The sequence below is a fragment of the Streptomyces sp. NPDC000941 genome, assembly GCF_053599555.1.
On sequence record NZ_JBSFMM010000056.1, the window covers coordinates 1 to 53,998 of the forward strand.

The 53,998-nt window shown below is 70.0% G+C and carries 44 protein-coding genes and 4 pseudogenes; 21 read left to right on the forward strand and 27 right to left on the reverse strand.

Features of this window, described 5'->3' with window-relative positions; translation table 11 throughout:
• Positions 1-65: 65 nt before the first annotated feature.
• The 5 genes from ACWDSL_RS19760 to ACWDSL_RS19780 form a co-directional block, all read right to left on the reverse strand.
• Positions 66-992 (reverse strand): alpha/beta hydrolase fold domain-containing protein, encoded by a 927-nt coding sequence (locus ACWDSL_RS19760; RefSeq protein WP_450487035.1) that lies wholly within the window; start codon positions 990-992, stop codon positions 66-68.
• A 55-nt stretch (positions 993-1,047) separates the two neighbouring features.
• The gene (locus ACWDSL_RS19765; RefSeq protein WP_450487037.1) at positions 1,048-1,653 is read right to left on the reverse strand and encodes a TetR/AcrR family transcriptional regulator; all 606 of its coding nucleotides are present in this window, start codon (positions 1,651-1,653) and stop codon (positions 1,048-1,050) included.
• 185 nt (positions 1,654-1,838) lie between these two features.
• Positions 1,839-1,979, reverse strand: a complete 141-nt coding sequence (locus ACWDSL_RS19770; protein WP_450487039.1) for a hypothetical protein — start codon at positions 1,977-1,979, stop codon at positions 1,839-1,841.
• Between the two features lie 184 nt (positions 1,980-2,163).
• On the reverse strand, positions 2,164-4,272 hold the full coding sequence (locus ACWDSL_RS19775) for a hypothetical protein (protein ID WP_450487041.1): 2,109 nt from the start codon (positions 4,270-4,272) through the stop codon (positions 2,164-2,166).
• A 45-nt stretch (positions 4,273-4,317) separates the two neighbouring features.
• Positions 4,318-6,762 (reverse strand): glycoside hydrolase family 2 TIM barrel-domain containing protein, encoded by a 2,445-nt coding sequence (locus tag ACWDSL_RS19780; protein ID WP_450487043.1) that lies wholly within the window; start codon positions 6,760-6,762, stop codon positions 4,318-4,320.
• 424 nt (positions 6,763-7,186) lie between these two features.
• On the opposite strand from ACWDSL_RS19780, the gene ACWDSL_RS19785 reads away from it, so the two are divergent.
• From ACWDSL_RS19785 to ACWDSL_RS19810, 6 genes are all read left to right on the forward strand, one after another.
• The gene (locus ACWDSL_RS19785) at positions 7,187-8,164 is read left to right on the forward strand and encodes a quinone oxidoreductase family protein (RefSeq protein ID WP_450487045.1); all 978 of its coding nucleotides are present in this window, start codon (positions 7,187-7,189) and stop codon (positions 8,162-8,164) included.
• 43 nt (positions 8,165-8,207) lie between these two features.
• A complete protein-coding gene (locus ACWDSL_RS19790) occupies positions 8,208-8,483 on the forward strand; it encodes an EamA family transporter (protein ID WP_450487115.1) in 276 nt (91 codons plus the stop codon).
• Between the two features lie 236 nt (positions 8,484-8,719).
• A complete protein-coding gene (locus ACWDSL_RS19795; RefSeq protein WP_450487047.1) occupies positions 8,720-10,258 on the forward strand; it encodes a family 43 glycosylhydrolase in 1,539 nt (512 codons plus the stop codon).
• Positions 10,255-11,217: a formylglycine-generating enzyme family protein gene (locus tag ACWDSL_RS19800; protein WP_450487049.1), complete on the forward strand. Its 963-nt coding sequence runs from the start codon at positions 10,255-10,257 to the stop codon at positions 11,215-11,217. The genes ACWDSL_RS19795 and ACWDSL_RS19800 overlap by 4 nt, the downstream gene beginning before the upstream one ends.
• A gap of 46 nt (positions 11,218-11,263) precedes the next feature.
• Positions 11,264-13,027 (forward strand): sulfatase, encoded by a 1,764-nt coding sequence (locus ACWDSL_RS19805; RefSeq protein WP_450487051.1) that lies wholly within the window; start codon positions 11,264-11,266, stop codon positions 13,025-13,027.
• Positions 13,028-13,126: 99 nt separating this feature from the next.
• A complete protein-coding gene (locus tag ACWDSL_RS19810) occupies positions 13,127-15,403 on the forward strand; it encodes a glycoside hydrolase family 3 N-terminal domain-containing protein (protein WP_450487053.1) in 2,277 nt (758 codons plus the stop codon).
• Positions 15,404-15,580: 177 nt separating this feature from the next.
• On the opposite strand, the gene ACWDSL_RS19815 is transcribed toward ACWDSL_RS19810, so the two are convergent.
• Positions 15,581-16,984, reverse strand: a complete 1,404-nt coding sequence (locus tag ACWDSL_RS19815) for a glycoside hydrolase family 30 protein (protein WP_450487055.1) — start codon at positions 16,982-16,984, stop codon at positions 15,581-15,583.
• 540 nt (positions 16,985-17,524) lie between these two features.
• Here ACWDSL_RS19815 and ACWDSL_RS19820 point away from each other — a divergent pair.
• A complete protein-coding gene (locus ACWDSL_RS19820) occupies positions 17,525-17,812 on the forward strand; it encodes a CocE/NonD family hydrolase C-terminal non-catalytic domain-containing protein (protein WP_450487057.1) in 288 nt (95 codons plus the stop codon).
• 385 nt (positions 17,813-18,197) lie between these two features.
• Entirely contained in the window at positions 18,198-19,463 is a 1,266-nt protein-coding gene (locus tag ACWDSL_RS19825; RefSeq protein ID WP_450487059.1) for a cytochrome P450, read from the forward strand.
• Positions 19,464-19,653: 190 nt separating this feature from the next.
• On the opposite strand, the pseudogene ACWDSL_RS19830 reads toward ACWDSL_RS19825, so the two are convergent.
• A pseudogene (locus ACWDSL_RS19830) lies at positions 19,654-20,137 on the reverse strand (methylmalonyl-CoA mutase); the annotation flags it as partial.
• A 109-nt stretch (positions 20,138-20,246) separates the two neighbouring features.
• On the opposite strand from ACWDSL_RS19830, the gene ACWDSL_RS19835 reads away from it, so the two are divergent.
• Positions 20,247-20,615 carry a hypothetical protein gene (locus ACWDSL_RS19835; RefSeq protein ID WP_450487061.1) on the forward strand — a complete coding sequence of 123 codons (369 nt, stop codon included), beginning with the start codon at positions 20,247-20,249 and terminating at the stop codon, positions 20,613-20,615.
• A 134-nt stretch (positions 20,616-20,749) separates the two neighbouring features.
• On the opposite strand, the gene ACWDSL_RS19840 is transcribed toward ACWDSL_RS19835, so the two are convergent.
• The 4 genes from ACWDSL_RS19840 to ACWDSL_RS19855 form a co-directional block, all read right to left on the reverse strand.
• Positions 20,750-21,403, reverse strand: coding sequence for a TetR family transcriptional regulator (locus ACWDSL_RS19840; RefSeq protein ID WP_450487063.1), 654 nt, complete (start codon positions 21,401-21,403; stop codon positions 20,750-20,752).
• A 644-nt stretch (positions 21,404-22,047) separates the two neighbouring features.
• A complete protein-coding gene (locus ACWDSL_RS19845; protein WP_450487065.1) occupies positions 22,048-23,091 on the reverse strand; it encodes an extracellular catalytic domain type 1 short-chain-length polyhydroxyalkanoate depolymerase in 1,044 nt (347 codons plus the stop codon).
• Positions 23,092-23,117: 26 nt separating this feature from the next.
• Positions 23,118-24,554, reverse strand: coding sequence for a carboxylesterase/lipase family protein (locus ACWDSL_RS19850; RefSeq protein WP_450487067.1), 1,437 nt, complete (start codon positions 24,552-24,554; stop codon positions 23,118-23,120).
• A 16-nt stretch (positions 24,555-24,570) separates the two neighbouring features.
• A complete protein-coding gene (locus tag ACWDSL_RS19855; RefSeq protein ID WP_450487069.1) occupies positions 24,571-25,338 on the reverse strand; it encodes an SDR family NAD(P)-dependent oxidoreductase in 768 nt (255 codons plus the stop codon).
• 158 nt (positions 25,339-25,496) lie between these two features.
• Between ACWDSL_RS19855 and ACWDSL_RS19860 the strand changes: the two genes are divergently transcribed.
• Positions 25,497-25,748 (forward strand): hypothetical protein, encoded by a 252-nt coding sequence (locus ACWDSL_RS19860; RefSeq protein ID WP_450487071.1) that lies wholly within the window; start codon positions 25,497-25,499, stop codon positions 25,746-25,748.
• A gap of 182 nt (positions 25,749-25,930) precedes the next feature.
• Here ACWDSL_RS19860 and ACWDSL_RS19865 read toward each other — a convergent pair whose 3' ends face one another.
• On the reverse strand, positions 25,931-26,056 hold the full coding sequence (locus tag ACWDSL_RS19865) for a hypothetical protein (RefSeq protein WP_450487073.1): 126 nt from the start codon (positions 26,054-26,056) through the stop codon (positions 25,931-25,933).
• A gap of 172 nt (positions 26,057-26,228) precedes the next feature.
• Positions 26,229-26,891: a TetR/AcrR family transcriptional regulator gene (locus tag ACWDSL_RS19870; protein WP_450487117.1), complete on the reverse strand. Its 663-nt coding sequence runs from the start codon at positions 26,889-26,891 to the stop codon at positions 26,229-26,231.
• Positions 26,892-27,048: 157 nt separating this feature from the next.
• Between ACWDSL_RS19870 and ACWDSL_RS19875 the strand changes: the two genes are divergently transcribed.
• From ACWDSL_RS19875 to ACWDSL_RS19895, 5 genes and pseudogenes are all read left to right on the forward strand, one after another.
• On the forward strand, positions 27,049-27,804 hold the full coding sequence (locus tag ACWDSL_RS19875) for an SDR family NAD(P)-dependent oxidoreductase (protein WP_450487075.1): 756 nt from the start codon (positions 27,049-27,051) through the stop codon (positions 27,802-27,804).
• A 157-nt stretch (positions 27,805-27,961) separates the two neighbouring features.
• On the forward strand, positions 27,962-29,212 hold the full coding sequence (locus ACWDSL_RS19880) for a cytochrome P450 (protein WP_450487077.1): 1,251 nt from the start codon (positions 27,962-27,964) through the stop codon (positions 29,210-29,212).
• Positions 29,213-29,256: 44 nt separating this feature from the next.
• Entirely contained in the window at positions 29,257-29,454 is a 198-nt protein-coding gene (locus ACWDSL_RS19885) for a ferredoxin (RefSeq protein ID WP_450487079.1), read from the forward strand.
• 246 nt (positions 29,455-29,700) lie between these two features.
• A pseudogene (locus ACWDSL_RS19890) lies at positions 29,701-30,378 on the forward strand (cytochrome P450); the annotation flags it as partial.
• Positions 30,379-30,588: 210 nt separating this feature from the next.
• On the forward strand, positions 30,589-31,200 hold the full coding sequence (locus ACWDSL_RS19895; protein WP_450487081.1) for a TetR/AcrR family transcriptional regulator: 612 nt from the start codon (positions 30,589-30,591) through the stop codon (positions 31,198-31,200).
• Positions 31,201-31,456: 256 nt separating this feature from the next.
• On the opposite strand, the gene mftR is transcribed toward ACWDSL_RS19895, so the two are convergent.
• The 4 genes and pseudogenes from mftR to ACWDSL_RS19915 all read right to left on the reverse strand — a co-directional run bounded on the left by mftR (position 31,457) and on the right by ACWDSL_RS19915 (position 33,156).
• Complete coding sequence (gene mftR, locus ACWDSL_RS19900; protein WP_450487083.1) at positions 31,457-32,065, reverse strand: mycofactocin system transcriptional regulator; 609 nt, start codon at positions 32,063-32,065, stop codon at positions 31,457-31,459.
• Positions 32,066-32,151: 86 nt separating this feature from the next.
• Positions 32,152-32,475: a TetR family transcriptional regulator C-terminal domain-containing protein gene (locus tag ACWDSL_RS19905; RefSeq protein ID WP_450487085.1), complete on the reverse strand. Its 324-nt coding sequence runs from the start codon at positions 32,473-32,475 to the stop codon at positions 32,152-32,154.
• A 122-nt stretch (positions 32,476-32,597) separates the two neighbouring features.
• A pseudogene (locus tag ACWDSL_RS19910) lies at positions 32,598-32,645 on the reverse strand (hypothetical protein); the annotation flags it as partial.
• A gap of 166 nt (positions 32,646-32,811) precedes the next feature.
• The gene (locus ACWDSL_RS19915; protein WP_450487087.1) at positions 32,812-33,156 is read right to left on the reverse strand and encodes an ArsR/SmtB family transcription factor; all 345 of its coding nucleotides are present in this window, start codon (positions 33,154-33,156) and stop codon (positions 32,812-32,814) included.
• 238 nt (positions 33,157-33,394) lie between these two features.
• Here ACWDSL_RS19915 and ACWDSL_RS19920 point away from each other — a divergent pair.
• Positions 33,395-33,508 (forward strand): annotated as a pseudogene (locus tag ACWDSL_RS19920) (family 43 glycosylhydrolase); the annotation flags it as partial.
• Between the two features lie 73 nt (positions 33,509-33,581).
• On the opposite strand, the gene ACWDSL_RS19925 reads toward ACWDSL_RS19920, so the two are convergent.
• Positions 33,582-34,541: an alpha/beta hydrolase gene (locus ACWDSL_RS19925; RefSeq protein ID WP_450487089.1), complete on the reverse strand. Its 960-nt coding sequence runs from the start codon at positions 34,539-34,541 to the stop codon at positions 33,582-33,584.
• A gap of 30 nt (positions 34,542-34,571) precedes the next feature.
• Positions 34,572-35,120: an alpha/beta hydrolase fold domain-containing protein gene (locus tag ACWDSL_RS19930; protein ID WP_450487091.1), complete on the reverse strand. Its 549-nt coding sequence runs from the start codon at positions 35,118-35,120 to the stop codon at positions 34,572-34,574.
• 884 nt (positions 35,121-36,004) lie between these two features.
• Between ACWDSL_RS19930 and ACWDSL_RS19935 the strand changes: the two genes are divergently transcribed.
• Positions 36,005-36,508: a GtrA family protein gene (locus ACWDSL_RS19935; protein WP_450487093.1), complete on the forward strand. Its 504-nt coding sequence runs from the start codon at positions 36,005-36,007 to the stop codon at positions 36,506-36,508.
• A gap of 21 nt (positions 36,509-36,529) precedes the next feature.
• Here ACWDSL_RS19935 and ACWDSL_RS19940 read toward each other — a convergent pair whose 3' ends face one another.
• A complete protein-coding gene (locus ACWDSL_RS19940; RefSeq protein WP_450487095.1) occupies positions 36,530-37,624 on the reverse strand; it encodes an enoyl-CoA hydratase/isomerase family protein in 1,095 nt (364 codons plus the stop codon).
• Positions 37,625-37,637: 13 nt separating this feature from the next.
• Here ACWDSL_RS19940 and ACWDSL_RS19945 point away from each other — a divergent pair, with 13 nt between their 5' ends.
• Both ACWDSL_RS19945 and ACWDSL_RS19950 read left to right on the forward strand, forming a co-directional pair.
• Entirely contained in the window at positions 37,638-38,981 is a 1,344-nt protein-coding gene (locus tag ACWDSL_RS19945) for a CoA transferase (protein WP_450487097.1), read from the forward strand.
• A complete protein-coding gene (locus tag ACWDSL_RS19950) occupies positions 38,978-40,378 on the forward strand; it encodes an amidohydrolase family protein (protein WP_450487099.1) in 1,401 nt (466 codons plus the stop codon). The genes ACWDSL_RS19945 and ACWDSL_RS19950 overlap by 4 nt, the downstream gene beginning before the upstream one ends.
• 243 nt (positions 40,379-40,621) lie before the next feature.
• Here ACWDSL_RS19950 and ACWDSL_RS19955 read toward each other — a convergent pair whose 3' ends face one another.
• Positions 40,622-41,284, reverse strand: coding sequence for a TetR/AcrR family transcriptional regulator (locus ACWDSL_RS19955; RefSeq protein WP_450487119.1), 663 nt, complete (start codon positions 41,282-41,284; stop codon positions 40,622-40,624).
• Between the two features lie 649 nt (positions 41,285-41,933).
• On the opposite strand from ACWDSL_RS19955, the gene ACWDSL_RS19960 reads away from it, so the two are divergent.
• Positions 41,934-44,831 carry a glycosyl hydrolase gene (locus ACWDSL_RS19960; protein WP_450487101.1) on the forward strand — a complete coding sequence of 966 codons (2,898 nt, stop codon included), beginning with the start codon at positions 41,934-41,936 and terminating at the stop codon, positions 44,829-44,831.
• A gap of 38 nt (positions 44,832-44,869) precedes the next feature.
• Here ACWDSL_RS19960 and ACWDSL_RS19965 read toward each other — a convergent pair whose 3' ends face one another.
• On the reverse strand, positions 44,870-45,241 hold the full coding sequence (locus ACWDSL_RS19965) for a hypothetical protein (RefSeq protein ID WP_450487103.1): 372 nt from the start codon (positions 45,239-45,241) through the stop codon (positions 44,870-44,872).
• 177 nt (positions 45,242-45,418) lie between these two features.
• Between ACWDSL_RS19965 and ACWDSL_RS19970 the strand changes: the two genes are divergently transcribed.
• On the forward strand, positions 45,419-47,296 hold the full coding sequence (locus ACWDSL_RS19970) for an RICIN domain-containing protein (protein ID WP_450487105.1): 1,878 nt from the start codon (positions 45,419-45,421) through the stop codon (positions 47,294-47,296).
• A 3-nt stretch (positions 47,297-47,299) separates the two neighbouring features.
• Here the strand turns inward: ACWDSL_RS19970 and ACWDSL_RS19975 are convergent, their stop codons facing one another.
• Genes ACWDSL_RS19975 through ACWDSL_RS19995 form a run of 5 tightly spaced genes read right to left on the reverse strand, consistent with a single transcriptional unit; the run spans position 47,300 to position 53,904 of the window.
• Positions 47,300-48,829, reverse strand: coding sequence for an MDR family MFS transporter (locus ACWDSL_RS19975; RefSeq protein WP_450487107.1), 1,530 nt, complete (start codon positions 48,827-48,829; stop codon positions 47,300-47,302).
• A gap of 54 nt (positions 48,830-48,883) precedes the next feature.
• Positions 48,884-49,957 (reverse strand): Zn-dependent alcohol dehydrogenase, encoded by a 1,074-nt coding sequence (locus ACWDSL_RS19980; RefSeq protein WP_450487109.1) that lies wholly within the window; start codon positions 49,955-49,957, stop codon positions 48,884-48,886.
• Positions 49,957-51,420, reverse strand: a complete 1,464-nt coding sequence (locus ACWDSL_RS19985; RefSeq protein ID WP_450487121.1) for an aldehyde dehydrogenase — start codon at positions 51,418-51,420, stop codon at positions 49,957-49,959. The genes ACWDSL_RS19980 and ACWDSL_RS19985 overlap by 1 nt, the downstream gene beginning before the upstream one ends.
• A 28-nt stretch (positions 51,421-51,448) precedes the next feature.
• Positions 51,449-52,636, reverse strand: a complete 1,188-nt coding sequence (locus ACWDSL_RS19990; RefSeq protein WP_450487111.1) for an NAD(P)/FAD-dependent oxidoreductase — start codon at positions 52,634-52,636, stop codon at positions 51,449-51,451.
• Positions 52,637-52,638: 2 nt separating this feature from the next.
• Positions 52,639-53,904 carry a cytochrome P450 gene (locus tag ACWDSL_RS19995; protein WP_450487113.1) on the reverse strand — a complete coding sequence of 422 codons (1,266 nt, stop codon included), beginning with the start codon at positions 53,902-53,904 and terminating at the stop codon, positions 52,639-52,641.
• Between the last annotated feature and the right edge of the window lie 94 nt (positions 53,905-53,998).

Sequence of the window (53,998 nt, forward strand, 5' to 3'; positions counted from 1 at the left end):
CCGCCCCCTGCCACGACCGGGCCCCGGCCCCCCGGCCCGCGGCCACCCTTCTCGTGCCTGGTAGATCAGCCCGCGAGCACCGTCGCGAAGAAGTCGAGCGAGCGGTCGACCTCCTTGAGGGACGGGCCGCGGTTCAGGTGGCCGTGCGTCATGCCCGCCGCGAGATACGTCCGCACGGGGACCGACGAGTCCTCCAGTTGCCGGGCCAGCAGGTCGCCGGAGGGTCGCAGGTCGTCGTACTCGGCAAGGACGATGCCGGTCGCGGGCAGGCCGGCCAGGTTCGCGGCGCCGGGCATCGCGGCCGGGGGCAGATCCGTCAGACGACCCACGTAGTTGCGCACCATGTACTCGATGCCGGCCGTAGGGAACCGCATCAGGGCCGGCAGCTCCCGCATGGCGGCCGCCGTCTCGTCGTCCAGGGCTGGGGTCGGGAAGTGCACGAAGGGATAGGCGAGCAGCAGGGCACCCGGGCAGGGCTCGCCCTGGTCGCGGAGCCGGATCGCCGTGGACAGGGCGAGAGCGGCACCCGCGCTCGCGCCCCCGAGAGCGACGGGGCCGGACGGCGTCAGCCCGCTGTCGGCGAGCCAGAGCCATGCGGCGTGCGCGTCGTCGACCGGAACCGGGTAGCGGACGCCGTCCACGGCCAGTCGGTAGTCCACGGAGACGACCAACGCCTGGGCACGCGCGGCGAGTTCGGCGGACACGACGTGCGCCTCCGGCATCTCGAGGTCGCCGCCCATGAACCCGCCGCCGTGCAGCCACAGCAGTGCGCGGCGGGGCTCGGTGCGCGGCGTGTAGATCCGGACGGGGATCTCTCCGTGGGGTCCCGAGACCATGCGGTCCTCGATCGTGAGGTCCGGGGTGCTCCACTCGCGCGGATCGCGGAAGTACTCGGCGAACCGTTCCATGGCCTGCGGGTCGGACTGGGCGTCCTCCCAGCTGAGCCCCTGGAGGAGGTGGAGCTTCTCGGCGAGAAACGGGTCGAGTGGCATGGGCGCTCCCGGGGGTCGGCTCACCAAAAATTCGTCACAATGGGAATGTGGTGCCTCAGTCGGCGGATTTCGTCTCCTGTGCCGACCCGGAGGACAGCAGCCGCGCGAACGACTCGGCGATGGCCGCGATGTCGACAGTGGGATCGTGCATCCACTGGATCTGCAGGCCGTCCAGCACCGCGAGCAGCGCCCTGGCCAGATGCGCGGCGGGCTCGTCGGCCCGGATCACACCGGTTCGCTGCTGTTCCTCGAAGTCCTGCGTGGCCTCGGCGGCCAGGTTGCGGTAGCGGTCGCGAAAGTAGCTGCGCGCGGGGCTCTCCGGATCGGTGGCCGCCGCCGAGAGGGTGACGTACAGCTTGGCCAGCGCGAGGTGGTCGGTGGTGTGGCGCGTGCTCGCCACCATGTTCGCCTCGGGTCCGCCCGTGCCGGCGACCTGCTTGCCCACCACGTCCCGTCGCTGCAACACGGCGAGCAGCAGGTCGTCACGGGTGGGGAAGTAGTACGTCAGCGCCGGTTGCGTCACGCCGACCCGGTCGGCGATGTCCTGCAGGGAGGCTCTTTCTCCGTGCTCTTCGATGGCCTCGTAGGCGGCCTGGAGGATCTGCTCCCGGCGCTCCGCGCTCTTCTTGTAGGGGCCTCGCGGCTTTCGCTCGTTGGTCACTCGGGGCCTCGTGGCTTTCGCTGGTCCGTCACTCGTCAGACCGTACTTCACCTCGTACGTCGACAAGTTGGTTGTGTGGCCGGTGCTCAGAGGCCTGGACGGCCTCGCGGCACCGTCGTGAAGGCACGGCTGGTCGGACGGGCCGGGTGTCGGCGTGTCAGGTCGGCGACACCCGGCCCGTCGGTCTATCCGGCCGTCACCGGCGCGGTACAGGGCAGCGCGTCGACGGCGAAGCCGACCGGTACGGTGATCTCGCCCGGCTCCATGCCCCCGCGACCGCCGGTAAGGGTGGAATGGAACCGCTGGACGGAAGGATCGAGGACCACGTCACCGGCTCCCCCGCGGCGAGGCCCACGCGCGTGAACGCGATCCGCTGCCACACCGGGCGGACCACGGACGCGAACTCGTCGCGCGCGTACAGCGGCACCACCGTCCCTCCATTCGAGTCGCCGGTGTTCGCCACCCTCAAGCCGTACTCGGTTCTCTCATTAGCAGGTGCTGAAGGAACTGTCAGGGCCAGACGGTGAAGCCCTCGTGCCGGACCTGCCAGCCGCCGTCGCGCGGGAAGCCGGGGCAGTCCGCGGCGGCGGAGTCCCAGCCGGCCGCCATCAGGGACACGGCGGCCAGCAGGCCCCCGTTGGCCGGGTTGTAGAGCGGCAGAAGAGCCCCGAACTGCGGATTGTGCCCGACCGCTGAGTAGGCGTTCTTCGGGGTGTCCATGAGCAGGGCGTCCACCGCGAGGTCCGGGCGGCCGACGCGGGTGGCGGTCATGGCCATGGTCGGGAAGTCCCAGCCCCAGGCGGAGTCCCACTTCCAGTCGTCGAGGACGTCCAGGAGCGTCGCCTCCATCACGCCCGCGTCGATGAGCGGGCCGGCCGGGACGACACCGAAGGCGCACAGCAGCGAGGGGTGGTCGTCGCGGCGCAGGTAGGGCTCGGTCGCGACCGCGGTGTAGAGCCCGTCCCTGCGGTGCGGTGCGGCCAGGTGGTCCTGGATGTGCTGCCACCGCTGGTCGCGTTCCTGTCCGAGGCGTTCGCGCCACATCTGCGCGATCTCCAGTCCCCACCACCAGTAGGCGAGTTCGAAGGTGGGGTCCTCGGTGCTCCTCGCGTCGTAGAACTCCTGCGCGGGCATGACGGGCGCCGTCAGATGGAACGCACCGTCGCGCTCCTCGACGAAGGAGGCCATGAACCGGGCCGTCTCCTTGACGAGTTCGGCGAAGCGGGTGACCAGCTCCGGGCGCTTCTCGTCCGGTCGGGCGCGGTGCAGCAGTTCGAGCAGGTACAGCGGGTGGGGCTGTTGCCAGACGAGCAGTGCCCCGATGTCCGAGGGGCTTTCCCGGCCGTCGGGACCCACGTGCTTGGGCCAGCGGGCGCCCTCGTAGCTCTGCCGTCGGGCGGTGGCGCGCGCGGAATCGAGGATGGACAGGTACCAGTCCATGCTGCGTTCGAGCAGTTCGGGGCGGCCCCAGGTGGCGAAGTGGGCCGCGTGCCACCAGTGCATCTCCAGGTGGAACTTGCCGCCCCAGGAGTTGGCGACCAGCCCCGACTCCTGCGGCGGGAGCGAGCCGGAGCTGTTCACGGCGGTCAGGTACTGCGAGAGCAACACGCGGCGCTCCAGTTCCGCGGCCCGCGGATCGGTGCTGCCCGTGAAGTCGACGGCCGCACCGGAGGTCCAGAACTCGCGCCACCAGGTGGCGGCCGCGTCCGCCACGGCCGTGAAGGAGGTGCTGCCGGGCTCGTCGTCCGGGTCCGGCGAGAAGTCTGCCACCAGTTCCAGCGTGTCGGCCGAACTGGTCAGCACGAACTCGTGCGGCTCCGGCGCCGCTGACAGCGTTCCCTCGGTCCAGTCCAGCCGTACGGCGTAGACCGTGTCGTCGAGCACCCGGCGGATACGGACCGCCCGCTCTCCCAGCGTTTCCAGGGTCGACTCGTGCCTGTCGGGCGAGGTCCAGTCGGAGGTCTGGAAGAACCCGTCACTGGCGTAGGGGAACCTCAGGACGACACCGGCGAGGCCGCGCGCCACGAGCTCCGACTCGATACGGAAGGCGACCCGCGCGTGATGCGGGTCGGCGACCGTGGTAACGCGCACCTCCTGACCTGCGTACTCGAAGCTGCTGGTGAGCGTGGACGGCCAGAGGTCCAGCCGCTGGCGGGGGTTGGCGAGCGCCTCGGGGCAGGTCTCCGGCTCCGCCCCAGGGGCGGTACGGAGCTGGAGGCCGATGCGTCCGAGGTCGATCCGCTGCGGGTTGGCGTGCAGCCAGGCCCCGGCGCGGAACTCCTCGGCCGGCTCGCCGCCCATCATCGAGGCCATGTCGAATTTGTCCGGGTACTGCACGGGCCCGCGCGCCGTCTCGTACGTCGTCATCGCGTCGTCGAGGATGAAGCCGTCGGGGTTGGGCATCGAGTGCCATCCCCAGTTCGACATGGTCGCGTTGTGGACGGCGAGCCGCTGCTCGGCGAAGGCCGCGGACTGGTCGTGGTACGCGACGAAGGTCTGCATACCGGTGATGTCGGCGGAGTAGGCGAAATCGCCGTTGCCGACCGTCAGGACGTGGGCGGGGTCGGGGCGGGTGATCTCGATGGTGTGGCGGCGGACGAGGGATTCACGGTCGATCATGGGCACCGTTCCGTTGTTTCCAGCTAGGGGCGGCTCTGCGTGGGGCTATTCGGCCGTGATGACCACGTCCACCGGGTCACATCCCGGCGCGGTCGCGGTGAGACGGATCTCGCCTGCGGCGGTGGGGCGCAGGACGGCCAGGGCGCGCCCCTCGTACGTACGGCGTTCCGTGGTGTCGAACCGCTCCTCGGTCGACGGGTCGGCGCTGCCGAACCCGATCAGTTCACCGGCCCCGGAAACCTCGAGGCTCACCGGCCGGTCGGCCGCGGTGTGACAGGTGCCGTGCCAGTCGGTGAGCGTGAGAGTGACGTACGCCAGGTCGCCGCCCGTCGCCCGCACCACGTCACGATCGGCCTCGGCGGTCAGTCGCACCGGGCCGTTGGCCCACTGCAGGCTGGTGCGGCCGGCCTCGGCGCCGTTCCGATAGGCGACGGCGACCAGTTCCCCGGGCACGTAGACGATCTCGAACTCGGTGCGGAAGCGGTGGTCCGCGCCCACCGGCCGTCGGCCGAACGAGTTGCCGTTGCCGATGAGTTCGACCTCGTCGGCGTCGCTGTAGACCTCGACGGTGACCGGCTTGCCCTCGAAGCCGGGCCAGGTCCAGCTGGAAACGGCATCGCTCCAGGCCCACGGCGACCCGGCCCAGGTCTTCCCGTGGTGCTCGGGCCTGCGGACCGCGAGGTACGGCTCGGCGCGCAGCCCGAAGACGATCTCCCGGTAGTAGGAGGCGGGCCTGCGGTGACCGGTGATGTCGATGTCGCCGCAGCCGGCCACCAGATACGGATACGGGGCGTTGTGGGCCTGCAGCGGCCCGTCGCCCTCGCGGAGGTACTGGGGCCGTCCGATGCCGACCTCGCCCAGGTAGTCCCAGCCGGTCCAGGTGAAGTCGCCGATGACGTGCCCGTACTGCTCGACCAGCTTCCAGTTGCCCTCGATGTGGGTGGGGAAGGTCTCGGTGCCGAGGATGATCCGGTTGGGGAACAGGTCGCGGTCCAGGGCGTAGCGGGCCTCGGCGTAGTTCATACCGGCGACATCGAGGAGGGCGAAGGACTCTGCCGTACGCTCGGTGACCAGTTCTGAGGAGCTGACCGTGTTCATCGCGTCGCCCGCGTCGGCCATGAGGGTGTTGATGCCGGCACCGTTCTCCGCCGCCTGCTCCATCCACTGCTGGTGCAGGGCGCTCAGCTCGCTCATCACGGCGAGCATGCCGTTGACGGCGTTAGTGACGTAACGCGTGGGGTCCAGGGAGCGGACCTTCTCGGCGAGCCTGCGGCCCCACGCGGCGCCGAAGGGGGAGCCGGTCTCGGGGATTTCGTTGCCGATCGAGTACATGATGACGCTGGGGTGGTTGCGGTCCTTGGCGACCATCGCCTCGATGTCGCGCTCCCACCACTCGGGGAAGTTGAGGCTGTAGTCGAACTCGCTCTTGGCGGAGGTCCACACGTCGAACGCCTCGTCCACGACGAGCATGCCCAGGCGGTCGCAGGCGTCCAGCATCGGCTTGCTCATCGGCTGGTGGGAGATGCGGATCGCGTTGAACCCGGCCTCCTTGAGGATCCGCACCCGGCGCTCCTCGGCGCGGGCGTAGGTCGCCGCGCCGAGCACTCCGTTGTCATGGTGGACGCAGGCACCGCGCAGCTTCACCGTCTCGCCGTTGAGGCGCAGACCGTACTCGGGATCGAGCTGGAGCGTACGGATACCGAAGGCGACCGTTTCCTCGTCCACATCGCCGAGGGTCACCTGGCAGTCGTAGAGGGACGGCGACTCGGGAGACCACAGCGCCGGGGCGGAGACGTACAGACGCTGCCGGACCGTGGCCGGCTCACCCGGCAGAACGGTCACCTTCGACATATCGCTCGCGACGACGGCTCCGGACGCGTCCCGTACCTCCGTGACGACGGGGACCGTACGCACCTCGATCGAGTCGTTGGCCACCTCCGTCGCGACCTCGACCACGGCGCGCGAGCCGTCGATGTCGGGCGTGGTCACCCGGACGCCGTCAGGGGCGATGCGCACCACTTCGCCCACGAGGAGCCAGGTGTCCCGGTAGATGCCCGCGCCTGTGTACCAGCGTGAATCCCGGTGGGCGCGGGCCTCGACGCGGATCTCGTTGTCCTCGCCCAAGCGCAGGAAGCGGTCGGCGTCGATGCGGAAGTGCGAGTAGCCGTAGGGCCGTTGCCCGGCGTAGTGGCCGTTGATGTACACGGTCGCGTCGCGGTACACGCCCTCGAACTCGACGAAGATCCGCTTGCCCCGGTACTCCTCCGGGACGGCGAAGGTCTTGCGGTACTCGAAGACCCCGCCCGGAAAGTAGGCGCCCGCCGCGCCCTCCATCGTCACCTCGCCCTCCGGAGCGGTCCGCTGCTGCTCGATCATCGCGTCGTGCGGCACCGTCACCGGCCGGAAGGGGACCACGGGACCTGAGAGTTCGGCGAAGGGGTTGACCTTGGGCCGGACCTGCCAGCCGTCGTTGAAGGACGTGCGGATCATGTCGACTCCATGAGTTGGCGGCTCGCCACCGCGGGGGCCGTGCAGGCAGCCCGGCGGGACCGCGGCGCCCCCGCCCGGGGTGACCACGGCGTTTCGGTAAGCCAAAATCTACCATCTAAAAAAATTGGCCACCAGGGTGAACCTTCGCCGCCGGGATCAGCCTCGACCGATGCCCCGTCACGGTCGACAACGCCACGTTGCCCCCGCCGCCGCAATGGTGCACGCGGTCGGCGTCAACAGCCATGAACAGGGGTGAGCCCTTGAGCTCACCTGCCGGCCGCAGCAGAACCACACCTTCCCGGCCCCGCCCCTCCTGACCACTGCTGCGAATTTAAAGCGGGCGCTTGCAAAGTGTTCGACGAATACCTTACAGTCCCAGTGTTCGCTTCCCATTGAACACCCTGCCGAAAGGCGCGTCCCCCTGATGCGTGCAGTCGAGTTCCAGGAGTACGGCGGCCCCGAGGTGCTGCAGGTCGTGCAGGCCGAGACCCCCGAACCGGGGCCAGGACAGGTGACCATCGACGCCGCGTACGTGGGCGTGAACTTCGCAGACCTCAAGGCACGCGCCGAGGGCTACCGGGTGCGGTCGCTGCCGTTCCGCCCCGGCCTGGAGGTCTCCGGGCGGATCCGGGCCGTCGGTGACGGCGTCGAGGGCCTCACCCCGGGCCAGGAGGTTGCCGCCCTGGTCGGCAGCGGCGCCTACGCCGAGGTGGTCGTCGCCGACACCGCCACCGCCTTCCCGCTCCCCAAGGGCCTGGATCTGCGCACCGCGGCCACCCTGCCCACCGTGGTGCCGACCGCGCACGCCCTGCTCCACGAGGTGGGAGGGCTGCGCGCGGGGCAGACGGTGCTCGTGCACGGCGCGGCGGGCGGCATCGGCACGGTGGCCGGCCAGCTGGCCCGGGCGGCCGGCGCCGCGGCGGTGTACGGCGTGGTCTCCTCGTCGTCCAAGGCCGGGCACGCGCTCAAGCACGGCTACGACGAGGTGTTCACGGCCGACACCTTCGACAACGACGCGCGCCGCGCCACCGCGGGCCGGGGCGTCGACCTGATCCTCGACCCGGTGGGCGGGGACACGCTGCGCCGCGGCCTCGACGCCCTGGCCGTCCACGGACGCCTGGTGTCCTTCGGCAACGCGAGCGGAGCCGAGCCCTGGCATGTGGGCCAGCCCGAACTCTACGCACGCGGCCTGTCCGTCGGAGGCTTCTCCATCCTGGCCCTGGCGCAGTCCGCACCCGAGGCACTGCGCGCCCTGGCCGAACGCGCCTTCCGCACTGTCAGCGACGGCACGGTGAACCTTCCGGTCACCGCGGAGTTCGCCCTGTCGGACGCGGCCGGGGCCCACCGCCTGATGGGCGGACGCACCTCGACCGGCAAGCTGCTGCTCCGCGTGGCCGACTGAGCGACTGAGCGCCGCCGCACCACCGCACGACACAACAGGAACCCTGGAAGCGCTACGCCGCATCCCGCCTCGCGTGTTCAGCGTGCTCACGAGCCTGGAACCGGCCGCCGGCGCCCTGTTCGGTCTCCTCGTCCTCGGCCAGCACCTCGCCTGGCCGCAATGGCTCGGCATCGCGACGGTCGCCTGCGCCTCCGTCGCGGCCACCCTTCTGGGGGCCGGGCAGTCCCGGAAAGCGGAGGTGAGCGCGCAACACGGGCAGGCCGAAGGCGCTGGCACGACCAAGGCGGACAGCGACCTTACGGCGGTACGCGTCGAGTAGCCCGCACAGGAACGGGCGCGCCCGCTCGGCCCCTCGGGGAGGGGACGGCCGGGTCGCCCCCGCACCCGCGTCGACAGCGCGGATCCCACCGCCCTACACCTCGTGACCTCGGCCTGCGTGCCCAGAATGTTTCCACCGCAAAAATCTACCGTTTAAAAAAATTAGCGACTAGGGTGAGCCCAAGGCCCTCGTCGCACGGGCCCGAGCGTAAAGGCGAGTTCCACGGAGGTCCGTACATGGCCGTCAACGTCAATCCGATCGTTCCCGGCTTCCACCCGGACCCCTCCATCTGCCGGGTCGGTGCGGACTACTACCTGGTGACGTCGAGCTTCGAGTACTTCCCGGGCGTCCCCGTCTTCCACAGCCGCGACCTCGTCCGCTGGGAGCAGATCGGCAACATCCTCGACCGGCCTGGCCAGTTCGATGTACGGCCGGGCCGGGAGGGCGCCAGCGCCGGCATCTACGCGCCCACCGTACGCCACCACGACGGCGAGTTCTGGATGGTGACCACCAACCGGGAAACGCTGATGGACGGGCACCTCATCGTCCGCGCGAGCGACCCCGCGGGGCCGTGGAGCGACCCCGTCCGCACCACCGGAGCGATCGGCATCGACCCGGACCTCGCCTGGGACGAGGCCGGCACCTGCTACCTCACCTGGTCGTTCCCGGGCGGTATCCACCAGGCCGTCGTGGACCCCGCGACCGGCAAGCTGCTCTCCGAGCCCGGTCTCATCTGGAGTGGCACGGGCCTGGCCCACACCGAGGGACCGCATCTGGTCCGGCGCGGTGACTTCTGGTACCTTCTGGTCGCCGAGGGCGGTACCGGCCCGGGGCACGGTGTGTGCGTGGCACGGTCACACTCCCCCTCCGGCCCGTGGGAGCCGCATCCGGGAAACCCGATCCTCTCCCATCGCAGCATCGAGCATCCCGTGCAGAACGCCGGCCACGGTGACCTGGTCGAACTGCCGGACGGCTCCTGGGCGATGGTGCACCTGGGTGTGCGGCCGCGCGGGTCATTCCCCGAGTCCCATGTCAACGGGCGCGAGACCTTCCTGGTCGGCGTGGACTGGGTGGACGACTGGCCCGTGATCGTCGAGGACCGGTACACCGTTCCCGAGGCGCCCACCGCCTTCACCGACGACTTCGGCACACCGCAGCTGCACCCCCGGTGGATCGCGCCGGGGACCGACCCCCGCTCCTTCGCGATCCCGCGGCCGGGCGAGGGGCTTCGCCTGCTCGCCGGCCGGTCGCCCGTCGCGCGGGAGGCCGAGCGGCTCCTGGCCGCCCGGCCCCGCGACGCCGCCTGGGACGTGACAGCCACACTGCCCGAAGGGGACGCGGCGCTGGTCGTGCGCATCGACGACGCCCACTGGGCCGCGGTAGAGCGCTGCAACGGCACCCTCTCGGCCCGCGTGGTGATCGGTCCGCTCGACCAGGTGCTCGGTACGGCGGACGGCGTCCCGGCGGACCGCCCCCTGGCCATACGCGCGACCGCCAACACCGAGGCGTACAGCTTCGCCAAGGGACCGGACGACCTCCACCTCGGCTACCTGGCCGACGACGGGTTCCGCACCCTCGCCACGATCGACGGACGCTACATCTCGACCGAGGTCGCCGGCGGATTCACCGGCCGTGTGATCGGCGTCGAGGCCCTTGGCAGCGACGCCCTGCTGACCCGCTTCACCTACGAGCCACAGCCGGTTCCCGCAGCCGCTCCCCCGGCGCACCCTGACGGTCCCGACTCATCCGCCCCGACTATGAACCCCGCGCCATGACCCAGCGTTCGCCCGCGCGCCCCGCCTGCTGCGCTCCACCGACCGGCGGGCGAGCCGGCCGCGCCACGGAGATCCCGACACCTGCCCGGTCCGGTTCCCTGGACGGCATGGTGCTGCTGCCCGCTGGGGAGTTCCTGATGGGCACGGATGACGCCGAGGGCTTTCCGGAAGACGGCGAGGGGCCGATCCGGCCGGTACGCCTCAGTGCTTTCCACATCGACGCGCACGCCGTGAGCAACGACAAGTTCGCGGAGTTCGTGGACGCCACCGGCCATGTCACCGAAGCCGAACGCCTCGGCTGGTCCTATGTGTTCGCCGGTTTCCTCCCCGCCGCACTGCGCCGCGTAGCGCCCCGACCGCGCCGGACACCCTGGTGGTGCGGTGTGTCCGGGGCGCGGTGGGACCGCCCCGAAGGTCCCGGCAGCACGCTCGACGGCCGCGGGGACCATCCGGTGGTGCACATCTCCTGGAACGACGCCGTCGCCTACGCCGCGTGGGCGGGCAAGCGCCTGCCCACCGAGGCCGAGTGGGAGTACGCGGCACGCGGCGGCTTGGAACAGAAGCGCTACCCGTGGGGGAACGAACTCGACCCGGACGGCGAGTACCGCTGCAACATCTGGCGGGGCATCTTCCCCACCAAGAACACCGCCGCCGACGGCCACCGCGGCACCGCGCCGGTCGACGCCTTCCAGCCCAACGGCTTCGGTCTCCACAACACGTCCGGGAACGTGTGGGAGTGGTGCGCCGACTGGTGGTCCACCGACCACCCGGCGCCCGGAGCACGCGACCCGAAGGGTCCCGCCACCGGAACGGACAAGGTCATCCGCGGCGGCTCCCACCTGTGCCACACGTCGTACTGCAACCGCTACCGCGTCGCCGCGCGCACCGCGAACACACCCGACGGAGCCAGCGGGCACACCGGGTTCCGCTGCGCCCGGGACGCCGACATCCCCGTATGACCAGCGGAGTCACCGCTCCTGCCGGCCGCAGAAGGAGTACCACGGCATGAAAGCCATCATGGTCATGTTCGACAGCCTCAACCGGCACATGCTGCCCTCCTACGGCTGCGACTGGACCCACGCCCCCAACTTCGCGCGGCTGGCCGAGCGGAGCGTCACCTTCGACAACTGCTACGCGGGATCGATGCCGTGCATGCCCGCGCGACGTGAGATCCACACCGGCCGGCACAACTTCCTGCACCGCAGCTGGGGCCCGTTGGAGCCGTTCGACGACTCCATGCCCGAACTCCTCAAGCGCGCCGGAGTGTACACACACCTGGCCAGCGACCACCCGCACTACTGGGAGGACGGCGGAGCCACCTACCACGGCCGCTACAACACCTGGGAGTTCTTCCGCGGCCAGGAAGGTGACCCCTGGAAGGGACACGTCGCCGCGCCGGCCATCCCCGAGGACATCAAGGAGATGCGGTCGGAGGGCTACCGCCAGGACTGGGTGAACCGACAGTACATGCGGACCGAGGACCATCACCCGCAGACCCTCACCTTCGACGCCGGTCTGGCATTCCTGCGGACCAATCACGCCGAGGACCGCTGGTTCCTCCAGATCGAGACCTTCGACCCGCACGAGCCGTTCTTCAGCCACCAGCGGTACAAGGACCTCTATCCGCACGACTACGACGGCCCGCACTTCGACTGGCCCGACTACCGGCAGGTCACCGAGACGGACGAACAGGTGCGGCACGCCCGGCTCGAGTACGCCGCCCTGCTGTCCATGTGCGACCGATCACTCGGCCGCGTCCTCGACCTGATGGACGAGCTGGACCTGTGGACCGACACCCTGCTGATCGTCAACACCGACCACGGTCTGCTCCTGGGCGAGAAGAACTGGTGGGGCAAGTCCGTCCAGCCCTGGTACAACGAACTCGTCCACCTCCCCCTCTTCGTCTGGGACCCCAGGACGGGCGCCGCCGGCGAGCGCCGCGAAGCCCTCGTCCAGACCATCGACCTCGCCCCTACCCTGCTGGACTTCTTCGGCGTGGACCGGCCCGCCGACACGCAGGGTGTCCCGCTCCCGGTGGCCGCCGACGAGCCGGTGCGCGAGGCCGGCCTGTTCGGCATCCACGGCGGGCACGTCAACGTCACCGACGGCCGCTACGTCTACATGCGCGCTCCGGCGTCCGAGGACAACGCCCCCCTGTTCGAGCACACCCTGATGCCGACGCATATGCGCGGCCGCTTCACGCCCGACGAACTGGCCGACATCGAACTCGCCGAACCCTTCACCTTCACCAAGGGCGTGCGCACCGTCCGGGTGGCCGGGCGGACCTTCTTCAACCCCTTCCGGTTCGGCACCCTCCTGTTCGACCTGCACACCGACCCGGAACAGCTCACCCCGATCGTCGACGACATGGTGGAGCTGCGCCTGGCGAACCTGCTCCTGGACCTGCTGCGCGCGAACGACGCCCCGCCCAGCCAGTACGACCGGCTCGGCCTGCCCGCCGAAGGACCGGCGACCGAGGCCCACCTCCTGGTGCGGGCGCAGCGCGGACAGGCCGAGCAGGCGGCGGAGCCCCTGCCCCGCCCCGAGGACTACCCCGCCGGCCGGTTCAGCCTGCGCACACCGCTCGCCGCCCTCGTCTCGGACCCGGTGGCCGTCGAGGTGCTGCGCACCCACGCGCCCACCCTCGTCGACACCGAACTCCTCCAGATGATCGGTACGACCTCGCTGATCTCCATCGCGGCCATGTCAGGCGGTTCGTTTCCGAAGGAAACGCTCCGGACGCTCGCGGAGGAGCTCGCGGCGCTCTGAGCGCGCAGCCCGGCCCCATGCGCCGCCCCGCTTACGACCGCCGAAGCGCGCCGCCCGATTTCCGACTGCTCACGCGACCTACAGAATCCGAAGGAAGCCATGACCGATCTGCTCTACCGCGATGCCGGCCTGCCCGTCGAGGAGCGTGTCGACGACCTGCTGTCCCGCATGACTCCCGCGGAGAAGGCCGGACAGCTCACGATGTACTTCTACTTCGGCAACGGCGAGCCCTTGCCGGAGGGCTTCGACATCGAGTCCCTGCCGCCCGAGCACCGCATCTACATCGACCAGCCCCGCAAGGTGGAGGCCGCGGTGGCGCACGGCGGCGTCGGCGGCCTGCTCTTCGTGAGAGAACCCAAGTTGGCCAACCGGCTGCAGCGCGGCGCGGTGGAGGACAGCCGCCTCGGGATCCCGCTGCTGTTCGGCTACGACGTGATCCACGGGCTCCGTACGATCTTCCCGGTGCCGATCGCGCTCAGCGCGACCTGGTCCCCGCAGGCCATCGAGGCCGCGCAGACGGTCGCCGCGCGGGAGGCCCGCGCGTCCGGCATCCACTGGACCTTCGCGCCGATGATCGATATCGCCCGCGACGCGCGCTGGGGCCGCATGATAGAGGGCTCCGGCGAGGACCCGGTGCTCACCGCGGCCGTCGCCGCCGCACAGGTGCGGGGATTCCAGGGCAGCCTCGGCCCGGACCGCGTGCTGGCCGGACCGAAGCACCTCGCCGGATACGGCGCGGCACGCGGCGGCCGGGACTACGACGACGTGGACATCTCCGACTCCGAGCTGTGGAACGTCTACCTCCCGCCCTTCAAGGCCGCCATCGACGCCGGCGCCGCCAACATCATGAGCGCCTACATGGACCTCAACGGCGTCCCGGCCTCCGGCAACCGCCGGCTGCTGACCGACGTGCTGCGGGACGCGCTGGGCTTCGACGGCTGGGTGGTCTCGGACGCCAACGCGGTGCGGTCGCTGGAGACCCAGCACTTCGCGCGGGACCAGAAGGACGCCGCCGCGCGTGCGCTGCACGCCGGTGTGGACATGGAGATGGCCGCCTTCGACCCGGCGTACGACAACCTGCCGCAGGCGCTCGCGGAGGGGAAGGTCGGCACGGAGGAGCTGGACCAGGCGGTGCGTCGCGTGCTCACCGCCAAGTTCCGCATGGGCCTGTTCGAGAAGCCGTTCGTCGACGAGGACGCCGCGCCGGCGATTCTCGCCGAGACCGCCCACCGGGAGCTGGCGCGTTCGGCGGCGGAGCAGTCGATGGTGCTCCTCAAGAACGACGAGGGGACCCTGCCCCTGGAGGCCGGGAAGCCGGCGTCGGTCGCCGTCATCGGCCAGCTCGCCGACAGCAAGCGCGACACGCTGGGCCCCTGGGTCTTCGGCCACGACAACGAGGAGACCGTGACCGTCCTGGAAGGACTGCGGGAGCGCCTCGGCGACGGCGTCCGCGTCGAATACGCCCCCGGCGCGGGCATCGCCGAGCGGGTATTCCCGACTCCGTTCGACCAGATGGACGAGACGGTCGAGAAGACCCCCGCGGACTGGGACGACGACGCCGAGATCGACCGGGCCGTCACCCTCGCCGCCGGGGCGGACGTGGCGGTCGTCGTGGTCGGCCAGCGGCAGAACCAGATCGGCGAGAAGGCGTCCACCTCCACCCTCGACCTCCCCGGCCGCCAGCTCGAACAGCTCCAGCGGATCACCGCCACCGGCACCCCGGTCGTCCTCGTCGTGATGAGCGGCCGTCCAGTGGACCTGCGCTGGGCGGACGCGAACGTCCCGGCGATCGTGCAGGCCTGGTACCCGGGGACCCGAGGCGGCGAGGCCGTCGCCGCTCTGCTCCTCGGGGACGTCTCCCCCGCCGGACGCCTGCCGTTCACCTGGCCCCGCCACGTCGGCCAGCTGCCGCTGGTGTACGGGCACTACCGGACGTTCGAGCCCGACGAGCAAGGCACGCGCTACTACGAGGAGGAGAGCACCCCGCTCTACCCGTTCGGGCACGGCCTGACCTACGGGGAGTTCGAGTACGCGAACCTGCGCGTCGACAGTACGTCGATCCCGGTGGGCGGGACGGCGAAGGTCTCCGTGGAGGTCACCAACACCTCCGCCCGCACCGCCGACGAGGTGGTCCAGCTCTACACGCACCAGCGGTACGGCACCTCGTCCCGCCCGGTACGCGAGCTCAAGAGCTTCGAGCGCGTGACGCTCGGCGCGGGCGAGTCGGCCACCGTGACCTTCGAGCTCGGTCCGGACCAGTTGCGCTACTGGTCCGCCGCCACCGGCGACTTCGTCCAGGACGCTACGACGCTGGACATCTGGGTCGGGGGCAGTTCCGCGGCCCGGCTCAGCACCAACCTGGACGTGACCGCGTGACTGTGTGACCGCCCGTCGGGATGGCGCGGATGCCCACCGCTCCCCCGTCGGGCGCTCCGCGCATGACCAGCGCCCGCGACACCCGGACCCGAATGTCCCGTGCTCGCCTGCGACCGGGCCCCGGCCGCGCAACGTATGCGGCCGGGGCCCGGTCGTTCAGGGGTCGGTCGAGTCCCGTCAGCCGGCCGGCGGGACGACGAACGTGTTGAACGAGTCGGCCGGGAGGGTGGCCTTCAGCAGCCGGTCGCCGATCATCACGTTGATCTCGTCGTCCTGGGCGAGGTCGTTGTGGACGACGACCACGAAGCTCCCGTCCGGGTTGGCGAAGGTGAGCAGGTTCTCGTACCCGTTCAGGGTGGCGGTATCGAAGACACGCGCACCCGGCCGCACGAACTGCGAGACATGACGCATCACGTAGTACTCGTGGTTGAGAGTGTACGTGCCTGTGGCTGTGTCGACCGTGACGAGTGAGTTCTGCCTCCAGCCCCAGGTGCTCACGGCGTTCTCGTCGAGTGCGAGGTTCCAGTACATGTAGGCGTTCGCCCCGTTGTGGAGGTAGTGCCTTATCTGCGACCACGCGTACCGGCAGTGCCTCCAGTCGTTGCGGCCGTCACCGCACTCCTGCTCCGTCTGGTAGATCCGCATCTCGGGATGGCGGCTGCGGAACGCGGCGACAGCACGCTTGCCCTCCCACTGGAAACCCGCCCCGCTGAGGAACCCGGCGGCCGTGACGTCCTTGAACAGAGGCTCCAGCAACGCTTCGTCGCCGCGTTCCAGCGTGCCGGCGAACACCTCCACCCCACGCCGCCGCATCTCCGGCCCGAGGTGCCGGACGAAGCGCACCAGCCCTTCGGGAGTCCAGGTGCAACTCGGGAACGGCTGTGGCGAGTTGAACTCGTTCTGGGGCATGACCATGCCGATGGAGATGCCCTCCGCCCGGTAGGCGTCGATGAACCGGCCGAAGTACGCCGCGTAGGTGGCCAGGTAGCGGTCGTCGAGGTTCATCATGTCGGTGCCTTCCCGGCCTTCCTGCTCGGGACGCAGGCCGTTGGACACGCCGACGAGGTGCGGCGGCGGCATGGCCCCCGCATAGTGCTGGTTGCTCTTCAACCACGAAGGCGGGCTCCACGGCGACGCCCAGAGGCGGAGATCGGGCCGATGCGCCTGTGCCGCTCGGATGAAGGGGACGAGGGTGTCGAGGTCTTGGGCGATGCTGAAGTGGTCGAGTGCGAAGTCACCGTCGACCTCGTCGTAGGAGTACCAGTCCAGAGCGAAGTCGCTCGCCCCGATCGGCATACGGCACAGCGCGAAGCCGGCGCCCTCGTCAGGTGCGAACAGCAGGCTCAGGACTTCGTTCCGCTGTGCCTTGTCCAAGGCGCTCAGAGCCTTCCAGCCCTGAGCGCTGAAGCAGGCTCCGAACCCCTCGACGGACTGCGCCGGGGCATCGAGCCGGACAAACGCGTCGGGCATGGCGGTGATGGGTCCGATCGACGCGCCCTCGCGCGTCTGCCACGGCAGATCCGACGTCGTCACGATCCAGGTGACGGCTGGTTCCGGTGTCATGTCATCGCTATCGCTCATGGAGCTTTCTCCCTGCATCTGGACTGAGTAGCCCGGGCGGTCGCCGCAACGTTTCTCCGCCCAAAATCTATCACTGCCAAAAATTGAAGCCGGTGCCACGCGCCCACTCACATGCCATCCCGTATATGCAAATCAACCCATTGCCTTAACGCCCTTGACGCCCAGCTGAAGCAGTCCCTGGCTGTCAGGCGGGCCGCCGATGACGGACACCCCCGCAGCACCCCACCCGCGGCGACTGGAAGGCTCGCCGTGCACTCCGGCGAAGGCTCTCCTCCCGCTGGGCCGCCGTCACCAGGCTGTCGAGAAGTCCGAGACCCTGGCCCCGGACGCCACGGATGCCCAGAGCCCGGGCGGTAATCGCGTACGCCCGCTCGGACAGCAGCGACAGCTGTGCCATAACAACAAGCGTCTGGGGGCCGGCCGTGATGACCTCGCCGGTACGACCGACGTACTGGACGAAGACGTCGAGGTGATCGGCGACGTCAGTGCCGAGATCTGGTTCCGCTCCAGCCTGCCGTACACCGATGCCTTCGTGCGGCCGTGCGACGTCGACGCCGAGGGGCGCTCGGCCAACGTGTACGACGGCCTGACGAGCCTCACCTGCGTGGACCGGCCCACCCTGGCGCCGTCCAACTGTGGCCGACGGCCCACCGTTTCCGTCGCGGTCACCGCATCCGCCCGCAGATCTCCAGCGGCGCCTTCCCCCGCTTCCGCCGCAACCCTGGCACGGGAGAACCCCACTCGACGGCGACCCGACCGCGGACGGCCGAGCAGCAGGTCCTGCACGATCCCGACCCTCCCTCGGCCGTCATCCTGCCCGTGAGGTGACGCTCACCCCGCCACGGGGACCTTGCAGGCGGGGTTGGCCGCCGATGGTGCCGATATCACCCGGGTACAGGGCGACCGCGTAGGACGGTGGCTTGGCGACAGGACCCAAGCACGCGCTGGGCCGGCGCGTGATGTCGCCGCAGACCTCTCGTGGTCGCCCTCCCCCGCGGCGTCCCTGCGCGTCGCCTGCGTCTACCCATCCGAGCGGGCCGGCGAGCGCATGCAGCGAAAAATCTATACTCATAAGAATTCTGCGGTTATGGTGATCGCCAGGACTTCACCAGGCGGGTGATCAGCGCCCCGTCGCCCGGTATGCGCGCGATCCTCACGGCGCCGCATACACGAGCCGCATCCCCCCACCATCTCCTGACCCATGGAGTACGACGTGACGCAACTCGAGAGCCAGCCCAAACCCGCCCGGCCCTACCACGAACTGGACATCTCCAGCCGGGAGTTCTGGGACAAGACCTTCGACGAGCGCGAGATGACCTTCGCCCAACTGCGGGCCGAGGACGGAATCACCTGGCACGAACCGCTGGGCGGCGGGTTCCCCGGCGCCGAGCCGGGCTTCTGGGCCGTGACCCGCCACGAGGACATCGTAGCCGTCAGCCGCAACCACGAGGTCTTCTCCTCGGCCGAGGGAGTCAGCGTCACCCCCCTGTCCAAGGAGCTCCAGAAGACGACCTCCTTCTTCCTCGTCATGGACCCGCCCGACCACAGGGCCTTCCGCCGGCTGATCAGCGGGGCCTTCACACCCAAGCAGATCGCGCGCATCCAGGCACAGATCGAAACGGACGCGCGGGACATCGTGGACGGCCTGGTCGGCGCAGGCGACATCGACTTCGTCCGGTCCTGCTCGGCCCGGCTACCCATGCGCACCGTCTCCGACATGATCGGCATCGCCCCGCAGGACCGGGAGGCGGTCACCCGTGCCGCCGAAGTGCTGTTCGCCGGTCCCAGCAGGGAGGACATCGCCGCCGGCGTGGACGGCCTGGCCCTGGTGCAGCGCCAGATCCAGATCCTGCACGAGGCGGCGATCGAGATCGCCCAGGACCGACGGCGCCGGCCCAAGGACGATCTCATGACCAACATCGTCCAGGCCGAGGTCGATGGCCGGCGGCTGACCGACGAGCACATCGGTGCCTTCATGGTCATGCTGGCCACGGCGGGCAACGACACCACGAAACAGACCACATCGCTCACCATGCTCGCCCTCTCCCGGAACCCCGAGCAGAAGCGCTGGCTCATGGCGGACTGGGACGGACGCATCGGGACGGCGGTCGAGGAGTTCGTACGCTACGCCTCACCGGTCATGAACTTCGCCCGTGTCGCCAAGGTCGACACCGAGATCCGCGGTACCGCCATCCGGGCCGGCGAGAAGGTGGGGCTCTTCTACTGCTCGGGAAACCGCGACGGGTCCGTCTTCGACAGGCCCCGCGACTTCGACCTCTCCCGCTCCCCCAACCCGCACATCGCGTTCGGCGGCGGCGGTATCCACTACTGCCTGGGACACGTGGTCGCCAAGACGCAGTTGAGGGCGATCTTCCACGAACTGCTCACCCGCGTACCCGACATGGAGGTGGGCGAACCCGAATGGCTCCCGCACCAATTCGTCCACGGTATCAAGCGACTGCCGGTCCACATCCGCTGAGCCTCCCGGCGTCGGCGGCGTCATCCGCCGGAACGGCAAGGACCACGCACCGGCCGTCCGGTCCTGGCCAGCGACCTCCCGCTTCCCGACAGCCGCAACGACTGCCGAGCCCGGGCTGAACGCACCCCTGTCCCGGCTGACGACCTCGAAGCTGTCCGGGCCGCTTTGCGGCGCCCTTGGCTGGGGAAATGCCGGCCGCCTTCACCACGTCCATCACGTCGGACAGGTGCTCGGGCAGCTCACGGCTGCCCCAGGTGGCGAGGCCGGGGTAGAATACCCGGTTGCTGTCAGGGGAGTTCATGCGGATCCGGTGACCGAGCAGCGCGCCCCACCCCGACGGCGGGGCGGTTCGACCGCGATCACCGCGATCCGCAGCCGGTCCTGCTGATCCACCCGCAACCGGCGCACCAGCTCGTCGGTGAGCGATGACTTCCCCGAGCCGCCGGTACCGGTGATGCCCAGCACCGGCACAGTCCGTGTCACGCCCCGGACTCCGGGGCCGGCTTGTCCAGTTCGGCACACGTGATGGCCCGGGGGACCGCGAACCGGTCACCGGCGTGCCCCAGATGAATCACCTCCGCACCCTGCGCCTGGAGGATCCGCCGCATGATGTTGATCGACGCGTCATGCCCACCGAACAGAGCGGCGGCGGTGACCAGGCGGACGGAACGCACGGGACGCGGTCAGGCGAGTGTTCGGTCGTTCTCCAGCGCGGGGGCGAGCATGTGGCAGAGGGATTCGGCCAGCAGGCGGAGTGGGTCGGCGGTGTCAAGCGGCCACCCCGTGGCGATCCAGGCCATCGGCGCCGCCAGCTCAACAGTCACCTTCTTCCGTTCCCTCGGAGGCACCGTCGGCGTCTCGGTCCTCGGCGCCGTGCTGGCCCGACAGGTCCAGGACCAGGTCGCCCAGGGCATGGCCGCCGCCGGACTGTCGGGTGAGGCGGGTGCCCAGTCCACCGCCGGGAAGGAGATTGTTCAGGTCGCCTATGGTGACGCGACGGCACACATCTTCCTGATCTCGGCGGCCGCGGCAGCGCTCGCGGTGGTCGCCGCCGTGCTGCTCAGGCCGGTCCGCCTGCGCAGCAGTCTCGACCTGCCGGACAAGCCGGGTGGGGTAGCGGAATCGCGACCGGCTGAAGTGACGGCCGACTGAGGCGTACCTCCGCGACGCAACTCACGGAAGACCCAGGCAACCATCACCCAATGCCTTAAAGGCAATCCATTGATTCAAGTCCGGTCAAGAAGCCGCCCGCCGAACAGACAGGTGCGTACCCGGAGGGCGGCGGATCACTCCTCGCGCGTGACCGGCGCCTGCCACAGGGCGACGATGACGTCGATCAGGCCGCTCGCCGTCTCACGCCAACTGGCCCGAGCGGTCGGCGCGTTGTCCGCCAGGGCGCGCTCCCGCTCGGCGACCGTCTGCGTGATCAGATGGCGCGTCATGGTGGCACGCTCGGCATGCACCTCAGCCGGCAGGTCGGGCAGGCAGCGGTTCAGGCCGTCCTGCAGCTTCTCCATCGACGGCGAGCCGGCCGCGAACTCCTCAGTGGTGACCGCCCGGAGGGACGGGTCAGCCGTGACCTGGGCGATGAACCGGCCGTACCAACTGGACGCCCCAAGAGCCTCCACATGCTCGGTGACGGGGCGCACCGCGCATGCCACCCAGTCCCGCAGTTCGGCGGAGTCACCGATGTCGGCGAGCATGCGCACCCGGCCGACCTCTATCCCCTCCGCATGCCGGCGGGCGATGGCGCGCACCAGGTCGATCTTGGTGCCGAAGTGATAGCTGACCGCGGCGTTGTTGCCCTGCCCGGCAGCCAGACTGATCTGGCGGTTGGCGACCGCGTGCACCCCGTGCTCGGCGAACAGTCGCTCCGCCGCCTCCAGGAGCGCATCGCGCGTCGCACTGACCTGCTCGTCCCGCCTCATCCTGCCGGTCATCCTCACCACCACTTCGGGACATCACTCCACTCCACCGCACCCCGTCCCCCAGGCCGCCGCGGATCCTCGACCGAGTCGGCGAGATCGAACGACGGAAGCGTACGCAATGACACGACCGACCCCCGGCCACCCTCATCCACAAGCCCTCCGCATGGCGTTCCTACCGGATTCGGCCCGTCCGACTTGAACCCGGCCCAGCCTCGGAGTAGCTTTTAAATCAATTGAATGATTTAACGCTACCGGGATTCCCGGCAGCGCGCGGGCGTCATCGCCCCACGGGGCCACCGCGGCCGCCTCAGGGGCTGACCCACCTCATCGAGGTGGTCGATTCGTTCCGGGGCGCCGGGCTCATGGTCCCGGTCGTCACCGAGGGAGTACCCCGACCCTGGGGCCGGGGCGGATCTCATGGCGTACCGCATCCTTGCAGGAAGCCCTCACCAACGTCACCAAGCACTCCGGCACCGGCTCGGCCGAGGTACGGATCTCCTACACCGGCGACCAGTTGGGTCTCATCGTCATCAATGGTGGTGCCGAGTCCTGGGTGTTGGGTGGCGGTTTTGGTTTTTTTGGTATGCGGGAACGGATTTGCTCGGAGGGTGGACGGCTGCGTGCTGGTTGTTGTCCCGAAGGCGGCTTCGAGGTCGTCACCGAGCTTCCCCCGCAAACGAATGAGGCAGTGGGTGCCGTTGAAAGTAGCGCCACATGACGTCGGTGGCGTCCACCTCGCTGGAGACCTTGCCGCCGCCGGGGAAGGCATCCGGGTCGTGAGAGCCCGGCCAGGTGTGACCGCCGTCCGCTATCACGTACATGCTCACGTCGGCGCCACGCCGGCAGGCTGGGTAGGTCTTGAGAGTGACGTGTTCGGTGAGCCGGAGGTCGCGCGGGCCGAAGCGGCAGCCGTCGAGTTCCGCCCAACGGGTGAAGGCCTCGGGAACCGAGTATTGCCAGTAGGCGCTCCCGCCACCGGTGTACGGATTGGTCCTGTCCTGTTGCCCGTGGAAGGTCAGGACGGGAACCGGGCGCGAGGGGGAACAGCCGCCCGGTTGGGGTCGGTTCGGGTCCGACGGGTCCGGATTGCCCGCACGGAGACCGGCGACCGGGGCGACGGCGGCGATCCGGTCGGCCAGGCGGCAGGCGAGCAGCGAGGTCATCCGGGCTCCGCCGGAGAAGCCGGTGGCGTACACCCGCCGCGGGGCGACACAGTAGCCGGCGGAGACGGCGTCGATGGTGTCGGAGAGGAACCGGACGTCGTCGCGGTCGTCCGGGGAGGGCGGCTGACCGGAGGTGTTGGGCACGCCGGGTATGACCCAGGTGTAGCCGCCCTGCGGCTGCGGGGTACCGCCATTGGGCACAGCTACCAGGAACCCGTACTTGTCCGCGGCCTTCTGCATGTCGCTGAGGGCGAGCTGGTAGAGCCCGGTGGCGCCGCTGCCGTGCAGGTTGAGGACGAGCGGGACGGGGTGCCGGCCGGTGTACCCGCGGGGGATGTACAGCGAGACGGGGTAGGTGGTGCCGGCGGAGGTCACGGGGACGGTGGTGAGGCCGGAGTCGGCGGATGCGCAACGGGTGCCGGACCGGGCCGGTTCCTGGGCGTCGGCCGGTGCGGCGACGGCGGTGGGCAGCACCAACGCGGTTGCGGCGACGAGGAAGAGACGTGCGAGACGGGTGCGTGCGAGTCGTTGGAACACCTGTGTTCCTTTCTGCCTGTGCGCGATCAGTCGGACCAGATGGCGCGGACTTGGCGCAGCGGGTCGGCCTCGGCCCGGGGCTCGGCGGACCAGACCATCGCCTTCCGCTCGTCCGGCGTGTAGGGAGGCCACTCCTTTCCTGGGTCCAGGTCCCGTACGAAGGCGACCCACGCCCGGTGCATCGCGTCGGCGAGAGGCTGCGGGGGCTCGGTGCCCGCCGCCGCCGTGACGCCCTCGGCGTGCAGCAGGTCGAATGCGAACGGCACGTCGAGGCAGTGGAATGCCGCCCCGTTCACCGGTGAGGTCCACGTGAACTCATAGAGCCAGGTGGGGCGTTGGCGGGCGGCGCGGGCGTCGGCGACACCCAGGGCCGGGGCCCGGAACGTGGCGTCGGTCAGCGCCTGGCCGAAGCACGCTTCCGGTGCCAGGTTCTCGTAGTACTCCGTCCGGTCCGGGTCCAGACCGAGGAAGGCGAGGAGCGAAGGCAGCGGCGGCACGGGCGGTAGCTCTGGGAGCACGTTGAACTCGTGCGCGGTACAGCCCAGCAGAAGCGGTACGTCGTCCCCTCCGTCACATTCTGTCAGGGCCGTGGAGACGGGTTCCGGGATCAGCGTGCCGTCGGCGAACGGCGCCAGGGTCTGCATGGGAGGCAGCCCCTCGCGGTCCTGTCCCGGCTCCAGAAGCCGGGTCTGCAGCTCGAACAGCTTGTCGTGGCCGAGCCCGCCCAGTGCGGCAGCGGTCGCCGGTACTCCGGTACGGGACGTGAACAGCCGGGCGGCGGCACGCGCGACCTCGGGACCGTCCGGGCGCATGAGGATGCCGGATGCCGAGATCGCCCCGCGGAACAGCCCTCGGGCGGTGGGGACGGAGAGCAGGGTCAGAACGGCGCCGGCGCCCGCGGACTGACCGGCGACGGTGACCTTCTCCGGGTCGCCGCCGAACGCGGCGATGTTCTCCCGGACCCACTCCAAGGCAGCGATCCAGTCCAGCACGCCGCGGTTGTCCGGAGCGTCGTCGAGATGCAGGAAGCCCTCGATGCCGAGCCGGTAACCGACGGAGACCAGGACGACACCGTCCCGGTTGAACGCGGCCCCGTCGTACCAGGGGCTCGCCGCGGACCCGGCGACGTAGCCGCAGCCGTGGATCCAGACGAGGACCGGCAGGGGTCGGTCCGGGGCGGTGTCCGGGGTGAAGACGTTGAGGTTGAGGACTTCGTCGCCGGGGACGGTGGGTTCGGGGATGGTGGTGACGGCGGTGACTGGGCGATGCTGCGCCGTTGGCCCGTACGCGGTCGCGTCGAGCGGCTCGGTCCACGGTTCGGGCGGCGCGGGCGCGGCGAACCGCAGCTCACCGACGGGCGGCTGGGCATAGGGGATCCCGAGGAAGCGCAGGACGCCGTCCGCCCGGCGTTCGCCGCGAACCGGTCCGTGGACGGTTGCGACCTGAGGGTAAGCCAAGCTCAAGGGAACTGCCCTTCTGTCAGACGGCGGCCCAGCCGTCGTCGACCGGCAGGACGGCGCCGTTGATGAAGGAGGCGGCGTCGGAGGCAAGGAAGACGAGGGTGACGGCCTGTTCCTCCGCCGTACCGTGCCGGCCCATGGTGGCACCGATCAAGGGGCCCACGACGGCGGGCCCGTGGGCTTCTGGACCGGCGTCCACCTGGATGTTGGTGGCGGTGGGTCCTGGGGCGACGGCGTTGGCCCGGATGCCCTGGCCTCGGTACATGACGGCCAGGTTCTTCACCAGGCCGACGATGCCGTGCTTGGACGCGGTGTAGGCGGCGCCCGCCGCGCTGCCGCGCAGACCGGCCTCCGAAGCGGTGAATATGATCGAGCCGCGTCCGGCGGCCAGCATGTGCGGCAGGACAGCACGGGTGAGCAGGAACGGTGCGGTCAGGTTGATGCGGATGACCCGCTCCCACTCGGCGTCGTCGGTCTCGCCGACGGCGGACATGCGGTCCATGATCCCGGCGTTGTTCACCAGCACATCCAAACGGCCATAGGCCTCCATGGTCCGGTCGACGACCGTGTCCACGATCTGCTGGTCGCTCAGGTCTCCGGCGACCGCGAGGGCGGCTCCCCCCGCCGCGTCTATCTCCTTGACGGTGTTCTCGGCGCCCGACCGGTCGAGGTCTGCGACCACGACCCGGGCGCCTTCTCGCGCGAATCCGAGTGCCGTCGCCCTGCCGATTCCGGATGCGGCGCCGGTGACGACGACGCTCTGGCCCTTAAGACCCGTACCTGTCATGTGCTGCTCCTTGCTGTCTGGGTGGCCGTCTGCGGTGCGGACCAGTGCCCGGGCCGCAACTGCCACACGGTTCCTTCGCCGTTGGCCGTTAGGAGGAGGGAGCCGTCCGGGCGGCGGCGAGACCGGCGAAGAGGCGGGGCGAGCCGGTCATTCCATGGGTGAACAGGGCGGGCTCGGTTCGGGACGTGCCCGGCGGCGGCCACGTCCACGGGGTGGTCGAGTCCTTCGGAGAGCACGGGGACGGTGATGCCGACCGGCTGGTCGAGCCCCCACGCCTCATCGACGTGGAGGTCTTCGGCGTAGTAGCCGAACTCACCGCCGGCCCCCGGTACTGGGCGTTGCCGTCGGGGCAGATCCGGCGGTCGCGCTCGGCGCGGTATCTCGCACGCAGGGCGTCGAAGTCGAGCTGAGGGTCTGTGGAGCGGGACGCGGTGTGGGGGGGCGGACATGCGCGTCCTCTTCCTGTCTGAGTTCCCTCGGGACTGTCGCCCGGGCTGCCCATCGCAAGCAGCCCAAAATCTATCACCCAACAAAATTCATGAACAGGCTTGTCGCCCCCACTCTTACGCCGGGGCACCTCACGGAGGCCGGTTCACCCGACACCCCGGGCCGTCTTCGCCTCGGCGACGCGAAAGAAGCCCGCGGCGTTGGCGCCGAACACGTAGTCGTCGGCATCATCCCCGTGGGCTTCTGCGGCGTCACGAAACCGGGCGCGCATCTGCCGTATGACGGTGGCGAGTCAACCTCGGCCGCTCGCAGATCCAGCTGTCAGGAAAGGCATTGACCCACGCCTTTCCCGTGAGGGAGGCGCTTCGGGGTTTCGCCGTCGCCGCCGACGCGTCGGCCTCGGGCAGGTACTCCTGACGCTCCGGGGGCGCCCTTCCCTCCGCTCACACGGAAGGCACAGCCGGCGCCCGCCACAACGCGATGATCACCTCGATGAGACTGCTCGCCACGTCGTCCCAGGCCTCATGGAAGGTGGGAGTGTTCTCGGCGAGGGCCCGCTCACGATCGACGGCCACCTGGAAGACCAGATGCCGTGCCATGACCGCACGTTCCGCGTGCACCTCCACCGGCAGGTGGGGCAGGCACCCGGCCAGGCCGCCGAGGAGCCGCTGAAGCGCGGGGGCGGCGGCGAAGGAGTCCTCGACCACCATCGCGTGCAGGGCCGGATCGGCGCGGACCTGCACTGCGAACCGGGCGTACCAGCTGGGGCTGCCCAGTGCGTCGAGGTGCTCGGTGACCGGTCGGACCAGGCCGGCCACCCAGTCCCGCAGCTCTGCGGAGTGGGCGATGTCCGCCAGCATGCGTGCGCGGATGTGCTCCATCTCCTCAGCGTGCCTGCGGGAGATCGCACGAATCAGGTCCGCCTTCGTGCCGAAGTGGTAGCGGACCGCGGCATTGTTGCCCTGGCCGGCCGCCTGGACGATCTGCCGATGACTGACGGCGTACACGCCGCGCTCGGCGAACAGCCGCTCTGCCGCCGTCAGCAGCGCCTCGCGCGTCACACTGACCTGCTCGGCCCGCCACGTACTTCCGGCCACCGCCACCACCTCTCGGGACACGCATCAGGGCAGAGGCCTGCCCCGCCAGTTCTTTACTTGCGCTTGAGTATCCCCCTCCCTACTGTTTAAATGAACCCGTTGATTTAAAGTCGGGGGACTTACTCAGGCACCACTCCGTGGACAACCACAGAAGAGAGGACCAGCGATGGGTGAGATGGACGGAAAGGTGGCGGTGATCACCGGAGCCGGCACCGGGATGGGCAAGGCCTGCGCGCAGTTGTTCGCGAGGGAGGGCGCCAAGGTGGTGGCCGCCGATATCAGCGGCAAGGAGAAGGACACCGCGGCGGAGTTCGGCTCCTCCGTCGTGCCGGCCCACTGTGACGTCTCCGCGGAGGAGGACGTCATCGCCCTGTTCGAGACCGCGATCCATGAATTCGGACGCGTCGACACCGTGCTCAACGTGGCGGGCATCGCCTCCGGCGGCCGCCTCGCCGACGTTCCGGAGGAGACGTACGACCGAATCCTCTCGATCGACCTGAAAGGCGTCTTCTGGGGCATCAAGCACGGCGTCCGGGCAATGCGTGAGACCGGCGGTGGCTCGATCGTCAACTGGGCGTCCGTCGCGGCCATGGCGAGCACGTCACCCATGTCGAGCGTCTACTCCACGGCCAAGGGAGGCGTCATCTCCCTGACCCGGTCCGCGGCAGCGGAGCATGGCCCGGAGGGAATCCGGGTCAACGCCATCTCCCCCGGCACGATCATGACGGACATGGTCCTCAACGCCCTGAAGGCAGCGGGGAGGACTGTCGCCGACGCCCCCGGCAAGCCACCACTCGGCCGCCCGGGTGAGGCGGAGGAGGTCGCCCAACTGGCCTTGTTCCTGGCATCGGACCGCGCTTCCTACATCACCGGCACCAATATCCCGGTCGACGGCGGCTGGACCGCCGTGCTCGCCAGGTGAACGTCCGCACTGCGGACCGTCCGGCATTCGGCTCCGCCGTACCGGCCGGGGCGCCGCCCCGGTTCGGCCCCTTACCCGGCGGCTTCCCGTCGGCCTACTGACCGGAAGCCTCGCTCCCCCGCGCGAGGCTTTCTCTCCCCCCACCAAGAGGAGTGAAATGAACCAGGCCCTGGCCCACACCCAGGACGAGTCCGTCCCCCAGTTCCCGATGCCGAGGGACGCCCGATGCCCGTTCGCCCCGCCGGCCGGGCTGCGGCAACTGCACGACGAACAACTGCGTGCCGACCAGCCCCTGTCGAAGATCCGGATCTGGGACGGGTCCACCCCCTGGCTCGTCACCCGCTATGACGACCAGCGCACCCTGCTGGCCGACCCGCGGTGCAGCGTCGACCAGCGGCGCCCGGGCTTCCCCTACATGAACCCCGCCTTCCGCGAGGTCGCCGAGCGCGGCGTGGAGCCCGCGTTCCTCAACATGGACGACCCCGAACACGCCCGGATCCGGCGGATGATCTCCGGTGCCTTCACCGTCAAGCGCGTCGAGGCCATGCGGCCCGCCGTCCAGCGCATGACCGACGAGTTCATCGACGCCATGCTGGCGGGACCGCAGCCGGCCGACCTGGTCAGCGCCCTGGCCCTGCCGCTGCCCTCGCTGGTCGTCTGCGAACTGCTGGGGATCCCGTACGAGGACCACGAGTTCTTCCAGAACAAAAGCGCGGTGGGCATGCGCCACGATGCCGACCAGGCAGAGGTGGCCGCTGCCCACCACGCCCTGCTGGAATACCTCGACGAACAGATCCAGGCCCGGCTCGGCAACCCCACCGACGATCTGCTCTCCGAACTCGCCGCACGCCTGAGCGCCGGCGAGCTGACCCGCCGCCAGGCCACCTCCATGGGCCTGCTGCTGCTCGGCGCGGGTCACGAGACCGCCGCAAACATGATCGCGCTGGGCACCGTGGCCCTGCTCGAGCACCCCGACCAGCTCGCGATCGTCCGCGACACCGACGACCCGCAGGTCCTCGCCCGCGCCGTCGACGAGCTCCTGCGGTATCTCACCATCATCCACCTCGGTAATCGCCGTATCGCCCTGGAGGACATCGAGATCGGCGGGCAGACCATCCGCGCCGGTGAGGGCCTGGTCCTGCCCAGCAACACCGCCAACTGGGAAGAAGGCCACTTCCCCGACCCCGACCGGCTCGACGTGCACCGCGACGCCCGTCGCCACCAGGCCTTCGGCTATGGCATCCACCAGTGCCTCGGCCAGCCCGTGGCACGTCTGGAGCTCCAGGTCGCCTTCGGCACGCTCTTCCGCCGCGTGCCCACCCTGCGCCTGGCCACGGAGCTGGAGAAGCTCCCCTTCAAGAACGACGGCATCGTCTACGGCCTCTACGAACTGCCGGTGACCTGGTAACCCCGGCCTACGCCCCAGAGCACGAACGAACACCGGAGACAAACATGCGTGTGGAACTGGACGAACCGAAGTGCGTGGCATCGGGGCAGTGCGTCATGGCCGCCCCCGACGTCTTCGACCAGAGGGACGAGGACGGCATCGCTTTCCTGCTGGACGAGCGCCCCGGCGACGAGCTGCTCGACGACGTACGGCACGCCGTTGCCGTCTGCCCGGCCGTGGCGATCCGGCTGACGGAGGGGTGAGGGTCATCATGCCCTCCCCGACGCGCTGAGCGGGGCGGGGACCGGCAGTGGGCGATGCCTCGTCTCCGGTCCCCGCCCCGCTCAGGGCTGTTCGATTTCGATCCGGCCGACGACGGACCGGCCGGCAGGAACACGACGCCATGCAACGAGTCGACCCGATGCTCGACGTCACCGATGCCCCCGGTTTCGGCGAGTCAGCCTCGATCGCGGCCACGGGTGCACCTGCCCGTCCCCGCGACGGCTGCGGGCTCCCCGGTCGTCTGCTTCGCCAGGCCCGGACTACCCTGGCCGCAGCCAATCGGTCGGCCGAGCGGCGCGTCCGCCGAGGACCGGGACCGCTTCTCGTACTGATCCGACACGTTCCTGAACGTCGATCGCTACACCAAGGACGAGACCAAGGCGGCCCACGCCGACTTCCTGACCTACATGACGGACCTCGTCGTGGCCAAGCGGGCCCGGCCCGGCGAGGACATCACCAGCATGCTGATCGACGAGAGCCCGGCGGAGGGCGAGGGTCTCAGCGACAGTAACTCGTCGCAACCGGCATGGGTCTGCTGGTCGCCGGGCACGAGACCACCGCGAACATGATCGGCAAGATGGTCGCCATGCTCCTGCCGACCGCACCCGGTGGGAACAAGCGGCACCACGGTGTTCTGCCTCCTGTCCGCCGCCAACCGTGACGAGCAGGTCTTCCCCTAGCCGGAGGAGATGGACCTCACCCGCGGCCCTAATCCCCACCTCACCTTCGGCGGCGGAATCCACTCCTGCCTGGGCCAGTTCCTGGCCGGTACCGAACTCCAGGTCGTCCTGGAGGTCCTGCTGCGCAAGCTGCCGAACCTCGAACTGGCCCTGCTGGTTGAGGAGTTGCAGCGAGTGGAGGGGCTGAGCGTCGGCGGGCTGCGGGAGGTGCCCGCGCGATGGTGACGCGCCGCCTCGACGAGACCCACCTACCCGTCGGAAACACGAGCGAGGGCACGGCGCAGAAGCCGGCCGAGAGCTGAACCGGACTGCTTGTCCGGTACGAAGACCGTAGCGACGAACCGGACAGGTCGTCCAATTATTCCGAAAGAATCCGTGAGTGACTACTGATGAAGGGTCGCAAAATCTGGACGGTATGTCCGGTACCCTGCTGACATGTCTACGGCAGGTGAAGAACCGAGGCGGCGGGACGCCCGGCGCAACCGGCAGGCGATCGTGAACGCGGCCAGAGAGCTGTTCGCCGAGTCGGCCGACTTCCCGCTCTCCGAGGTCGGACGGCGTGCGGGTGTCGGGCAGGGGACGCTGTACCGCAACTTCCCCGACCGCGGCGACCTCGCGGCGGCCGTGATGGCCGAGGAGGTCGGCGAGCTCGAGCGACTGGCAGCCGATTGCGCCGGGGATCCGGGCGCGTTCTTCGTCCTGATGCGCGGCATCGCCGAGCGCATGGTCGGCTCCCATGCCCTGGGTGCCCTGGCGCGGCAGGATCCGGCTCTCCGCCCCGCGGCGGCGAAGGCCAAGGCCCGGCTGGCCGAGATCCTCAAGGCGCCGCTCAACGAGGCGAAGGCCGCGGGCATGGTCCGGCGCGACCTGTCCGGCGAAGACGTCTTCCTGCTGACGAGGATGATCAGAGGTGCGCTGCACGACCTGGAAGCCCCGGCCGCCCGTGCCACGGCAGCGACCCGCGCGCTCACCCTGGCGTTGGAGGGAGTGGCGCCTGCGCCTCCTTCCTTCCCCTCGGGCGACGGCGGCTCCGGCAGTGGTGCCTGACCCTCGTCACTGCTCCATCTCCCGCACATGCCGAAGGAGCAACGCGAGTTCCAGGCCCAGTCGCCCGCCGGGGGCGTGCGGACGCAGCCCAGAAGTGCCTGCGGCCGTCGCCGCGTGCGGGCCGACCAGGGCACGCATCGCCCGAAAGCTCGGCGCTGTGGAGCATCCCGTCCTGCTGGGCGCGCGGCTCACGGCCAACGGTGTCGTCGGCGGCCGCCCTGCTTCCTCGATTTCCGCGCCGCGCTCCCTCGGCCGCTCAGAAGCCGGCGGCCAGCCGCCGGAACGCCTCGTCGAGCAGGTCCGAAAGCTCCGCCGTGTCGTCCTCCAACCACAGCTCGTAGGCCGCGACGGAGGTGGCCAGCGCGACGCTGCCGATCAGGCGCGGCTCCAGGGCCGTCGGCGGCAGTCCGGCCCGGGCCGCGGCGAACTCGGTGACGATCAACCGCCAGGAGTTGTAGCGCAGCGCGGAGTCGGCCTGCAGTGCGGGTACCCGAAGGATCAGCTCCATCCGGCGGCGGTGCCACGGCACCACCTCACGGTCGAAGCTGTTGAACTCGACGATGGTGGTACGGAGCCCTTCCATGGTCGGCACATGATCGGGCACGGCCCCCAGCAGTTCGCGCAGCCGTGCCAGTTGGCCCTCGAAGTCGCCCCACACCAGGTCGTTCTTGGAGGCGAAGTAACGGAAGAACGTCCGGCGCCCGATACCCGCTGCGGCCGCGATGTCGTCGACCGTGGTGTCGTCGAAGCCCTTGCGCTCGAACAACTCGAAACCGAGGCGCTCCAAGTTGGCCCGCGAGGTGGCGCGCGGACGCCCGCTTCTGGCCGGCGCGTCATCGATCACGCTGGACGCAGGCGGCTCCACTCCGTCTCCTTTCCCCGGCCCGCCGTGGGGGCACGGCTCTCCACAACACACGCCCGTACGCGAAGGGAGTGGGCCGGGTTGAGGAGTCACGCCGAGGGAGTGGCCCCCACTCCGAGGGGAGGGCGCCGGGGTCGGCGGTCGTGCATCCACTGGATCTGTAGGCCGTCCAGGACCGCCGGCAGCGCCCTGGCCAGGTGGTCGGCCGATTCGTCGGCCCGGATCCCTCCGGTCCGCCGCTGCTTCTCGAAGTCCCGCGCGACCTCGGCGGCGAGCCTGTTGTAGCGGTTCTCGAAATAGCTGTGCGCGGGGCTCTCCGGATCGGTGGCCGCCGCCGAGAGCGTGACGTACAACTTGGCGAGACCCGGGTGATTGGTGGTGTGCCGGGCGCTCGCCGCCATGCTCTCGACCAAGTTCTCGCTCTCCGCGGCGACTCGGCCGACGACGCCTTGCCCACCACGTCCCGCCGCTCCAGCACCGCGAGCAGCAGATCGCCCCGGGTAGGGAAGTAGTACGTCAGCGCCGGCTGCGTCACCCCGACCCGGTCCGCGATGTCCTGAAGGGAGGCTTTCTCTCCGTGCACGTCGATGGCCTCGTAGGCGGCCTGGAGGATCTGCTCCCGGCGTACGGCGCTCTTGCGGTAGGGGCCTCGTGGTTTCGCTGGCTCGTCCCTCGTCAGACCGTACTTCAGGTCATGAAGGACGTGCGGTTCATGTGGACTCCATGGGCTGGCGAGCGCCCACTCCGAATCAGTCGGCGTCGTCGACGCGGAGCAGGAGGGCGAGCAATCCAGGGAAGCGCGCCTCGAACTCCTCGCGGCGCAGTCGGTTGACCCGCTTGGCCCCCGCGTCCCGCTGCTCGACCAGGCCGGCGCCACGCAGGACCGCGAAGTGGTGGCTGAGTGCGGCTTTGCCGACGGGTACGTCGAAGCTTCCGCAGCTGCGCGTCCAGTCAGCGGAGCCCGCCAGCTCCCGGATCAGCTGGATGCGTACCGGATCGGCGACCGCGGACAACGCGGTCAGGACGGAGACGTCCTCGGGATCCACATGGACCGGCGCCGCACGATGAGAACCGCCCTCGGCCTGCCTCGACATGCCCCTCCCGTCGCCACGCCCACCGCCGAGGGACACCTCGCGGAGCACCCCGGCCGATTGCCGAGTGTTCGATGGACATCTTATGGCCCCGACGTTCGCTTTCCAGTGGACACTTTGCCGAAGGGACCGGTCCGCACACGCGTTAAAAATCTAGTGCTCAAAAAATTAAGGACTAGGGTTGCCGAAGGCTCTCGCGGCACGGGCCCGAGCAGGCGCGCAGCACCTTGGAGGACTGCACATGGCCGTCAACGTCAACCCGATCATCCCCGGCTTCCACCCGGACCCTTCGATCTGCCGGGTGGGCGAGGACTACTACCTGATGACGTCGAGCTTCGAGTACTTCCCCGACGTCCGGCGGGGAGGGAGCAGCGCCGGCATCTACGCGCCCTGCACGGCCTGTCGTCCAGCGCCTGTGTGCCCGTGGGCTATCGAGACAGTTGGCTGAGTACTGCGGGGTCGTCGTGGATGCCGGTGCCATCGACGATCCGGCCCGCGGCGACGCGTTCCACGAAGGCGGCGACGTGCTCGAGGGCCTCGTCGGCCTCGGGGAGGAAGCCGACCATGACGGTCCAGCCGTGCAGCATGCCGGGACAGACCTCGAGCGCGGTCTCGACACCGGCCGCGGCGGCACGGGAAGCGAGAAGGAACGAGTCGTCGAGCAGGGTCTCGGCGCCGGATGCCTGGATGAGCAGCGGGGCCAGCCCGGCCAGGTCATCCAGGGCAGGGGAGGCGTACGGGGTCAGCGGATCCTGGCCGCCCAGATAGTCGGCGGCGATCTGGGGCCCGCGCTCGGTGCTGATGATCGGGTCGGTGGGGGCGTTGCGGACCCAGCTGCCGGTGTTGTACGTCCCCGGGCGCAGGTCGAAGACACCGGAGAAGAGCACGCCGGCCAGCGGGGTGGCGTCGCCGGCGTCCTTGCGGCGCAGCAGGAGCGAGGCGGCCAGTCCGGCGCCGGCGGAGGAGCCGGTGAGGACGATGCGGGCCTGCGGGTGCTGGGAGCGGACGAGTTCGTACGCGGCCTCGCAGTCGTCCAGGCCGGCCGGGAACGGGTTTTCGGGGGCGAGCCGGTAGGCGGGTCCGACGACGCGGGCGCCCAGGCGTTTGGCGAGTGTTCCACCGTACCGGCGGTCCCCGCCGGGCACGCCGACGCGGAAGCCTCCGCCGTGGATGTGGATGACGATCAGGTCCTTGCGCGGTGATGCGGGGGTCCACTGGAGCGAGCCGGGCAGGGCGCCGGGCAGTTCGGTCTCGGTCACGTCCGCGGGGAGGGGGATCTGGGTGGCGTACTGCTCGGCCTGCGCGCGCTCGGCTTCCAGGCTGACAGGGCCGCCGGCGCGTCGGTTCTCGAGAAGCTCGTAGATCCACTGATGTGTCTTGCTGGGCATGATGGACTCTCTCTCAGGAACTGAGGCCGGTCAGTGGGCGAGTGCGGTCGCGAAGAAGTCGAGTGAGCGGCCGGCCTCCTTCAGGGAGGGACCGCGGTTCAGGTGTCCGTGGATCATTCCTGCGGCGAGGTAGGTCCGGACAAAGACACCGGATTCCTCCTGCTGCCGGGCGAGCAGGTCGCCGAAGGGGCGGAGTTCGTCGTACTCGGAGAGGACGACGGCGATTGCAGGAAGGCCCTCGAGGTTCGCCGCACCGGGCACCGCAGCCGCGGGCAGGTCGCTCACGCGCCCCACATAGTTGCGCACCACGTGCTCGATCGACGGGGCGGTGAACCCCAGCATCCGCGGCAGCTCTCGCACTTCCGCCGCGGTCTCGTCGTCCAGCGCCGACGTCGGGAAGTGAGCGAGGGGATGGGCGAGCAGCGGGTCGTCCGGGCGGGGTTCTTCCCGGTCGCGGAGCCGGACCGCGGTGGAGAGGGCGAGTGCCGCGCCCGCGCTCGCACCGCCGAGACCGATGGGTGCGGACGGGCACAGGCCGGACTCGGCGAGCCACAGCCAAGCCGTGTGCACATCGTCCACGGGGAGAGGTGTGGATCCGCAGGGGGACTTTGCCGTGCGGTCCCGGAATGGTGCAGTCCTCGACGGTGACGTCATTCGGCATGCTCCACTCGCCGGGATTGCGGAAGAGGTCCATGAACCGGCTCATGGCTTCGGGAGCGGTCTGGGTGTCCTGCCAGTTGAGGTCACGAAGCAGATGCATCTTCTCGGCGAGGACGGGATCAGCTGGCATGGAGGCTCCAGGATGCTTCGGTGACGAAAATCTATCATTTAAAAAATTATGTGACCAGGGGTGGGATCGAGAGCGATCTTCTTGAGTTCGCCGGTTCGCGCCGTCCCCGCCCTGGCGGGCGGGAGGCTCAAGCGAGGGTGCGCAGGCGGAACCAACCGGTTCTCCACCACGTGGCGCGCCCCGCCGGAAGGACGACTGCGGACGGGCGCCCGAGGTCGCGGAAGACCCGTCGATCCACTGCACGCGGGTGGCTCGCCGTGGCACCGGGGGGTGCAGTTGCGGCGAGGGGCAGAAACGCGGCGAACACTCAGGACCGGCCGATGCGTTCGGCCTCAGCGACATAACCGGCAGCGGCGGTGAACTCTCGCGAATCCGGGGAGAGCCCCGGCTTGCCGTCCCGCGGGTACCACTCGACGCACCGGCGCCGTTCGGCGTCGAACGCGGGTCGGCCCGGGTCGCCCATGGCGGCCGAGGACACAGGAAGCCGGAAATGACCGGCCGGGCGTGGACCGTCACCTCAAGGGCCGGGGACCCACGGAGACAAGGCCTCGCGCATCGGCGGCTCAGCATGGCCACAGAAGCATGTACTTGCGTAAGTCAAGCAATCTATTTATGCTTGAGTGAGTCAAGTAATTAAATCTCCCGGGGTTCCGCGCCCCTCCGGAAGGACGCCATGAAGTCGCTGCTCGCGAACAAGCCCGAGGCGGCGACCCCGGCCGCTCCCGGCCCCTTGGACTCCTTCATCCGATTCGTGATCTTCGGTGGCGGCATCGGCCTCCTCTCCAGCTTCGCCGTGCCGCTGTTGGCCCTGACCATGCCCTGGGCGCTCTCCAACGCGATCATCACCGTCACCTCCACCCTGCTGTGCACCGAACTCCACGCCCGCTTCACCTTCGCCAAGGGGCGCCGTGCAGGCTGGCGAGACCACTGGCAGTCCGCAGGCTCGGCCACCGCCGCCTACCTGGCGACCAGCATCGCCGTATTCGCCCTGCATCTCCTGCAGCCCTCCCCGGGGATGCTCACCGAGCAGATCGTCTACCTCGGCGCCTCCGGCCTCGCCGGCATAGGCCGCTTCGTCCTCCTGCGCATCTACGTCTTCGCCACCCGCCCCGCCGAGGCCGCTGAGCCCGTCCAGCAGACGAGGACGATGGCCATGCCCGTCCTGGCCGCGGCGTAGAACTCGGCCCCGGCCGACACCTCACTCCTCGACCCGGTCCACCAACCCCCAGACCAGGACGCGTTCGGCAGAGACGGCACGGCCGTCGAGGACCAGGTACAAAGTGCGCTGGCGGCCGATCCTGCGTGGGATGCCGACCGTGCCTCCGGCACCGGGAATCAGGCCCATGGCCAGTTCGGGCAGGCGGACGGTGGCGTCCGGGGCAGCCAGGATGCGGGAAGCGAAGGCCGGAAGTTCGATGCCCGCGCCGACGCAGGGCCCGTGGAGTCTCGCGGTGAGCCGTTCCCCAAGGGCATGCAGGCGGAGCGCGGCACCGGCTCGGGTGCGGACCAGATGCGCGGCGGCGAGGTCCGTGGCAGTGCCGAACTCGTCCAGGTCGCCACCGGAGCTGAAGCAAGGCCCATTGCCGTCGAGAACCACCTCACGCACGCCGTCGTCCCAGACCGCGACATCGACTGCCGCGACGAGGGCGTCACGCAGTTCCGCGCCGTGGGCGTTACGCCGCTCCGGCCGGTTGAGCGTGATCCGCAGGGCGGGGCCCTCGCGGCGCACCAACACCGGGTCGCCGACCGCGGGAGGCGGCGCGGGGCGTGGCCCGCGGGCCGCGAGCCACCTGGTGAAGCCGGCCCCGCCGAGCAGCGTCGAGTAGGCCAGCGACTCCACGTCCAGGGCCTGCGGCACCGGCAACCGCCCGGACATCCGGAGGAGTTGGCGCAACACCAAGGCGGCCTGCGGCTGCGCCTCCGCCCGATCGCGCAGGTATTCCGCCTCGGCCGCCGGGTCGGCCACCGCGACCGTGGCCGCGGACCCGGCAGCGTCCACTGCGCAGAGGCTGTCGAGGGGAGCCCGTACGAGCGTCAGGTCCAGGGCGCTCAGGAGGTCGCCAGGACAGTCGGGAACCGCTCGGCTGGTACGTCCGATCAGCAGCCGGCTGCTGTCACGGGCCCGGCGTGCGGCGCGCTGTACATCGGCGGCGGAAGATGTCGACGCCGAGTCCAAGTCGACGATCATCAGCGGCCGGGTCGGCCTCGCCTCGGCGTCCAGGAGGTCGGCGTCCGCCGCCCCGGCCACAAGATCGCCTATGGAGATTGCTGTAGTCGCAGACACATCTCTCATCTATCATCCCCGCATGGTCGACCGGGCGCCTGGGAGCACGACACCGTCCTCCCGGCGCCGAGAACCCGACGCCAAACCGACCTCCTCCTCGGACCGGCTCCCCGTCGGCGCCATGGAGTCGGCCCGTCCGTGGCCCGTCACCAACCCCTCCCGGATCGCGGAGGACTGGGCTCGCAGCGGCCTCCCCCTCCTGACCGGCCATCCCGAGGGACCTCCTCTGCTTCCCCCTGGCGCGGCGGCAACCTTCGCCTCCTGGCTGACTGACTACATCGCCGCCGCCGGAGGTGCGCGGCTCGACGGCGCCCGCCTCCTTGCCGAGCGGGCCGCACTCCTCCGGCGCGAACGGCAGGGGCGGGTCTCGGTGGGCGGCAGCTGTCGGCTGCTGCGCACCGGAGACGGCTGGGCCGCCGTATCCGACGCACGCCCGGACGACCCCCCGCTGTGGAGCGCGCTGATCGGCCGGGATCTCGACGTCGAAGCACTTCCCGGCCAGTTGGCCCACTGGCTTGCCGCGCATGACGGCGCGGACCTGGACGAGCGGGTGGAACTCCTCGGTCTCGCCGGCGGCGCGGTCCGGCCCCGGCCCGAACGCACCTGCCCGCTGCCGGGGGCGCCGCGGGACCTGGCAGGCCTGCTGGTGGTCGACTTCAGTGCCCTGTGGGCGGGGCCGCTCTGCGCGCACCTGCTGGGCACGGCGGGGGCCAGGGTGGTCAAGGTGGAGACCCCCACCCGGCCGGACGGTGCCCGATTCGGCGATCCCGCCTTCTACGACCTGCTGCACGCGGGGCATGCTTCGGTCGTGCTCGATCCCACAAACGCGCGCGGTCGCGCCGCCCTGCACGAGCTGGTGGGCCGGGCGGACGTGATCATAGAAGCCTCCCGGCCCCGTGCCCTGGCAGGGTTCGGACTCGACGCCGAGGCGGAGGCGGCCCGCGGCTGCACCTGGATCTCGATCACGGCGTACGGGCGCACGTCGGGACGGGTCGGCTTCGGCGACGACGTGGCCGCCTCCCGTGGGCTCCTGGGCGTGGACGTGCACGGGCTTCCCGTGTTCACCGGTGACGCCGTGGCCGACCCGCTCACCGGGCTCCTGGCCGCCGCGCTCGCTCTCTCCGAACAGCCTGGCGGAGGCGGCGTGGTCCGGGACGTGTCGATGGCCGACGTGGTGTCCACCACCCTTTCGGTATCCGCCGGCGACGCCCGACTCGTTCGACGCGGCGACGGCTGGCTGGTGGACCTCGGCGGCAGGTCGTTCCCGGCGGCCGCCCCGCGTCCCCGCCGTCCGGTCGCCGCCGCCTCGGCGAGCGGAGCCGACACCGCCACGGTGCTGCACGAGTTGGGGATCCGGGTGCCGTGAACGGGCTGCTGGTCCGGGACGCGGAGGTCGACGGCCGACGGTGCTCCATCCGCGTCCGGGATGGACTGGTCGAGGATCTCGGTCCGTCGCTGATGCGTGCGTCCGGTGAAGAGGAGATCGACGCGGCGGGCGGTGCCCTGCTGCCCGGCCTGACGGACCACCACCTCCACTTGTTCGCGCTGGCGGCCGCGTTCTCCTCCGTGCGATGCGGTCCTCCCGACGTCCGCGACCGTACGGCACTACGGACGGCCCTGCACAAGGCGGCTCCGGATCGGCACGGCTGGATCCGGGGCGTGCGCTATGACGAACGGGTCGCCGGGCCGCTGGATGCCACCGGGCTCGACGCGCTGCGCCCGGACGTCCCGCTGCGCCTCCAGCATCGCAGCGGCGCCCTGTGGGTGCTCAACTCCCGTGCGGCCGAACTGGTCGGCCTCGCTCATGCACGCCATGCCGGGATCGAACGCGATACCGCCGGACGGCCGACGGGCCGGTTGTGGCGCGCCGACGCCTGGCTGCGCGAACGGCTGCCCGAGGCCGCTGCGCCGTCCCTGGCCGCTGTAGGCCGTCGACTCGCGCGCTACGGCATCACCACGGTCACCGACGCCACGCCGGGTCTGTCTCCCGATACCGCCGACAAGCTGGCCGAGGAGGCGAGGAGCGGTCGCCTGCCCCAACGGCTCCTACTGCTCGGGGCGCCGCTCGGCACCGCGGCGGACGCGTGGTCGGCGCCCGGCCCCTGGAAGATCGTCCTCGCGGACTCCGGGCTGCCGGACTTCGCCCGGCTGACGGGGGAGATCCACGCCGCACACCGGGTCGGCCGTCCCGTCGCCGTGCACACGGTCACGGCCGCCTCGCTCGCCCTGCTTCTCGCGGCGCTGGAGCAGACTGGCACCCTCTCGGGCGACCGTGTCGAGCACGCGGCCGTGGTTCCCGTAGAAGCACTCCCCGCCATCCGCTGCCTGGGGCTGAAAGTGGTCACCCAACCCGGATTCCTCGCCGACCGCGGCGACGACTTCCTCGACGGCACCGCACCCGAGGACCACGCCGACCTGTACCGCTGCTCCTCGTTCCTTCGCAGTGGCATCCCATTCGCGTTGTCGAGCGACGCTCCCTACGGACCGCTCGACCCCTGGTCCGTGATCCGCGCTGCCATCACGCGCCGTGTCCCCGACGGGCGCACCGCGAACCCCACCGAGCGCATCACTGCCGCTCAGGCGCTGACGGCCTACCTCTCACCGGCGCACTCCCCCGGCTCCCATCCCCCGCCCGTGCACCCCGGCACGCCCGCCGATCTCGTCCTCCTCGCCGTCCCCCTTGCCGAGGCCCTGGCACATCCGTCGGCCGACCTCGTCCGGCTCACTCTCATCGGTGGAACGGTCCACCATGTCCGGCCCTGATCGAGGGACGGCCACGTGTAGTCGGCGACAAGGTTGAGGGTCCCATCACCGTGGATCGTGGGCTCCGGGATGGTGGTGACCTCGGTGACGGGATGGCGTTGCGCGGTCGGCCCGTACGCCGTCGCGTCGAGCGGCTCGATCCACGGCTCGGGGGGCACGGGAGCGCCCCCCGACGGGCGGGCGGCCCGGGCGTACGGGATGCCGAGCGAGCGCAGCGAGCCCGGCACATACGCCTCTCCCACATCACGCCCTCATCGTCACCGGAGCCTGCCACAACGCGACGAGAACATCGATCAAACCGCTCGCGACGCCATCCCAACTTCCGCGTGCCGACAGGGCGTTGCCAGCCAGGGCCCGTTCCCGCGCGACGGACATCTGCGCGATCAGATGACGCGACATGGCGCTCCGCTCGGCGTACACCTCGGCCGGCAGCTCCGGCAGACACCGGTGCACGCCATCCACCATCCGCCGCAAGGTGGGGGAACCGGCCATGGAATCCTCGGCCACCGTCTTCCGGAGCGCGGGATCGGCCGTGACCTGCGCGATGAACCGCGCGTACCACGTCGGACTGCCGAGCACCTCCAAGTGCTCGGTGACCGGCCGGACCGAGCAGGCGACCCAGTCGCGCAGATCGGTCGAGCCATCAATGCCCGCGATCATACGGGCACGGATGACCTCCATCTGCTCGGCGTGCTTGCGCACGATCGCCCGGACGAGGTCGGTCTTGGTGCCGAAGTGATAGGTGACCGCAGCATTGTTCCCCTGCCCGGCGGCCGCACTGATCTGCCGATTGGAGACCACGCGCACACCCCGTTCGGCAAACAGTCGCTCCGCCGCGACCAGCAGCGCCTCCCTCGTCGCACCGACCTGCGCACCTCTGTTCACCCTGCTCACCATCAGTACCACCACCTCGGGACATGACACGACTCCACGTCGGCCCGTCCCATAGGCCACGTGGGCCCCCGGCGGGATCGCCGGGGTGAACGACACCTCCGTTTGTCCAGGTGTCCACCTCATCTGGCTTTGATTTTAAATCAACGGGTTGCTTTAATTTGCCCCGCCGCTGCCATGCATCAGCTCAGATCGGAGACCTCACGATGACCGAGGCCGCCGCTTCGCCCGCGGATGCCAGATCGTCCGCGACACCGAACCCCAACATCATCGTGGTGGTGCCGGCCATCGCCGGGATCACGGTCTCACTGATGCAGACCCTGGTGATCCCCCTGGACCCGGACCTGCCCCGGCCCCTGGACCCCACCCCGGCGAACACCGCCTGGATCGTCACCGCCACCCTGCTCGCCGCCTCCGTCGCGACCCCCGCGGCCTCCGACACCCGGGCGTGGCCCTACACGCCCCTCGGGGCATCTCACCGGACGCCGAGCTGCCCCGAGGGGCTTCTTTCACACGCACCCCCCACACCCACAAAATCGCACGCTCATAGATTTTGGCCGTCCAGACCCTTGCCGGACAGACCCCTGCCTCTCTAGGCTCAGTCGAAAGCTCGTTGAAACGTTTCATTAACGGCGCGAGCGAGGAACTTCCCCATGGAGGCGTGATGAGCCCTCTCTCCCGCAGACAGTTCTGTGCCGGCACCACGGCGGTGGCTCTGGCACCCACGGTGATCTCCACGGCCGAAACCGCGGTCGCCGCTCCGTCCACCGCGGGACTGGGGGCTTCCTTCGCCAAGTGGTTCGCCGCTCCGCCGGCCGCCGCCAGGCCGAAGATCCGGTACTGGTGGCCCTGCGGTGAGATCGCGGCCGCGACGCTGGACGCCGAGCTCAAGACGATCGCCGACCGCGGCTTCGGAGGCGTGGAGCTGCAGTGCATGATGACGCTCGAGCCCCGGAAGTACGGCTGGGGCAGTGACGCCCAGACGGCCCGCCTCGAACAGGCCGTCGAGGCGGGCCGTAAGTACGGCGTGCAGGTCGACCTGACCGTCGGCCCCGCCTGGCCGCTGCTCGCGCCGGGCCTGACTCCCGACAGCAGACAGGCGGCGCAGGAGCTGGTCTACGGACGCACCGTGGTGGCGGGAGGCGAGACGTACGCGGGGCCGGTCCCCCCGGGGCCCGCGCCTCACAGCGGTGTCACCGCGCAGACCCTGGTCACGGTGCAGGCCTGGCGCTGCTCGGGAGACCCCGCCGCGAAGCCGACCGTACTGGAGCAGGGGTCGCTGGTGGAGCTCACCGGTGAGGTGCGCGACGGGAAGATCACCTGGACCGCGCCGAAGGGCGACCCGTGGGTGCTGCTCGGATACTGGCAGCGCGGTACCGGACAGGCAGCGGTCACCGGACAGTATGTGGCGGTCGAACCGGCGTATGTGGTCGACCACTTCGCCGCCGCAGGCGCCCGCGCCGCGATCGACTACACGGAGACTCGTGTGTTCACCCCTCGGCTGCGCCGCCTGCTGAGGAGCAACGGGGGCGACCTCTTCGAGGACTCCTTGGAGCTGGATTCCGCCCTGCACTGGACGTGGGACCTGCTGAAGCGATTCGAAAAGCTGCGCGGCTACGCGCTGCGCGATCGGCTGCCCATGGTCTTCATCGACAAGATCCACCGGCAGTACACGGGCGTCACGCCCGATGACACCCCTGACTTCGAGTTCAGCGACGGCAGTGGCGCACGGGTACGCGACGACTACTTCCGCACGCTGACCGATCTGTACATCAGCGAGCACGTGGAACCGCTCAAGCACTGGGCACACGGGCTCGGGCTCTCGTTCCGTGCCCAGCCGTACGGAACCACCCTCGACACCCCCACCGTCGCCGCGACCCTCGACGTCAACGAGACCGAGTCGCTGGGAACCGCGCCCGACTACAACGACGAGAGATGGCATTGGGTCTCCTCCGGTGCCGTACACCTCGCAGGCCAGGAAGTCTTCTCCCTCGAAGGGTGTGCGACGCTCAACGAGGCGTACGCGCAGACCTGGCCGCAGATGCTCAAACACTTCAACACGGCCTTCGCGCACGGCGTCAACCAGGTTGTCTTCCACGGCTTCGCGACCGCGCAAGGGCTGGGCGAGAAGTCCTGGCCGGGCTTCTCACCCTTCACCTTCGGCCAGGGAGGCAACGGGTTCTCCGAGTCCTGGGGACCTCGCCAGGCCACCTGGGCCGACACGGACAAGATCACCGGCTGGACCACCCGGATGCAGTGGCTGCTGCGGCAGGGCAGGCCACAGGTGGACCTCGTCGTCTACCGGCACGGCTACGTCAACGAGGCGCGCGTGCCGACCGGGCTGACCGGGTTCACCTTCGACTTCGCCGGCTCGCACCAGCTGGACGGCAGCCATGTGAAGGCCCGCCGTCTGGCCCCGGAGGGCCCGGGGTACCGAGCGCTGATCATCGACCGCCAGCCAACTCTGCCCGTGGACACCGCCCGCCTGCTTCTCGCGCACGCCCGGGCCGGACTGCCCGTCGTGGTCGTGGGTGAGCCACCGCGGCGTACGCCCGGCGCCCACCACGCCGATCAGCAGGACACCGAACTCGCCGCGGTCATACGGCAGTTGCTGAAGCAGCCGTCCGTGCGCCGGGCCACCGAGCAGAGCGGAGCGGCCGAGGCCCTGCGCGAGCTCGGCGTCAGGCCCGCCGCGGACACCGGCGCGGCACCGGGCCTGCTGGCCACGCGCCGCACCCTGGACCGGGGTGCGCTCTACCACCTGCATAACCCGACCTCGGACACGGTGACCGGGGAGGTCGTCCTCGACGGCAGCGGCAGGCCGCACCGACTCGACGCCTGGACCGGCGGCATCACCCCGCTCGGCCACTACCGGACGGAGAACGGGCGCACCGCCGTCCCGATCCGCCTGGTACCGGGTGGCTCCACCGTCATCGCGCTCCCAGGCAGCGGCCGGGCACGCCACGCCGTCAGCGGCGGCGACGTCACCGTCACGCGAAGCGGCCGTCTCGGCCTGCGTGCCACCGAGGCAGGCGTCTACACCGTCACGCTGGACGACGGCACCAACGAACGGGTGACCGTCCCCGAGGTCCCGGCCGCGCGGCAGCTGACCCGGTGGTCGCTCTCCGTTGAGGCCTGGCACCGCGGCACCGACGGGACCCGCGCGATCACCACACACCAGGTCGGACTCGACGGCCTCAAGCCCTGGTCGGACATCCCCGAGCTCCAGGACGTCTCGGGCGTCGGCACATACCGGACCACGGTGCGGCTGTCCCGGCTCGACGGCGCCTACCTCGACCTGGGCCGGGTCACCGACACCTTCGAGGTGTCCGTCAACGGCAAGGTCCTCCCCCCGGTGGACCAGATCAGCCGCCGTGCCGATCTCGCCGGTCACCTCAGGGAAGGCGACAACACGATCACCGTCCGCGTGGCCACTCCGCTGCGGAACGCCCTGCGGGTGACCGACGGATTCCCCGCACAGGCACAGAAGCCCCGCCAGGAGTACGGCCTCATCGGCCCCGTCCGCCTCACCCCGTACGCCGAAGTCCCGGTCCGCGGCTGACGTGCGCCGGCCTGCATCGCGGCCCTGTTCACTCGGTGTCAGGCCGTCAGCAGGGGCAGCGCCCCGAAGGTGTGGTTCTGCCACAGGCGCCGCGAGATCTCTTCGGGGTACGCCGCGACGGAGGGTGTCGTGTCGAAGATCCGGCTCAGGCGCTGCTCGGTGTCGTACGCGGGCCAGCCCGGGTCGCCGGAGGTGGCGAAGGACGTCCAGGCCGCGCGGATCTGGTTGGTCAGGACGCGTGCCTCGGCGGTGTGCTCGGGGCCGATGGCGACAGGGCCCAAGTGGGCGTCGTAGGTGCCGAACAGCAGCGGGCCGTCCAGGCCGTGGCAGGCGCGCGGTTCGGCCCATATGAGGCGGGCTGTTCGGCGGCGAGGTCGTGTCGACTCTTTCGTCGAACCGGTTCGCGCCAAAGCAAGTTAGGGGCCGCGCCAGTACGTGTCAATGCCTCGCGTCCGACTTCCCGAAGTGCCGGTCAAACTCTGCCGGGAGTATTGCTGACCCGTCTTCGTCGGTGCTAGCTTCCGGGCCAGCTCGGCGTCGAACCGGTTCGAATCACCTGCAGACCCCGACTCTCGGGAGAGCCGCCCATGCCTCTGTTACCAGCGCGCCTCCGCCACAGAACCACTCCCGGCCGCCGCTCAGGGCGCGTCCGCCGACGCGGCGCGTCCGCCGTCGCCATCCTGCTGGCGACCGTGGCGGCGAGCCTGCTGCCGGTCACCACCGCGCACGCCGCCGACACCGCCGTCACGGTGGACTTCGCCACCGCCGGAGGCGCCCCCGCATACCGTGCCTCGGGAATGATCTACGGGATGACCCCGGACGGCTCGCTCCCCCAGGACCACTTCTTCAAGGACATCAAGTGGCGTTACATGCGGGCCGGTGGTGCCCAGCTCAACAACGGCGGCTACGCCACCAGCCTCGCCGCGTACCAGACCCGCTGGAACGCCACCCTGGCCCAGTACAAGCGCACCGTCGCCCTCGGCGGCACGTTCGTCCTGCTCCCCCACGACCTGTGGGGCGCCGACGGCACCACCAGCCAGGGCTGGCCCGGCGACAACGGTGACTGGACGAAGTTCGACAACTTCGTCACCCAGCTCATCGGCGACGTACGGGCGAACAACATGACCGTCCAGTGGGACCTGTGGAACGAGCCCGACCTCAGTATCTTCTGGGGGGCCTCGCAGAACCAGTACCTCCAGATGTGGTCGCGGTTCCACGCCCGCGTACGGGCCGCCTTCCCCAACCAGCTCATCGTCGGCCCCAGCACCGCCAGGCAGCCGAACTCCTCCAACACCTGGTGGACGACGTTCCTCAGCCACGCCAAGGCCAACAACGTGGCCCCGGACATCTGGAGCTGGCACGACCTGCCCGGTGACCCGGTGACCGACGTCGGGCGCGCCGATTCGACCCTCGCAGCGGCCGGTCTCAGCAACACCCGTCCGTACCAGATCAACGAGTACGGCCCCCTGTCCCAGCAGACCCCCGGCGGTGGCGCCTGGTTCATCGGCCGCCTGGAGCGGGCCGGCGCCGACGGGCTGCGGGCCAACTGGGCCTCGGGCCGCAATCTGCACGACTACGCGGCCAACCTGCTCACCAAGAACAGCGCCGGCCAGTACGTGCCACTCGGCGAGTGGTACATGTACCGCTACTACGGCTCCCAGACCGGCAACATCGTCAAACTGACCCCGGGCACCGGCACCGACGGCCTGGCCACCAAGGACAACACGGCCAGAAACACCAAACTGCTGCTCGGCAGCAATGGAAACACCGGCACCGTCACCGTCAACCTGACCGGGCTGAACACGACGTCGGTGGTGGAGAGCGGCCGCGTCCGCGCCGTCGTCCAGCGCGTCCCGTACAACAACGGAGCGGCGGTGACGGGCCCGGAGACCGTCTCCGACACCACCCTCACGGTCAACGGCAACGCCGCCTCACTGAGCATCCCCTGGTCCAACGCCCAGGACGGCTACACCGTCACACTCCTGCCCCCGTCCAACACCACCATCTCCACGGTCGCCGTGAGCCAGAACAGCGGCCAGTGTCTGGACGACACCGACCTCAGCACGGCCGACGGCACGCAGTACCAGCAGTACGACTGCGAAGGCGGCTATCAGCAGATGCTCGACCTGAAGCCGGTCGCCGGCCGGGCCGGCACCTACACCGTCGTCAACGAGCTCAGCGGCAAGTGCCTGGGCGTCTCGGGCGCCTCCACGGCCGACGGCGCCGCCGTCGGCCAGTACACATGCGGCGGACAGCCCAGCCAGATGTTCACGCTGAGCCCCGTCACCGCACTGGGCAACGGCCACGACTATCAGCTCGTCGCCGTGCACAGTGGCAAGTGCGTCGATGTCTCGAACGTCTCCACCCAGCCAAAGGCGTTGATCCACCAGTGGGTCTGCGACCCGGCGAGCGCTCTCGGTAACAAGAAGAACCAGATCTGGCGGCTGCTGGGAAGGGCCGTCTGAGGCCTACTGCTTCAGATCGGCCGCCTCGACGGCGGCAGTGCCGGTGGCGGCTGCTGGAGCCGGTTCGGACGAGTCGAGACTGGTCCGGAGTGTGATCGGCTTCAGCAGGACCGCCGCGAGTATGCCGAGCGCGGCGACGCCGGCGGCGATGAGGAAGATGGTTCCTGTCGCGTCCCCGTACGCGACACGGGTGTTCACATGGTCCTCCGCCATCCGGCCGGCGACCTGACGGGCCAGGACGGCGCCGAGGACGGTGACGCCGAACGTTCCGCCGAGGGAGCGGAAGAAGGTCACCGTGGTACTGGCCGTGCCGATGTCCTTCATCGGCACGGAGTTCTGCACGACGAGGATGAAGTTCTGCATGGTCATGCCGACACCGGTGCCGATGCACAGCATCGCGACGCTCATGAAGACCAGGGACGTCCCATGGTCGATGGTGCCGAGTCCGGCGAACCCGGCGGTGAGCAGCACGGAGCCGACGACGACGAAGGGCTTGAGCTTCCCCGTCCTGCTGATCAGCCGGCCCGCGACGATGGACGAGACCAGCACACCGCCCATCATGGGGATGGTCAGCAGCCCCGCCTCGGTGGCCGTGTGGCCACGGCTGACCTGGAAGTACTGGCTGAGGTAGACCGAGGCCGCGAACATGGCCGTACCGGCGGCGAGACTTCCCAGGATCGCGAGCACGGTGGTGCGCTGCTTGATGATGTGGAGCGGCACGATGGGCTCGGCGGCACGCGTCTCCACCCACAGGGCGACGGACAGCAGCACCACTGCCGCGGCGACCATCACAGCGGTCTGCCAGGACGCCCAGGCGAATGAGCTGTCCACGAACGAGATCCAGATGAGCAGCACGCTGACGCCCGAGGCGATGAGTGTCGCGCCCAGGTAGTCGATCTTCACGTCGTCGCGTCGGACGACGGGGAGGTGCAGCGTCCGCTGGAGCAGGAACAGGGCCGCGCCGGCGACCGGGAGGCTGATGAAGAAGCACCAGCGCCAGCCCAGCCAGGAGGTGTCCACGATGAGGCCGCCGAGGAGCGGACCGCCGATGGTGGACAAGGCCGTGACACTGCTGAGGTAGCCGCTGTACCGGCCGCGTTCCCGCGGCGGGATCATCGCCGCGATCGCGATCTGCACGAGGGCCTGCACGCCCCCGACGCCTACGCCCTGGAGTGCCCGCGCGGCGATGAGCTGCCCCGCCGACTGGCTCGCACCCGCCGCCACCGACCCCAGGACGAAGACGGTGACGGCGATCTGTACGAGTGTCTTCTTGCTGAACAGGTCGGCGAGCTTGCCCCAGATGGGGGTGGTGGCGGTGGTGCTGAGCAGGGTCGCGGTGACGATCCAGGTGTACTGGGTCTGCGACCCGTGCAGCGAGCCGATCATCTTGGGCAGCGCCGTGGAGACCACCGTACTGCTGAGCGTCGCGACGAAGAGCGCACTCAGCAGACCGCTGAGTGCGACCAGGACCTGTCGCTGGGCCTTGGGCCGGTCATCTGCGGTGGCGGTCTCGTTCACCGCGGCTGTGCTCATCAGGTGGCCTCCGGGGAGGGTTGAACGGACGGATGGTCGGGGGAGGGAGAAGCGCTACACGATCACGGTGCGAACGCCCTCTCCTCGCTCGAGCAGCCCGATGCCCTCGTTGACCTCGTCGAGCGTGATGCGCCGGGACACCATCGCGCCGAGGTCCAGCCGGCCGGTCTCCGCCAGCCGGATGTAGCGGGGAAAGTCCCGCAGGATCTGGGAGCCGCCCACGACGGAGCCCTGGATCCGCTTTCCGGTGAAGATGGCGGACACCGCCGGGAGGGTCAGCATCGCGTCCCTTTGCGGCGGCATCCCGATATAGGTCACCGTGCCCTCCATACGGGCCATGTCGAAGGCCTGCACCAGGAGTGGCGGCAGTCCGACCGCTTCGAAGGAGTGGTCGGCACCGCGCCCGTCGGTGAGCGCGCGGACCTGCTCGACCGGATCGCCGTCGGCCGGGTCGACGGCGTGGGTGGCCCCCACCCGCAGGCTCGCTTCACGACGCCCGGCCGACAGGTCGACGGCGATGATGGCGGACGCTCCCGCGATACGTGCCCCCTGGATGACGGACTGGCCGACGCCACCGCAGCCGATGACGGCCACACTCGATCCGGGCTGGACGGACGCGGTGTTGAGGGCGGCGCCGAGGCCGGTCGTCACACCGCAGCCCAGCAGGGCGAGTTCCTCGTCGGGCAGGTCGGTCCGTACGGCCACGACGCTCGCCTCGTCCACGACCATGGCCTCGGCGAACGAGCCGCAGCCGCAGAGAGCCGGCGCCTTCTGCCCGCCGGGAAGGTCGAACCGGGGCACCATTCTGGACGCCCCGCGCTCGCAGTGGTTGGACATGGCGTTGACGCACCACCAGCACGCACCACAGGCGGGCGACACGGAGGCGAGCACTCTGTCGCCGACGGCGACCCGGCGCACATCGGGTCCGACGGTCTCGACCGTTCCGCACGCCTCGTGCCCGGGTACCAGCGGCTCGGTCCGTTCGGCCCGGTTGATCGAGGTCAGGTCGGTGTGACAGATACCGCTGGCCGCAACCCTCACCAAGACGTCCCGGGGCCCGATGGCCGGGGTCGGCAGCTCTTCCAGCACCAGCGGTTCGCCCGGCTGGTATGCGACGGCCACCTTCATCACGCGGCTCCCTTCGTGGGCGGAACGAGTTCCGGCGGGATGCCGATGGTGTGGGGTTCGAGGTACTGGTGCAGGCCCTCGATGCCGAGTTCACGGCCGATGCCCGACTCCTTGAACCCGCCGAAGGGCACCAGCGGCTGAGGCGGGATACCGCCGTTGACCACGGTTCCGCCGGTGCGCAGCCGCCGGGCGAGGGCCAGGCCCCGCGCGGGGTCACCGGTCCACACGCTGCCCGACAGGCCGTACCGCGTGTCGTTGGCGATCCGGACCGCGTCGTCGTCACCGTCGTGCGGGATCACGCACACTACCGGTCCGAAGATCTCCTCCTGCGCCACCCGCATGGAGTTGTCGACGTCGCCGAGGACGGTGGGCTCGACGTACCACCCCTTGGGCAGGTGGCTCGGGCGGCCACCACCGGCCACGATCCGGAAGCCCTCCTCGGCCGCGAGCCCGATGTAGCCCTCCACGCGGTCGCGCTGCCGCTCGGCGACGAGCGGGCCGACCACAGTCGACGGGTCGTGCGGGTCTCCGACCGGGATGCTCGACGCCATGGCCGCCGCCGACTCCAGGGCCTCCGCGTACCGAGACCTGGGCACCAGGATGCGGGTGACGGCGGCGCAGACCTGCCCCGAGTTGTGCATGCTGGCACGGAACAGGTTGGCGGTCACGGTTGGCACGTCCGCGTCGTCGAGCACGAGTGCCGCGGACTTCCCGCCGAGTTCGAGAGAGACCCGCTTGATCCGGTCGCCGCACAGACTCATGATCCGCTTGCCGGCCGCGGTCGAACCGGTGAAGGCGATCTTGTCCGTCCCGGGATGCGTGACCAGGTGCTCGCCCACCTCGCGGTCGCCCGGTACGACGTTGACCACTCCGGCCGGCACACCCGCTTCGTGCAGAACCTCGGCGAGGATGTAGGTGCTGAGCGGCGCCTCGGGCGGCGGCTTGAGCACCACGGTGCAGCCGGCCGCCAGCGCCGGTGCCACCTTCCACGCGGCCAGCGTCACCGGGGCGTTCCAGGGCACGATCGCGCCGACCACGCCGACGGGGTCCGACACCACCAGACCGACGCGGTCTCCGGAGCGCACGACGCGGTCGAACTCGAAACTCCGGATCAGCTCGGCGTAGTAGTCGAACACCGGGGCCACCGTCCCGGTCTGGAGGGGCGCCTGGCTGCCGGCGACGCCCATCTCGTCCACCAGCACATCGGCAATCTCGGCACTCCGTAGCCGGAACAGTTCGGCGGCGCCGGCCAGGACATCGGCTCGTTCGTGCGGTGTCATCCGGGGCCACGGGCCGGCGTCGAAGGCGGCGCGAGCGGCCGCCATCGCGCGGTCCATGTCCTCGGTGGTGGAGACCGGGACCTCGCCGACGACCTCCTCACTCGACGGAGAGACGACCTTCAGGATCGAGTTGCCCGCCGGTTTGGCCCACTCGCCTCCTATGAAGAACTCCCGCCGGTACATCAAATGATCTTTCACGGCTTCTGCCCTCCTACTTCGGTGCGCTTGCCGGGTGGGGAGCGTGGTCGACGACGAGCTGACGGAGTGTGCGCAGCTCACGGTGGCAGTTCCAACCGAGCACTCCGACGACCTTGCCCTCGTAGCCGTAGGCGGCGACGAACCTGCGCTCGTCCGGGCTGCCGTGCACGATCGTCACGTCCGCGTGTTCGGGGAATATGCCGTAGGCCTGGATACGGGCGTCGTACTGGTCGCTCCAGAAGTAGGGGATGGGGGCGAAGGGGCGCTGTTCGCCGAGAATGCCGGCGGCCACGGCCATGCCCTGCTCGGTGGCGTTGAGGCGATGCTCGATGCGCATCCGCACACCGAAGTGCGGATTGTGCCAGGACGCGACATCCCCGGCGGCGTAGATACCGGGGGCGGCCTGGCAACGGGCGCCGCACTCCACACCGTTGCCCAGAGGAAGACCGGAACCGGTCAGCCAGTCCGTCGCCGGTGTGGACCCCACGGCGACCAGGACCAGGTCCGCCTCGAGTTTCGTACCGTCGGCCAGTTCGACGGCGACCACCCGGCCGGCGGAGTCCAGGAACCGGGACACACCGACCCCCAGGCGCAGTTCGACGCCCTGATCGCTGTGCATCTGTGCGACGAGTCGGCCGATGCGGTCGCCGAACTGCCGGTGCATCGGCACCGGGAGCGGGTCGACCAGCGTGACCTCCAGCCCCATGGTGCGGGCCACCGCCGCCACCTCGGCTCCCAGGAACCCGGCGCCGACCACCACGACCTTCGGCCGGGCCAGCAGGTGGGTGCGGAGCGTGAGGGCGTCGTCGAGCGTACGCAGGACGTGCACGCCCGCCAGATCGTCGCCGGGCAGCCGACGCGGGGTGACGCCGGTGGCGATCACCAACGAGTCGTACGCCACCTGGGCGCCGTCATTCAGCCGGACCTTGCGCCTCATGGTGTCCAGCCCGACCGCCGACCGTCCGAGCCGGAAGTCCGCGTCCAGCCTGGCGATGGCCGCGTCGTCACGCAGGCGTACCTTCTCCGGCTCCCAGGCGCCGGCGAGGACCTGTTTGGACAGCGGCGGCCGGTCGTAGGGAAGGTGTGGCTCGTCGCCGATGAGGGTCAGTGTCCCGTCGTATCCCTTGTTGCGCAGGGCCTCGGCCGTGGCCAGTCCGGCGGCCGAGGCTCCTACGATCACCACATCCCTGGGCACCAGCATCATCACCAGGTCACCGGAAGCTCGTAGGCCCCGAAGATGAACCCGTCGTGCTTGAACGGGATGTCCTCCAGGTCCGCGGCCAGGGCCAGGGTCGGGATCCGCCGCAGGAGGGTGGGGTAGACGACCTGGAGCTCCATGCGGGCCAGCGGCTGGCCCAGACACTGGTGGATCCCGTACCCGAACGTCACATGACGGCGCGCGTCGCGGGTGAGGTCCAGTCGGTCCGGGTCGGGGAAGACGGAGGGGTCCCGGTTCGCGGTCTCGTTGACCGGGATGATGCCTTCACCGGCGCGGATGACCTGGCCGGCGATCTCGATGTCCTCCAGCGCCACCCGGCGCAGCCCGCCGTGGGTGATGGTGAGGTAGCGCAGCAGCTCATCGACCGCCAGCGCGACCGCCTTCGGGTCGTCGGTGTCCCGCAGCAGGGCCAGTTGGTCAGGGTGCTGGAGCAGGGCGAGCGTGCCCAGCGTGATCATGTTGGCGGTGGTCTCGTGCCCCGCGAACAGCATCAGCACACCCATTTCGGTGGCTTCTTCCCGGGTCAGCTCATCGGCCTTGACCCGCTCGGCGAGCCCGGAGAGCAGGTCTTCGGCGGGATGGTTCAACTTGTCGTCCAGCAGTCCGCCCAGGTAGTCGGCCAACCGCCCGCGGGCCGCGGTGCGCGCCTCCCCGGTCGAGTTCCGGTTGATGATGGTCTTGCTGTTGGACTGGAAGAACTCGTGGTCGTCGTAGGGCACGCCGAGCAGGTCGGAGATCACCAGCGACGGAACCGGCAGTGCGAACGCCTCGACGAAGTCGGCCGGCTTGGGACCGTCGAGCATCTTGTCGATCAGGTCGTCCACGATCCGCTGGGTGGGCGGACGCAGCGCCTCCACCCGCTTGATGGTGAACGCGGACGTCGCCATGCGCCGCAGCCGGGAGTGTTCGGGGTCATCCATCATGATGAAGCTGGTGCCGACCGAGGTCCTGCCCTGCTTCTTCAGCACGTCGATCATCGACACCTCGCCGGCGCTGAGTTTCGGCGCGCCGGGACGGAACGGATCCACGCTGGCCCTCTGGTCCGACAGGACCGCTCGGTGTTCCTCCCAGCCGGTCACCAGCCATGCGAGGGTGCCGTCGAACAGCCGGATCCGGGTCAGCGGGCCCTCCGCCTGGCGTGCCCGCATCGCGGGTGCCGGGTCCAGGGGGCACCGCGTGGGCCTGCTGATGTCGTACTCCGGAGTTTCCTCCGGAGTTCGGTCCGTCGTGTTGCCTAGCGCATTGGTCACTGCTGTCTCCTCGCTCGTGGGGGTCGTGGGGGATGCTGCAGCGAGAGATCGTCGAGGCCGTTGTGGTGGGGGGGGGCGGGGGGGCGCCGCGCCC

Bases quoted from the DNA above. Each gene is read 5' to 3' on its own strand.
- ACWDSL_RS19795 (WP_450487047.1), top strand. From the start codon at position 8,720: ATGGCCGTCAACGTCAATCCGATCGTTCCCGGCTTCCACCCGGACCCC.
- ACWDSL_RS19985 (WP_450487121.1), bottom strand. From the start codon at position 51,420: ATGTACCGGCGGGAGTTCTTCATAGGAGGCGAGTGGGCCAAACCGGCG.
- ACWDSL_RS19925 (WP_450487089.1), bottom strand. From the start codon at position 34,541: ATGCCCAGCAAGACACATCAGTGGATCTACGAGCTTCTCGAGAACCGA.
- ACWDSL_RS19840 (WP_450487063.1), bottom strand. From the start codon at position 21,403: ATGACCGGCAGGATGAGGCGGGACGAGCAGGTCAGTGCGACGCGCGAT.
- ACWDSL_RS19940 (WP_450487095.1), bottom strand. From the start codon at position 37,624: ATGAGAGATGTGTCTGCGACTACAGCAATCTCCATAGGCGATCTTGTG.
- ACWDSL_RS19990 (WP_450487111.1), bottom strand. From the start codon at position 52,636: ATGCTGGTGCCCAGGGATGTGGTGATCGTAGGAGCCTCGGCCGCCGGA.
- ACWDSL_RS19980 (WP_450487109.1), bottom strand. From the start codon at position 49,957: ATGAAGGTGGCCGTCGCATACCAGCCGGGCGAACCGCTGGTGCTGGAA.
- ACWDSL_RS19775 (WP_450487041.1), bottom strand. From the start codon at position 4,272: ATGATCGACCGTGAATCCCTCGTCCGCCGCCACACCATCGAGATCACC.
- ACWDSL_RS19875 (WP_450487075.1), top strand. From the start codon at position 27,049: ATGGGTGAGATGGACGGAAAGGTGGCGGTGATCACCGGAGCCGGCACC.
- ACWDSL_RS19805 (WP_450487051.1), top strand. From the start codon at position 11,264: ATGAAAGCCATCATGGTCATGTTCGACAGCCTCAACCGGCACATGCTG.
- ACWDSL_RS19865 (WP_450487073.1), bottom strand. From the start codon at position 26,056: ATGCGCGCCCGGTTTCGTGACGCCGCAGAAGCCCACGGGGATGATGCC.
- ACWDSL_RS19760 (WP_450487035.1), bottom strand. From the start codon at position 992: ATGCCACTCGACCCGTTTCTCGCCGAGAAGCTCCACCTCCTCCAGGGG.
- ACWDSL_RS19895 (WP_450487081.1), top strand. From the start codon at position 30,589: ATGTCTACGGCAGGTGAAGAACCGAGGCGGCGGGACGCCCGGCGCAAC.
- ACWDSL_RS19880 (WP_450487077.1), top strand. From the start codon at position 27,962: ATGAACCAGGCCCTGGCCCACACCCAGGACGAGTCCGTCCCCCAGTTC.
- ACWDSL_RS19885 (WP_450487079.1), top strand. From the start codon at position 29,257: ATGCGTGTGGAACTGGACGAACCGAAGTGCGTGGCATCGGGGCAGTGC.
- ACWDSL_RS19960 (WP_450487101.1), top strand. From the start codon at position 41,934: ATGAGCCCTCTCTCCCGCAGACAGTTCTGTGCCGGCACCACGGCGGTG.
- ACWDSL_RS19855 (WP_450487069.1), bottom strand. From the start codon at position 25,338: ATGACAGGTACGGGTCTTAAGGGCCAGAGCGTCGTCGTCACCGGCGCC.
- ACWDSL_RS19975 (WP_450487107.1), bottom strand. From the start codon at position 48,829: ATGAGCACAGCCGCGGTGAACGAGACCGCCACCGCAGATGACCGGCCC.
- ACWDSL_RS19915 (WP_450487087.1), bottom strand. From the start codon at position 33,156: ATGTCGAGGCAGGCCGAGGGCGGTTCTCATCGTGCGGCGCCGGTCCAT.
- ACWDSL_RS19945 (WP_450487097.1), top strand. From the start codon at position 37,638: ATGGTCGACCGGGCGCCTGGGAGCACGACACCGTCCTCCCGGCGCCGA.
- ACWDSL_RS19810 (WP_450487053.1), top strand. From the start codon at position 13,127: ATGACCGATCTGCTCTACCGCGATGCCGGCCTGCCCGTCGAGGAGCGT.
- ACWDSL_RS19800 (WP_450487049.1), top strand. From the start codon at position 10,255: ATGACCCAGCGTTCGCCCGCGCGCCCCGCCTGCTGCGCTCCACCGACC.
- ACWDSL_RS19935 (WP_450487093.1), top strand. From the start codon at position 36,005: ATGAAGTCGCTGCTCGCGAACAAGCCCGAGGCGGCGACCCCGGCCGCT.
- ACWDSL_RS19780 (WP_450487043.1), bottom strand. From the start codon at position 6,762: ATGATCCGCACGTCCTTCAACGACGGCTGGCAGGTCCGGCCCAAGGTC.
- ACWDSL_RS19785 (WP_450487045.1), top strand. From the start codon at position 7,187: ATGCGTGCAGTCGAGTTCCAGGAGTACGGCGGCCCCGAGGTGCTGCAG.
- ACWDSL_RS19970 (WP_450487105.1), top strand. From the start codon at position 45,419: ATGCCTCTGTTACCAGCGCGCCTCCGCCACAGAACCACTCCCGGCCGC.
- ACWDSL_RS19815 (WP_450487055.1), bottom strand. From the start codon at position 16,984: ATGAGCGATAGCGATGACATGACACCGGAACCAGCCGTCACCTGGATC.